At 65.3% G+C, this 54,144-nt stretch carries 56 protein-coding genes and 2 tRNA genes (2 of these 58 running past the window's edge); 32 read left to right on the forward strand and 26 right to left on the reverse strand.

Annotated features, from left to right (window positions below; translation table 11 throughout):
• The 4 genes from ACODRW_RS05695 to ACODRW_RS05710 all read left to right on the forward strand — a co-directional run.
• Positions 1-49 carry the final stretch of an EamA family transporter gene (locus ACODRW_RS05695; RefSeq protein WP_107800261.1) on the forward strand. The gene continues 860 nt to the left of window position 1, outside the view, so 49 of the gene's 909 nt are visible here — the last part of the coding sequence; the start codon falls outside the window, past its left edge; its stop codon occupies positions 47-49.
• On the forward strand, positions 39-956 hold the full coding sequence (locus tag ACODRW_RS05700; protein WP_488905337.1) for a GlxA family transcriptional regulator: 918 nt from the start codon (positions 39-41) through the stop codon (positions 954-956). The genes ACODRW_RS05695 and ACODRW_RS05700 overlap by 11 nt, the downstream gene beginning before the upstream one ends.
• A 109-nt stretch (positions 957-1,065) precedes the next feature.
• Positions 1,066-1,707, forward strand: a complete 642-nt coding sequence (locus ACODRW_RS05705; protein WP_488905338.1) for an LPP20 family lipoprotein — start codon at positions 1,066-1,068, stop codon at positions 1,705-1,707.
• On the forward strand, positions 1,707-2,978 hold the full coding sequence (locus tag ACODRW_RS05710) for a flagellar assembly protein T N-terminal domain-containing protein (RefSeq protein ID WP_107801919.1): 1,272 nt from the start codon (positions 1,707-1,709) through the stop codon (positions 2,976-2,978). Before ACODRW_RS05705 ends, ACODRW_RS05710 begins: the two co-directional genes overlap by 1 nt.
• A 69-nt stretch (positions 2,979-3,047) precedes the next feature.
• Here ACODRW_RS05710 and ACODRW_RS05715 read toward each other — a convergent pair whose 3' ends face one another.
• The 4 genes from ACODRW_RS05715 to sgrR all read right to left on the reverse strand — a co-directional run bounded on the left by ACODRW_RS05715 (position 3,048) and on the right by sgrR (position 7,046).
• On the reverse strand, positions 3,048-3,464 hold the full coding sequence (locus ACODRW_RS05715; RefSeq protein ID WP_488905339.1) for a RidA family protein: 417 nt from the start codon (positions 3,462-3,464) through the stop codon (positions 3,048-3,050).
• Between the two features lie 34 nt (positions 3,465-3,498).
• Positions 3,499-4,713 carry a cyanate transporter gene (locus ACODRW_RS05720; protein ID WP_253314119.1) on the reverse strand — a complete coding sequence of 405 codons (1,215 nt, stop codon included), beginning with the start codon at positions 4,711-4,713 and terminating at the stop codon, positions 3,499-3,501.
• Positions 4,710-5,255, reverse strand: coding sequence for a MarR family winged helix-turn-helix transcriptional regulator (locus ACODRW_RS05725; RefSeq protein ID WP_488905340.1), 546 nt, complete (start codon positions 5,253-5,255; stop codon positions 4,710-4,712). The genes ACODRW_RS05720 and ACODRW_RS05725 overlap by 4 nt, the downstream gene beginning before the upstream one ends.
• Before the next feature lie 108 nt (positions 5,256-5,363).
• A complete protein-coding gene (sgrR, locus tag ACODRW_RS05730) occupies positions 5,364-7,046 on the reverse strand; it encodes an HTH-type transcriptional regulator SgrR (protein ID WP_488905341.1) in 1,683 nt (560 codons plus the stop codon).
• Positions 7,047-7,135: 89 nt separating this feature from the next.
• On the opposite strand from sgrR, the gene ACODRW_RS05735 reads away from it, so the two are divergent.
• On the forward strand, positions 7,136-7,369 hold the full coding sequence (locus tag ACODRW_RS05735) for a hypothetical protein (RefSeq protein WP_488905342.1): 234 nt from the start codon (positions 7,136-7,138) through the stop codon (positions 7,367-7,369).
• Between the two features lie 8 nt (positions 7,370-7,377).
• On the opposite strand, the gene ACODRW_RS05740 is transcribed toward ACODRW_RS05735, so the two are convergent.
• The 8 genes from ACODRW_RS05740 to tgt all read right to left on the reverse strand — a co-directional run bounded on the left by ACODRW_RS05740 (position 7,378) and on the right by tgt (position 18,100).
• Positions 7,378-9,759: a chitinase C-terminal domain-containing protein gene (locus ACODRW_RS05740; protein WP_488905343.1), complete on the reverse strand. Its 2,382-nt coding sequence runs from the start codon at positions 9,757-9,759 to the stop codon at positions 7,378-7,380.
• A 365-nt stretch (positions 9,760-10,124) separates the two neighbouring features.
• On the reverse strand, positions 10,125-10,946 hold the full coding sequence (locus ACODRW_RS05745) for an MBL fold metallo-hydrolase (RefSeq protein ID WP_235089427.1): 822 nt from the start codon (positions 10,944-10,946) through the stop codon (positions 10,125-10,127).
• 3 nt (positions 10,947-10,949) lie between these two features.
• Entirely contained in the window at positions 10,950-12,845 is a 1,896-nt protein-coding gene (mutL, locus tag ACODRW_RS05750) for a DNA mismatch repair endonuclease MutL (RefSeq protein WP_488905344.1), read from the reverse strand.
• Between the two features lie 68 nt (positions 12,846-12,913).
• On the reverse strand, positions 12,914-13,558 hold the full coding sequence (locus tag ACODRW_RS05755) for a DedA family protein (protein ID WP_107800251.1): 645 nt from the start codon (positions 13,556-13,558) through the stop codon (positions 12,914-12,916).
• Between the two features lie 107 nt (positions 13,559-13,665).
• Positions 13,666-14,601: a protein translocase subunit SecF gene (gene secF, locus ACODRW_RS05760; protein ID WP_107800250.1), complete on the reverse strand. Its 936-nt coding sequence runs from the start codon at positions 14,599-14,601 to the stop codon at positions 13,666-13,668.
• Positions 14,602-14,610: 9 nt separating this feature from the next.
• Positions 14,611-16,458 (reverse strand): protein translocase subunit SecD, encoded by a 1,848-nt coding sequence (gene secD, locus ACODRW_RS05765; protein ID WP_107800249.1) that lies wholly within the window; start codon positions 16,456-16,458, stop codon positions 14,611-14,613.
• 68 nt (positions 16,459-16,526) lie between these two features.
• Positions 16,527-16,853, reverse strand: coding sequence for a preprotein translocase subunit YajC (gene yajC, locus ACODRW_RS05770; protein WP_043633815.1), 327 nt, complete (start codon positions 16,851-16,853; stop codon positions 16,527-16,529).
• A gap of 131 nt (positions 16,854-16,984) precedes the next feature.
• Entirely contained in the window at positions 16,985-18,100 is a 1,116-nt protein-coding gene (gene tgt / locus ACODRW_RS05775; protein WP_488905345.1) for a tRNA guanosine(34) transglycosylase Tgt, read from the reverse strand.
• Between the two features lie 160 nt (positions 18,101-18,260).
• Here tgt and ACODRW_RS05780 point away from each other — a divergent pair.
• The 11 genes from ACODRW_RS05780 to ACODRW_RS05830 all read left to right on the forward strand — a co-directional run bounded on the left by ACODRW_RS05780 (position 18,261) and on the right by ACODRW_RS05830 (position 26,589).
• Positions 18,261-18,337, forward strand: a tRNA-Val gene (locus ACODRW_RS05780).
• A 175-nt stretch (positions 18,338-18,512) separates the two neighbouring features.
• Entirely contained in the window at positions 18,513-20,414 is a 1,902-nt protein-coding gene (gene thrS / locus ACODRW_RS05785) for a threonine--tRNA ligase (protein ID WP_107800247.1), read from the forward strand.
• 41 nt (positions 20,415-20,455) lie between these two features.
• Positions 20,456-20,980 (forward strand): translation initiation factor IF-3, encoded by a 525-nt coding sequence (infC, locus tag ACODRW_RS05790; protein ID WP_081556240.1) that lies wholly within the window; start codon positions 20,456-20,458, stop codon positions 20,978-20,980.
• A gap of 167 nt (positions 20,981-21,147) precedes the next feature.
• Positions 21,148-21,345 carry a 50S ribosomal protein L35 gene (gene rpmI / locus ACODRW_RS05795; protein WP_019103239.1) on the forward strand — a complete coding sequence of 66 codons (198 nt, stop codon included), beginning with the start codon at positions 21,148-21,150 and terminating at the stop codon, positions 21,343-21,345.
• A 12-nt stretch (positions 21,346-21,357) separates the two neighbouring features.
• The gene (gene rplT / locus ACODRW_RS05800) at positions 21,358-21,717 is read left to right on the forward strand and encodes a 50S ribosomal protein L20 (RefSeq protein WP_019103240.1); all 360 of its coding nucleotides are present in this window, start codon (positions 21,358-21,360) and stop codon (positions 21,715-21,717) included.
• 155 nt (positions 21,718-21,872) lie between these two features.
• Positions 21,873-22,856 carry a phenylalanine--tRNA ligase subunit alpha gene (pheS, locus tag ACODRW_RS05805; RefSeq protein ID WP_107800246.1) on the forward strand — a complete coding sequence of 328 codons (984 nt, stop codon included), beginning with the start codon at positions 21,873-21,875 and terminating at the stop codon, positions 22,854-22,856.
• A 21-nt stretch (positions 22,857-22,877) separates the two neighbouring features.
• Positions 22,878-25,235 carry a phenylalanine--tRNA ligase subunit beta gene (gene pheT / locus ACODRW_RS05810; protein ID WP_488905346.1) on the forward strand — a complete coding sequence of 786 codons (2,358 nt, stop codon included), beginning with the start codon at positions 22,878-22,880 and terminating at the stop codon, positions 25,233-25,235.
• A gap of 75 nt (positions 25,236-25,310) precedes the next feature.
• Positions 25,311-25,613 (forward strand): integration host factor subunit alpha, encoded by a 303-nt coding sequence (locus ACODRW_RS05815; protein ID WP_019103243.1) that lies wholly within the window; start codon positions 25,311-25,313, stop codon positions 25,611-25,613.
• Positions 25,594-25,959: a MerR family transcriptional regulator gene (locus ACODRW_RS05820; RefSeq protein ID WP_107800244.1), complete on the forward strand. Its 366-nt coding sequence runs from the start codon at positions 25,594-25,596 to the stop codon at positions 25,957-25,959. The genes ACODRW_RS05815 and ACODRW_RS05820 overlap by 20 nt, the downstream gene beginning before the upstream one ends.
• A gap of 18 nt (positions 25,960-25,977) precedes the next feature.
• Positions 25,978-26,054 (forward strand) — tRNA-Pro (locus ACODRW_RS05825).
• Positions 26,055-26,289: 235 nt separating this feature from the next.
• Positions 26,290-26,589, forward strand: a complete 300-nt coding sequence (locus ACODRW_RS05830) for a putative quinol monooxygenase (RefSeq protein WP_227107613.1) — start codon at positions 26,290-26,292, stop codon at positions 26,587-26,589.
• 174 nt (positions 26,590-26,763) lie between these two features.
• Here the strand turns inward: ACODRW_RS05830 and ACODRW_RS05835 are convergent, their stop codons facing one another.
• Entirely contained in the window at positions 26,764-28,353 is a 1,590-nt protein-coding gene (locus tag ACODRW_RS05835; RefSeq protein WP_227107616.1) for a hypothetical protein, read from the reverse strand.
• A gap of 79 nt (positions 28,354-28,432) precedes the next feature.
• Positions 28,433-28,999 (reverse strand): GNAT family N-acetyltransferase, encoded by a 567-nt coding sequence (locus tag ACODRW_RS05840; protein ID WP_107800241.1) that lies wholly within the window; start codon positions 28,997-28,999, stop codon positions 28,433-28,435.
• Between the two features lie 79 nt (positions 29,000-29,078).
• Between ACODRW_RS05840 and ACODRW_RS05845 the strand changes: the two genes are divergently transcribed.
• From ACODRW_RS05845 to ACODRW_RS05855, 3 genes are all read left to right on the forward strand, one after another.
• Positions 29,079-29,855 (forward strand): helix-turn-helix domain-containing protein, encoded by a 777-nt coding sequence (locus ACODRW_RS05845; protein ID WP_107800240.1) that lies wholly within the window; start codon positions 29,079-29,081, stop codon positions 29,853-29,855.
• An 86-nt stretch (positions 29,856-29,941) separates the two neighbouring features.
• The gene (locus ACODRW_RS05850; RefSeq protein ID WP_488905347.1) at positions 29,942-31,345 is read left to right on the forward strand and encodes an NAD(P)/FAD-dependent oxidoreductase; all 1,404 of its coding nucleotides are present in this window, start codon (positions 29,942-29,944) and stop codon (positions 31,343-31,345) included.
• A 30-nt stretch (positions 31,346-31,375) separates the two neighbouring features.
• Positions 31,376-32,473 (forward strand): polyamine ABC transporter substrate-binding protein, encoded by a 1,098-nt coding sequence (locus ACODRW_RS05855; protein ID WP_227107621.1) that lies wholly within the window; start codon positions 31,376-31,378, stop codon positions 32,471-32,473.
• Here the strand turns inward: ACODRW_RS05855 and ACODRW_RS05860 are convergent.
• Positions 32,451-33,206, reverse strand: coding sequence for an AraC family transcriptional regulator (locus ACODRW_RS05860; protein ID WP_488905348.1), 756 nt, complete (start codon positions 33,204-33,206; stop codon positions 32,451-32,453). The two genes, ACODRW_RS05855 and ACODRW_RS05860, sit on opposite strands and share 23 nt — an antisense overlap.
• Positions 33,207-33,346: 140 nt before the next feature.
• On the opposite strand from ACODRW_RS05860, the gene ACODRW_RS05865 reads away from it, so the two are divergent.
• Positions 33,347-33,742, forward strand: coding sequence for a nuclear transport factor 2 family protein (locus ACODRW_RS05865; RefSeq protein ID WP_488905349.1), 396 nt, complete (start codon positions 33,347-33,349; stop codon positions 33,740-33,742).
• 208 nt (positions 33,743-33,950) lie between these two features.
• On the opposite strand, the gene fabI is transcribed toward ACODRW_RS05865, so the two are convergent.
• Positions 33,951-34,739, reverse strand: coding sequence for an enoyl-ACP reductase FabI (fabI, locus tag ACODRW_RS05870; RefSeq protein ID WP_488877311.1), 789 nt, complete (start codon positions 34,737-34,739; stop codon positions 33,951-33,953).
• Positions 34,740-34,964: 225 nt separating this feature from the next.
• On the opposite strand from fabI, the gene trxA reads away from it, so the two are divergent.
• The 3 genes from trxA to ACODRW_RS05885 all read left to right on the forward strand — a co-directional run bounded on the left by trxA (position 34,965) and on the right by ACODRW_RS05885 (position 37,523).
• Complete coding sequence (trxA, locus tag ACODRW_RS05875; RefSeq protein WP_039755088.1) at positions 34,965-35,291, forward strand: thioredoxin TrxA; 327 nt, start codon at positions 34,965-34,967, stop codon at positions 35,289-35,291.
• A gap of 123 nt (positions 35,292-35,414) precedes the next feature.
• Entirely contained in the window at positions 35,415-36,671 is a 1,257-nt protein-coding gene (gene rho, locus ACODRW_RS05880; protein ID WP_043591613.1) for a transcription termination factor Rho, read from the forward strand.
• Positions 36,672-36,875: 204 nt separating this feature from the next.
• Complete coding sequence (locus tag ACODRW_RS05885) at positions 36,876-37,523, forward strand: CoA pyrophosphatase (RefSeq protein ID WP_107800235.1); 648 nt, start codon at positions 36,876-36,878, stop codon at positions 37,521-37,523.
• Here the strand turns inward: ACODRW_RS05885 and ACODRW_RS05890 are convergent.
• Both ACODRW_RS05890 and nadC read right to left on the reverse strand, forming a co-directional pair.
• Entirely contained in the window at positions 37,501-39,381 is a 1,881-nt protein-coding gene (locus ACODRW_RS05890; RefSeq protein ID WP_107800234.1) for a sensor domain-containing diguanylate cyclase, read from the reverse strand. The genes ACODRW_RS05885 and ACODRW_RS05890 overlap by 23 nt on opposite strands.
• An 86-nt stretch (positions 39,382-39,467) precedes the next feature.
• The gene (gene nadC, locus ACODRW_RS05895; protein ID WP_488905350.1) at positions 39,468-40,313 is read right to left on the reverse strand and encodes a carboxylating nicotinate-nucleotide diphosphorylase; all 846 of its coding nucleotides are present in this window, start codon (positions 40,311-40,313) and stop codon (positions 39,468-39,470) included.
• Positions 40,314-40,413: 100 nt separating this feature from the next.
• Here nadC and ACODRW_RS05900 point away from each other — a divergent pair, with 100 nt between their 5' ends.
• The gene (locus ACODRW_RS05900; RefSeq protein ID WP_488905351.1) at positions 40,414-41,088 is read left to right on the forward strand and encodes an energy-coupling factor ABC transporter permease; all 675 of its coding nucleotides are present in this window, start codon (positions 40,414-40,416) and stop codon (positions 41,086-41,088) included.
• A 33-nt stretch (positions 41,089-41,121) separates the two neighbouring features.
• On the forward strand, positions 41,122-41,502 hold the full coding sequence (locus ACODRW_RS05905) for an MAPEG family protein (protein WP_107800231.1): 381 nt from the start codon (positions 41,122-41,124) through the stop codon (positions 41,500-41,502).
• Between the two features lie 11 nt (positions 41,503-41,513).
• Here the strand turns inward: ACODRW_RS05905 and ACODRW_RS05910 are convergent, their stop codons facing one another.
• The 5 genes from ACODRW_RS05910 to ACODRW_RS05930 form a co-directional block, all read right to left on the reverse strand.
• Positions 41,514-42,125: an HAD family hydrolase gene (locus ACODRW_RS05910; RefSeq protein ID WP_107800230.1), complete on the reverse strand. Its 612-nt coding sequence runs from the start codon at positions 42,123-42,125 to the stop codon at positions 41,514-41,516.
• A gap of 44 nt (positions 42,126-42,169) precedes the next feature.
• Positions 42,170-43,195, reverse strand: coding sequence for a UDP-N-acetylmuramate dehydrogenase (gene murB / locus ACODRW_RS05915; RefSeq protein ID WP_488905352.1), 1,026 nt, complete (start codon positions 43,193-43,195; stop codon positions 42,170-42,172).
• Positions 43,192-44,598, reverse strand: coding sequence for an MATE family efflux transporter (locus ACODRW_RS05920; protein ID WP_227107629.1), 1,407 nt, complete (start codon positions 44,596-44,598; stop codon positions 43,192-43,194). The genes murB and ACODRW_RS05920 overlap by 4 nt, the downstream gene beginning before the upstream one ends.
• A 138-nt stretch (positions 44,599-44,736) precedes the next feature.
• Entirely contained in the window at positions 44,737-45,036 is a 300-nt protein-coding gene (locus ACODRW_RS05925) for a hypothetical protein (RefSeq protein WP_107800227.1), read from the reverse strand.
• A 327-nt stretch (positions 45,037-45,363) separates the two neighbouring features.
• Positions 45,364-46,122, reverse strand: a complete 759-nt coding sequence (locus ACODRW_RS05930; protein ID WP_488905353.1) for a hypothetical protein — start codon at positions 46,120-46,122, stop codon at positions 45,364-45,366.
• 203 nt (positions 46,123-46,325) lie between these two features.
• Between ACODRW_RS05930 and pcnB the strand changes: the two genes are divergently transcribed.
• The 7 genes from pcnB (at position 46,326) to ACODRW_RS05965 (ending at position 51,722) form a co-directional block, all read left to right on the forward strand.
• A complete protein-coding gene (gene pcnB / locus ACODRW_RS05935; protein WP_474456096.1) occupies positions 46,326-47,684 on the forward strand; it encodes a polynucleotide adenylyltransferase PcnB in 1,359 nt (452 codons plus the stop codon).
• Positions 47,685-48,173 carry a 2-amino-4-hydroxy-6-hydroxymethyldihydropteridine diphosphokinase gene (gene folK, locus ACODRW_RS05940; RefSeq protein ID WP_107800224.1) on the forward strand — a complete coding sequence of 163 codons (489 nt, stop codon included), beginning with the start codon at positions 47,685-47,687 and terminating at the stop codon, positions 48,171-48,173. It abuts the gene before it with no gap.
• Positions 48,174-48,187: 14 nt separating this feature from the next.
• Positions 48,188-48,823 carry a deoxynucleoside kinase gene (locus ACODRW_RS05945; protein ID WP_081545536.1) on the forward strand — a complete coding sequence of 212 codons (636 nt, stop codon included), beginning with the start codon at positions 48,188-48,190 and terminating at the stop codon, positions 48,821-48,823.
• A 205-nt stretch (positions 48,824-49,028) separates the two neighbouring features.
• Positions 49,029-49,820, forward strand: a complete 792-nt coding sequence (gene panB, locus ACODRW_RS05950) for a 3-methyl-2-oxobutanoate hydroxymethyltransferase (RefSeq protein ID WP_107800223.1) — start codon at positions 49,029-49,031, stop codon at positions 49,818-49,820.
• A 25-nt stretch (positions 49,821-49,845) separates the two neighbouring features.
• Positions 49,846-50,679, forward strand: a complete 834-nt coding sequence (panC, locus tag ACODRW_RS05955) for a pantoate--beta-alanine ligase (RefSeq protein WP_107800222.1) — start codon at positions 49,846-49,848, stop codon at positions 50,677-50,679.
• A gap of 22 nt (positions 50,680-50,701) precedes the next feature.
• Complete coding sequence (gene panD, locus ACODRW_RS05960) at positions 50,702-51,082, forward strand: aspartate 1-decarboxylase (RefSeq protein ID WP_107800221.1); 381 nt, start codon at positions 50,702-50,704, stop codon at positions 51,080-51,082.
• Between the two features lie 226 nt (positions 51,083-51,308).
• On the forward strand, positions 51,309-51,722 hold the full coding sequence (locus ACODRW_RS05965) for a GFA family protein (RefSeq protein ID WP_107801915.1): 414 nt from the start codon (positions 51,309-51,311) through the stop codon (positions 51,720-51,722).
• Between the two features lie 7 nt (positions 51,723-51,729).
• Here the strand turns inward: ACODRW_RS05965 and rraA are convergent, their stop codons facing one another.
• From rraA to nth, 3 genes are all read right to left on the reverse strand, one after another.
• Positions 51,730-52,218, reverse strand: a complete 489-nt coding sequence (rraA, locus tag ACODRW_RS05970) for a ribonuclease E activity regulator RraA (RefSeq protein ID WP_227107638.1) — start codon at positions 52,216-52,218, stop codon at positions 51,730-51,732.
• A 114-nt stretch (positions 52,219-52,332) separates the two neighbouring features.
• Positions 52,333-53,814 carry a DegQ family serine endoprotease gene (locus ACODRW_RS05975; RefSeq protein WP_227107641.1) on the reverse strand — a complete coding sequence of 494 codons (1,482 nt, stop codon included), beginning with the start codon at positions 53,812-53,814 and terminating at the stop codon, positions 52,333-52,335.
• A 69-nt stretch (positions 53,815-53,883) separates the two neighbouring features.
• Positions 53,884-54,144 carry the 3' end of an endonuclease III gene (gene nth / locus ACODRW_RS05980; protein ID WP_048413849.1) on the reverse strand. The gene runs 387 nt beyond the window's last position, so 261 of the gene's 648 nt are visible here — the last part of the coding sequence; its start codon lies off the right edge, out of view — the gene reads right to left on this strand; the stop codon is at positions 53,884-53,886.

Consider the following 54,144-nt stretch of genomic DNA (forward strand, 5'->3'; position numbering starts at 1 on the left):
GCGCTGGCTGGCGCGCCGGCGCGCGGGAGCGGCGACGCGTGGCGCTTGATATCTTTTTCGTGTTGCCGCCCAATCTGCTGCTGGTAGACCTGGCCGGCCCGGCCGACGCTTTCCGCATCGCCGCGCAACTGGGCGCGCCGTTCCGGTCGCATTACATCGCGCCGGCGTCCGGCGTGCCTACCTCGCTGGGCTTGAGTCTGGAAGGCGCGGCGCCCTTGCCAGAGGTTTTACCGGACGAGGCGTTGGTGGTGATCAGCGGCGCCGCGCATTCGATCGAGGCTTACGCGCGCCCGGAGGCGCGCGAGATCGTGCGTTGGCTGCGTCGCAGGGTGGATCCCCGCCGCCAGCGGGTGGCCAGCATTTGTTCCGGCAGCCTGCTGACGGCGGAAGCCGGTTTGCTGGACGGCCGCCAGTGCACCACTCACCACACTTTGCTGCAGCGTTTGCAGCAGCTGGCGCCGCAGGCCAGGGTGCAGCAGAACCGCGTCTTCGTGCAGGACGGGCCCATCAGCAGCAGCGCCGGCATCACCGCCGGGGTGGACTTGGCGCTGCAATTGATCGCGCAGCTGGCCGGCCCGGCGCTGGCGCGGGACGTGGCGCGCCACATGGTGGTGTATTTCCGCCGTTCCGCCGGGGATCCGGAGTTGTCGCCGTGGCTGACGCACCGCAACCATTTGCACCCGGCGGTGCACAAGGCGCAGGACCTGATCGCCGCCGATCCGGCGCGCGGCTGGCGGGTGGAGGACTTGGCCGGCCAGGTGCACGTCAGCGCCAGGCATTTATCGCGCTTGTTCCGCGAGCACGCCGGCGTGTCGGTGCACGACTATCACACCGGGCTGCGCCTGGCGCTGGCCAGCCAGTGGCGCGGCGCCGGCCTGTCCAAGGAGAAGGCCGCGCTGGCGGCCGGATTTTCCTCGGCGCGGCAATTGAACCGGGCCGACGCCGGCGGCCATTGATGCGGGCGGGATTTTGTTTTTATTCAAGTTTTGCATAGGAATGCCGATGTTGCGGTTGACGTTCGCTTAGATCGCTTCATAATTCGAGCAATATCCAACGGTATTTGCCATGAAAACGATTCCCAGTGTTGCCTGCTTCCTGTCCGTCTTGCTGGGCTTGTCCGCCTGCGCCACCGCCGAGCGTCCGCCGCTGGCCGCCGAGGCGCCGCGCGCCGCCGCGGGGATGACGCCGAGCGGCGTCGGTTTCGTCGGTCCTGGCATTGAAACCGAAGCGCCCAAGGTGGTGGTCAAGGAAGTGAATCCCTATCAGCCCATCGTGGTGCGGGTGGTGGGCAGCGGCGCGGCGCCGTACACCTCCAGCCTGACGCCGTCGCAGCGCAAGCTGCTGGCCTTGCGCGCCGCCCGGCTGGACGCTTTCCGCGCCATCGCGGAACAGGTGCAGGGCATGAAGCTGGTGGGCAACAGCTCGGTGTCGAACATGATCGCCAACAGCGATAGCTTCCGCACCTATGTGGACGCCTATCTGCGCGGGGTCAACATCGTGTCCAACAACATGAAGCCGGACGGCACCAGCGAGGCGGTGGCCGAGATCACGCTGGATCAGGACTTCTACAAGCAGTTCCGCCAGGCGCTGGACAAGACCGGCAGCGTGATGAAGGCTTCGCAGGAAAACGCCACGTCCGGCCTGCAGTGCGCCGAGGGCAATTGCGGCGCGGCGCGTTACAACAGCAACTACTACATGGCTCAATGATGCGGTTTCGTTTCCGTACCCTGCTGGCCGCCGCGTTTGCGGCGGCTTTTGTTTGTCCGGCCGGCGCCGAGATCATGCGCGCCGAGGGCGTGGCCTCATTGGACAACGGCGTCGCCGCCGCGCGCGAGCAGGCGCTGCAGGACGCGCTCAAGATGGTGGCGCTGCGCCAGGGCGCGCGGGTGGAGGCTTCGCAGGGGCTGGATTACGGCAGGAGCAGCGAGTCCGGCACGCTGACGCCGCTGGCGCCGGCGCAGGGCGCGGTCAAGGTGGTGAAGGAGTTCCAGCAGGGCAAGCTCTACCATGTGCTGGTGGAGGTGGACACCGCCAAACCGTCCGGCGCCGCGCGCGGCAAGGAGGCCGCCTGCGCGATGCCGCCGGGCCGCAGCCTGCGCCGCAAGATCGTCACCACGTATTTCCAGGTGGACCGCCCGGCAGAGGCGTCCGACATGCCGGAGCTGGCCACCGGCCTGCCCACCGAGCTGTCGCGGCGGCTGGGCGCCAACCGCATGTACAGCCTGTTGGACGCCAACACGGTGTCGGTGCTGGCGGATGCGCGCGTGGCCGAGCCGGCCGCCGGCGCGGAGATCGCCCGCCGCATCGGCCAGTCCGAGGACGCCCAGTTCGTGGTGGCCGGGCGGGTGCTGGCCACCGGCGCCACCGCCAAGGGGCTGCGCAAATCGCTGTACGAGTCCAACAACACCAGTCAGCAGGGGACGTTCTACAACGGGCCGTTCGCCGGCCTGTTCGGCGGCGGGGTCAAATACGTGCCCACCGAGCGCCAGTTCGACGCCGAAGTCTGGGTGTACGACGCGCTGACCGGCGCCTTGCTGGCCCGCGAGCGGGTGTCGGAGCTGGCCAAGGGCGAAGTGACGCCGAATCCGCCGCGGCCCTTCGCCTCGGCGGCGTTCTGGCAGAGCGATTACGGCCAGGCGGTGAACCGGGCGCTGGATCAGGCGGTGAGCAGGATAGGCGAGGTGATTTCCTGCATTCCGTTCTCCGCACGCATCGTCAAACTGGCCGGCCCGCGCCAGGTCTACATCAACGCCGGCTCGCTGGACGGCGTCGCCGTCGGCGATAAATTCCTGGTCTATCAGCGCAAGAGCGCGCAGCCGGTGCGCGATCTGATCTCCGGGCGCGAGCTGGGCGTGCCGGAAACCCTGGCCGGCGACGTCGTCATCAGCCAGGTGCAGCCCAATTTCGCCGTCGGCGCGGTGCAGGCGCCGGGCAAGGTGGAAGAAGGCGATTACGTGCGCTTCATGCCGCGGCGCTGAGCGCGGCCGCCAATGAAAAAAAGCCCGCCTTCACGGCGGGCTTTTTTGCGTCGGATTTGCGTCGGAGAGTCAAGCGGGCAGGAAGGCGGTGGCCTCGATTTCGAACAGCATGCCGTCCAGCGCCAGCCGCGGCACCGGGATCAGCGTGCAGGCCGGCGCGGGCAGCGCGCCCCAGGCGGCGGCCAGTTCCGCGCCGAAGGCGCGCAGCCGCGTTTCGCTGTGATCGACGATCAGCACCGTCAGCTTGGCGACATGGGCGAGGTCGGCGCCGCCGGCGGCCAAGGCGGTGCGCAGATTGGCCAAGGCCTGGCGCACTTGCGCCTCGAAACCGTCGGCCAGTTCGCCGGCGGCGTTTTCACCGCCCTGACCGGCCACCAGCAGCATGCGGCTGCCGGCGTCGACGATGGCCAGATGGGAATAGCCGTTGGGCGCCGGGTCGTACAGGCCGGCGGGATTGCTCAGGCGGAAGGGAACGGTTGTGCTCATCGACTCTCTCCTGTGGTGTGCCGCCGTCCCGGGATCAACGGGGCTGCGCGGCGACGACGGCCGGGTTTTGCATCGCTTCGGCGTAGCCCTGGGGCGCGAAGCGGCGGGTCAGCACCAGCAGGCTGGCGATCAGCAGCGCCAGGCACAGCCAGGCCAGATTGAAGCTGGAGGTGGCGTCGCGGATCCAGCCGGCGGCGAAGGGCGCCACCGCGGCGATCAGATAGCCTATGCCCTGCACGAAGGCTGACAACTGGCCGGCGTTGCGCGCGTCCTCGTAGTGGTGCAGCGTCAGAATCATGGTCAGCGGGAACAGGCCGCCCACGCCCAGACCCAGCAGCGCCACCCACAGCAGCAGCAGGCCGCCGTGCGGCGCCAGCACCATGCCCAGCAAGCCGGCCAGCACCGCCAGCAGCACCAGGGTCAGCCAGCCGCGCATATCATGACTGCGCGCCGACAATAGCGGGATGGTCAGGCCGGACACCACTTCCATGCCGGTCATGAAGCTGAGCATCAGGCCGCCTTGCTGCTGGCTCCAGCCCAGTTGCACGAACAAGGCCGGCAGCCAGGCCAGCGAGCTGGCGTAGACCGCGGTGCCGATGCCGAAATAAAAGGCCAGCAGCCAGGCGCGCGGGATCCGGCTGAATTGCGGAGCGCGCGCGGCGGAGCCGCCGCCGGGAGCGCGGCGCGGCGCGCTCAGCAGCCAGCAGGGCAGCGCCAGCGCCGCCAGAGCGGCCCAGGCGGCCAGGCCGTTTTGCCAATGCGCGCTATGCGCGGCCAGCCACGGCGCGCCGGCGGCGGCCAGGGAGGCGCCGCCCATGATGGCGGTGATGTAGAAGCCCATCAGCGCCGAGACCTTGTGCGGGAAATACTGCTTGATGAAGCCGGGAATCAGGGCCTGGGCCAGCGCGATGCCGATGCCGGCCATCAGCGCGGTGGCCAGCAGCGCGCCGAAGCTCGCCGGCAGCCAGCGCAGCGCGCTGGACAAGAAAATCAGCAGCAGGGCGATGACCACGCCCAGCCGCGCGCCGGCGCGGCGTTCCAGCCAGCTGCCCAGAAAGGCGCCGGCGCCCATGGTGGCCACCGGCAGCGTGGTCAACAGCGAGGCGTCGCTGAAGCTCATGCCGGTGGCGTGGCGCAGCTGGTCCAGCAGCGGGCCGATGGCGGCGAGGGCGGGGCGCAGGTTCAGGCCCACCAGGATGATGGACAGCGCCAGCCACAGCGGGCGCTGAACGGAGGTGTCTTGCTTCATGAAGTTTTGCTTTCGGTGGGGAGGGGGCGAGCTTGGGGCGTCGCTTCGGCTTGCGCTTCTCCGGGGAAGCTTTGCAGCCACTGGCTCAGCAGCGCAGCCAGTTGTTCGCGTTGCGGCGTGGCCAGCGCGGCCAGCGCGGTGTCCTGGGTGGCGATGTGGGCGCTCATCGCGCGCTCAATCAGCTCCAGTCCGGCCGGGCTCAGACGGATCAGCATGCCGCGGCGGTCCTTGGGGTCGGGCAGGCGCTCCACCCAGCCGGCGCTCTCCAGCCGGTCCAGGCGCTTGCTGACCGCGCCCGAGGTCAGCAGCAGCGTGGTGTAGAGCATGGTGGGCGATAGCTGGTAGGGCGCGCCGGCGCGGCGCAGCGTGGCCAGCACGTCGAACTCGCCGTCCTTGAGTCCGAAGCGGGCGAAGTTGTCGGCCAGCGCGCGCTCCACGTGAGTGACCAGCCGCGCCAGCCGACCGATGACGCCGATGCTGGCGCTGTCCAGATCGGGCCGCTCGCGCCGCCACTGGGAGATGATGGTGTCTATCTTGTCCATGGGGGGCGATTATGTCATGGATATGTATTCCTGGGAAGATATTTTACTTAAAGTATCTTTATGTGAAATTATTCGCGCGGCATCAGGCGACCCCGCGTTTGAACCGCTTCAGCCGTCCGCTTGCAGCCAGGCGGACTTGAAATCAAACCAGCCCAGGCTGTTGAGGCGCACGCCCTGCATCTGGGCTGGCCCTTGCAGCCGCAGCCAGTTGTGAAACAGCGGCAGCATCCAGCGTTGCTGGACCACGGCGGCGGACAGATCCTGGGCGCGGAACAGGCCCTGGCGCCAGCTCTGATGCCACTGCGCCAGCGGCAGCGCCGGCTCCAGGCAACGGCGCAGCAGCGGGGTGCCCAGCACCCAGGCGGCCACCGAGTATTCCGGCCGGGTGGCGAAGTTGACCGAGCCCAGCCACACATCGGCGTCGGCCCGGCCCTGCTCCCAGTCGGCGTAGGGCAGAGCGAGGCATTCCAGCGTCACGCCGTGGGGCCGCAGGCAGCGCGCCATCGCGGCGGCGATCAATTGGTACTCCGGATGCTGCTCGTAATACGCCAGACGCAGCGCGCTCAGACCGTCCGGCGGCTTCAGGTTCAAGGCCGGCTGGGCGTGGTGCCAATTGGGCAGCAGGCCGGCGGCCGGCGCCCAGTACTGACGCACCGCCGGCGCGGTTTCATGGATCACGGCCAGCGGCGCCAGGGCCTGGGCCAGCCAGTCGCGCAGCGCGGCGTCGTGCAGACGCGAGGAGCGGCCGTCGGCGAGCAGGAAGTAGACGCCGGACTCCAGCGCCATTTCGGTCTGCACGCTGGGCTCGCGCGGATTGATGCGCACTTCCAGGCCGCAGACCTGGCCGTTGCCGTGTTCCAGTTGTTCGCCCAGTTCCGGCATCATCCAGATGTCCACCTGGTCCAGCAGCGCGCGGTAGCCGAAGTAATCGTCGAAGGCCTGCAAGCACAGCCGGTGGCGGGTGTTGGCGGCGACGCGGTAAGGGCCGGTGCCCACCGGGCGCGAGGCGAAGTCGGCGCGGGCGGCGTGGTCGGCCGGCAGGATCAGCGCGGCGCTGTCGGCCAGCAGCCAGGGCAGCCATTGGTCGGGCTCGCTCAATTCCAGCGCCAGGCTGCGCGGCGACAAGGGCCGCACGGCTTGCAGATGGGAGAACAGCGGCTGCGCGCGCAAGCGCAGCAGCGAGGCCTGGACATCGGCGACGCTCAGCTCGCGGCCGTCGTGCCAGCGCACCGCCGGTCGCAGGTGGAAGTGCCATTCCAGCGGGCCCTGCTGGCTCCAGTGATGGGCGAGATCGCCTTCTACTTCCCCTTTTTCCTCATTTATCCGGCTCAGTCCGTTGAAGATCTGGCCGACCAGATGCCGCTCGGAACGGCGCAAGGGCGTGCCGGGGTAGAGGTTGGGCAAGGGCCGGTAATAAGGCACGCCCAATACCTGGCGGTCCTGGCTCCAGCGTTTGCCCAGCCGCGCCAACAGCAAGGGCGCCAGCTCGCCGCGGTCGTCGCCCAGCAAGTCCACCGCCTGCTCCACCCGGCCCTGTTCCAGCAATTGCGCGGCGCGCTCCCGCTGCAACTGCTCCGGGGCTTGCAGAAAGCGCAGTTGCGAGCGCATGCCGCGCCCGGCTTGCGCCTGCCACGCTATCCAGCCTTGCGCCTGCATCTGTTGCAGCAGGCTGCGCATGTGGCGACGCGTGCAAAACAGCAGGTCGGCCAGCTGTTGCAGCGAGACGGCCTCGGTCTGGCCGGCGAAGTGATGATGGAGCTTCTGGTATTGCTGGGCGAGCCGCGCGGACATAAGAGGAAGTTTCCTGATTGAAAGTCAGCAATTTTTATTGCCTCATATTGCGCCGACAATACTCGCATCCACAGCGGGAGTCCACAGCGATGAAAACCGATCCGACCTTCTTGTTTTACCAGCGTTTTCTCGACGGCAAAAAGCCGGTGTTCGGCTTGACGCCGCAGGCGGCGCTGGAACGCTTGAACGAGTTGATGCAATGGCAGCCGCCGGCGGACGGTGGCGCAGAAAAAAAGCCGGGCGAACCCGGCTTGGAAGGTACTGAGGAGAACGAGGGAATTCAGAACCCGTTCAAAGCCTGGCGAGCCAGCGCCAGACTTTGAAGCGGATCTCAGCGTAGGTAAGGCAGGTAGGGCGCCTCCTCGCGGATGGCGTAAGTCTTGCCGCCCAAAGTCACGCTGAAGTTGCGCGGGCCGGAGATCGGCAGATAGTAGACCACGGCCAGGCTGACGCTCTGGCCCGGCGCCAGCGACTGCCACGACGGCAGCTTGACCGAGACGCGATGGGCGTCGCCCTTCAGGCCGCCGATATTGTTGCCGCTATGGCCGACGCTGATCACCTTGAGTCCGAAGCCGGACTGGTCGGCGAAGTTGGACGGCGCCGAGGTGGGCACGTCGAACTGGAACTCGGTGCCGCCGGGCAGGGTGCTGCCGGAACGGTTGGTGATGGTCAGCTTGGGGTTGATCGGATAATTGCTGTCGCCCAGCGCGTAGCCGTCCAGCGAGAAGCCGACGTCGATGGCGGCGGTGGCGGCCGGGGCGGTGGCGGCGGGCTTGACGCTGACGGCGGCCGGTTTGCTGAAAGCGTTGTACAGCAGGCTGGTCAGCGTGGTACCGATGAAGTACTCGCCCTTGCCGCCGTTGCGCTCCTGTTTCCAGTCGTAGTCGCCGGCCAGTTCCCAGAACATCACGCCGCCGACGTTGTTGGCGTCGACCCAGGCGGCTTTCTTGGCGATGGACTGCTCATCCTCGGTGGACAGGAACACTTTCTTGCCGGCGTTCCACAGCCACGGCGCGCTCAGGGTGTCGTTGTAGAAACGCTGATAGCTGCCGCTGAGCTGGTTTTCCGGCTTGCTCGGGTCCAGGTAGGCGGACAGATAGCTGCCGCCCTGGTTTTTCTCCAGGTTCTTGGCGTGCCACATTGGGTTGGAGCCGGCGCCCACTTCACGGCCTTGTTCGTCCAGGTCGTGCCACAGATTGTCTATGCCCACCGCGCCGTCGCCGCAGGTTTTCAGGCCGGTCGGGCAGTTGCCGCCCACCGAAGTGCCCCACAAGCCGTTGCTGCCGCCGTTGACGTTTTTCCAGCCGCGGGTGTAGTAGGGCACGCCGATATTGACGCGCGCCGCCGGCAGGCCGCCGCGGTAGTAGTGGTAGGACCAGTCGGTGTTCAGATAGCCGATGCCGCCGTATTGCGCGGTGGTGTACACGCTCCAGCGCGCCAGTTCGGCGTCCTTGCCGTCGTCGTAGAGCGCGGCGTTGGGGCCGACGAACTCGTTCCAGGCGCCGTGCAGGTCATAGGACATCACGTTGACGAAGTCGAAGTTGCGCAGGCTCTGGAAGGCTTCCATGCCGCGCAGCAGATAGCCGGAGGCCGGCACCGCGGCGGTGAGCTGGTAGTAGCGGCCGTCTTGGGAGGCGGCGCGGTCCAGCCGTTCGCGCAATGTCCGCGTCAGCGCGTTGAAGCCCTTGTTCAGCGAACCGCGGCGGGCGTTGGCGATGCTCCAGTCCAGCGGATTGCCGGCGTCGTTCATCGAGGTCGGGTATTCGAAGTCGATGTCCACGCCGTCGAAGCCGTATTTGCGCAGGAAGGCGACGGCGGAGTCGGCGAAGGCGTCGATGCCGGCCTGGTTGACGCTGCCGTCGGCGTTGATGGTCATGCTGTAGAAGCCGCCGCTGTTGACGCGCTTGCCGTCCGCGCCGAAATAGCCGCCGGTCTCGGCCCAGCCGCCCACCGAGACCAGGGTTTTGACGCCCGGGTATTTGCGCTTGTACTGGGTCAGCAGGTTGAAGTGGCCCTTATAGGGCAGGCTGGCGTCCATTTCCGCGCCGGGCACGCCCGGCCAGCTCATGTCGGTGGCCGGGTTGCCGGGATTGTTTTCGCCCACCGACAGCCGGTTGTTGCCGTCCACGTGGGCGAAGGCGTAGTTGATGTGGGTGAGCTTGCCCCAGGGGATGTCGCTGGCGAGGTAGGCCGGCTGGCCGTTCTTGCCGGTGCGCCAGCTGGTGAAGTAGCCGATCAGCCGCTTGCGGCTGCCGTTGGCCAACTGCTCGGCGCCGCCTTTCTGGTAGGCCGCGCAATACGGCACGTCCACGCCGTCGGTGCGCGCCAGCCCTTCCGGCCGGCACAGCGCGTTGCCGGTGGGCGGCGGCACTTGCACCAGCGGCGGTTCGGTCGGGTTGCCGCCGCCGCCGTCGCACTGGCCGATCAATTTCCATGGACTGGCGTCGCTGGCGGAGGGCGTATTGCCCTGGGTCCACCATTTGGCCTCCCAGGTCTGGCCCTGGTAGCTGACGCGCTGGCCGCCGGTGTAGATCGAGCCGGCGCTCCAGGCCGGGTCGGCGCAGCTGGCGGCCGCGGTTTTGATCAGGCCGTCGCGGGCGGCGGATGCCGGCGCCTTGGCGGCGGTGGGGGCGTGCTGGGTGGCCAGCAGCGCGGCGCCGGCCACGGCGGTGCCGGCCAGGCCGGTTTTCAGCAGCAGTAAGGCTTTGCTCACAGTCCATCTCCTTCTTGGAAAAAGGCGGGGCGAAAGGCCGGCGCGGCGCGCCGACTTGTATTTAAGTTGTATTAAAGTTGTATGTAAGTGGTATTGGACCTAAGCATGTGCAGGGAAGGACTAAGCACACACCTGTTCTTTTTTTCAGGTGTATTCGCGCCGTTTTTTGCTAGCGCCCGGACGAAGACGGACGCGCTGAGCGCGGCGGGACGGCTAAAGCCCGCAGCGGCGGCGTTTATGCGGTTTGGAGGCGGGAGAAGGAGACGGAGCGGCGGTTGGAATGCTGCAATGCGGCACGCCGACCGTGAATAATGGCGGAAAGAGCGAACTGTCGTTTTTCCGCGGCAGGAACTGTCGAAACCGGTTTAGTCGAAGCTCAGTTGACTGCCGGCGGCGATGGCGTGCTGGCGCGCCAGCGCGTGACGGGCGTAGCCGGTGCAGTGACAGGCGTACAGGCCCTCCGGCGCCAGTTGCTGGAAGTAGCGGCGGGTCCGCCAGACGCGCCACGGCGCCGCGCTGCGCAGGTGGAAACCGCCTATCACCGCGTGGACGCGCGGCTCGGCGCAGACTTCGCGCGCGTAGTCGACGATGTGGCGGATGCCGGAATGGGCGCAGCCGCTGAAGACGATCAGACCTTGCTCGCCGCGGTAGACCAGGGCCGAATCGTCGGCCACCGGGTCCGGCCGGTGGCCGCTCGCGTCGACGAGGCGGCCCAGGGTGCCGCGGCCTTCGGCGTGGCGCCGCCGTGGTATCTGGCCGAGGAAGACGTAGCGGTCGGCGAAGGCGTGGGGCCGGGCGTGCAATTGCAGCTCGAAGCTGGCTTGCAGATCGGCTTCGGCGAGCGGCGAGCCCAGCTTGCGCAGCGTGATCGGCCCCAGCCGCGCTTCGCGCGCACGGAAGGCCTCGGGATGGGCCAGCAGCGGCAGCGGCGCCGCCGCGCGCTGACGCAAGAGCCGGCTGAGCGCCGGCAGGCCGCCGCTGTGGTCGTAATGGCCGTGCGACAACACCACCTGGCTGAGCGCGGCGAGGTCGACGCCCAGCTGGCTGGCGTTGCGCAGCAGCGCGTCGCTGCGGCCGGTGTCGAACAGGATGCGGTGCGGGCCGTCCTCGATCAGCAGCGCGAGACCGGGCTCGGCGATCAAGTCCGGCCGCAGGCTGTGGTTTTCCGCCAGTACGGTGACGCGCATCGCTTATTGACCGCGCATGAACAGCTTGTCCAGCTCGCGCATCGACAGCCGGGTCCAGGTGGGGCGGCCGTGGTTGCATTGGCCGGAGCGTTCGGTGGCTTCCATATCGCGCAGCAAGGCGTTCATTTCCGGCAGCGTCAGCTGGCGGTTGGCGCGCACCGCGCCGTGGCAGGCCATGGTGGCCAGGAGCTCGTTGCGGCGCTCGGTCAGCACCTGGCTGAGGCCGAACTCGCGCACATCCTTCAGCACCGCGCGCGCCAGGTCCACCGGATTGCCGTCCTTCAGCCACACCGGCACGCCGCGCACGGCGATCTGGGTGGGGGACAGCGGCGCCAGTTCCATGCCCAGCCGCTTCATCTCCTCGCCGTGTTCGTGGGCGGTGGCCACCTCCATGCGATCGGCGGCGAAGGACACCGGCAGCAGCAAGGGCTGCATCGGGATGGTGTCGGCCTCCAGCGCGGTTTTCAGCTGTTCGTAGACGATGCGTTCGTGGGCGGCGTGCATGTCCACCAGGATCAGCCCGTCTTCGCACTGGCTGAGGATGTAGACGCCGTGCAGCTGCGCCAGCGCGAAGCCCAGCGGCGGAATGCCGTCCGCGCTTTGCGGCAGCGCGGCCACGCGCTGCGGCGGCAGGCTGTACTCCACCGGCGCCGGCGCGGCGGGCTGGGCGCGTTCTTCCTCGCGCAGGCCGCCGAACAGCTTGTCGTAGATGCCGGCGGCTTCCCGGGCCACGTGCAGCGGCATCGCCTGCTGCTGGTAGCGGAAGGCGGGCTGTCCCCCGGCCGGACCGGAGGAGGGCGCGGCGGGCCGGTTGAACGGTTTGTCGAACAAGGGCGCGGATTCGCCCTGGGCCAGCGCGGGCTCGGCCGCCTCATCGGCGCCGGCGATCTGAACGGTAGGCGCGGCGCCGGCGGTGGTGCTGGCCAAAGCCTTGTGCACGCTGTGGAACAGGAATTGGTGGATGGCCTGCGATTCGCGGAAGCGCACTTCGATCTTGGTCGGGTGCACGTTGACGTCGACGCCGGACGGCTCCATGGTCAGGAACAGCGCGTAGGCCGGATGGCGATCGTGGTGCAGCACGTCGCGGTAGGCCTGGCGCAGCGCGTGCAGCGCGGTCTTGTCGCGGACGAAGCGGCCGTTGACGTAGAAATACTGGGCGTCGCGGCTGGCCTTGGAGTAAGTGGGGGAGGCGACGAAGCCGCTGAGCGTCAGCGGGCCGGCGGCGGTGTCGATCTCGATGGCGGCGGCGACGAAATCCTTGCCCAGCATCGCGGCCACGCGTTCGGCCAGGCTTTGCGCCGGCAGGCGCCAGATCACCTTGCCATTGTGGCGCAGCATGAACTCCACATGGGGGTGGGCCAGCGCGATGCGCTCGAAAACGGCCTCGCAGTGCGCGTATTCGGTGTTCTCGCTTTTCAGGAATTTGCGCCGCGCCGGGGTGTTGAAATAGATGTCCACCACCTCTACGCTGGTGCCGGGCGCGTGGGCGGCCGGCTCCACCGGGTGCAGCGCGCCGTCGATGGCGATGAGCTGGTGGGCGTGTTCGGCGTCCGGCGGCCGGCTGACCAGGGTCAGCCGCGACACCGAGGCGATGCTGGCGAGACCCTCGCCGCGGAAACCCAGGGTGGCGACGTTTTCCAGGTCGTCCAGCGAGGCGATTTTGCTGGTGGCGTGGCGATCCAGCGCCAGCGCCAGGTCTTCCGCCGCGATGCCGCCGCCGTTGTCGGTGACGCGCAGCAGCTTGATGCCGCCCTGGGCCAGGTCCACCGTGATCTTGGACGCGCCGGCGTCCAGGCTGTTTTCCAGTATTTCCTTGAGCGCGGAGGCGGGGCGTTCCACCACTTCGCCGGCGGCGATCTGGTTGACGAGGTGGTCGGGCAGGCGTTGGATGCGTTTCATGGGCGGCATTGGGCGTGATGTCAAAGCAAAAGGCCGCGCTACGGCGGCCTTGTCGATTCTACTACGGATCAGCCGCGGGCGGCCGCGCGCTTGTGGCGCCAGATTTCAATCAGTCCCGGCAAGAAGGAGACCAGAATGATGCCGAAGATCAGCAATTCCAGGTTCTTGCGCACGAAGGGCAGGTTGCCGAAGAAGTAGCCGGCGTAAGTGAAGCCGACCACCCAGGCGATGGCGCCCACCACGTTGTAGCGCAGGAACTGCGGGTAGTGCATCTTGCCGATGCCGGCGACGAAGGGCGCGAAGGTGCGCACGATGGGCACGAAGCGGGCGAAAATGATGGTTTTGCCGCCATGGCGTTCGTAGAAGGCGTGGGTCCGGTCCAGGTATTGCGGCTTCAGGATGCGCGGAAACTTGTCGAACAGCTTCATGCCGACGTTGCGGCCGATGGCGTAGTTGGTCGCATCGCCGAGGATGGCGGCGACGATCAGGAGCAGCACCAGTAAGTGCGGGTTCATCTGGCCCATGGCCGCCAGCGCGCCGGCGACGAAGAGCAGCGAGTCGCCGGGCAGGAAGGGGGTGACCACCAGTCCGGTTTCGCAGAATACGATCAGAAACAGAATGGCGTAGATCCAGGGGCCGTAGGCGGCCACCAGCTGGGACAGATGAGTGTCGATGTGCAGGATGAAGTCGATCAGAAAAGTGATGGCTTCCATGATGTCGTTGCGCTCGGTAAGGGTGCTGCTCGGGTTGAAAGTAAAACTGGCCGGACAAGCCGGCCAGCAATCAGAACCTTTTTAAATGAGGCTCATGAGGGAAGTGGTCAGACGACCGCTTCTTCTTTTGGTTTCACCGGCTTGATCATATGTTCGCGCTTCACGCCCAGCCACAGGGCGATCGGGCTGGCGACCAGCACCGAGGAGTAAATGCCGAACACGATGCCGATGGTCAGCGCCATCGCGAAGCCGTGCAGCGCCGGGCCGCCGAACAGCAGCATGGACACCACCATCATCTCGGTGGAGAAGTGGGTGATGATGGTGCGGCTCATCGTGGCGGTGATGGCATTGTCGATGACTTCGGCCACGCTGTGGCCCTTCATGCCCGGCTTGCGGAAGTTCTCGCGAATCCGGTCGAACACCACCACCGATTCGTTCACCGAGTAGCCCAGCACCGCCAGGATGCCGGCCAGCACGGTCAGCGAAAACTCCCAGCGGAAGAAGGCGAAGCAGCCCAGGATGATCACCACGTCGTGCATGTTGGCGATGATGGCCGCGATGGCGAAACGCCATTCAAAGCGGATGGCCAGGTAGATCATGATGCCCACGCACACCAGGATGGTGGCGGTCAGACCGTGGGTCACCAGTTCCTCGCCCACGCTGGGGCCGACGAAGTCCACTTTGCGCAGTTGCACTTGAGGATCGCCGGCCTTGAGCATGGCCATCACTTTTTCCGACAGCTGGGCGGAGGTGACGCCCGGCTTGTTGGGCAGGCGTATCATCACGTCGCGGCTGCTGCCCAGGCTCTGTACCGTGGATTCGCCCAGCTTGAGCTCGTCCACCTTGTCGCGGATGGCGCCCAGGTCGGCGGACTGCTGGTACTGCACTTCCAGCACGGTGCCGCCGGTGAATTCCACGCTGTAGTTCAGGCCGCGGGTGGCCAGGAAGAAGATGGCCAGGATGAAGGTCACCAGCGAGATGGTCGTGGTGAGCCGGCCGTAGCTCATGAACGGGATGTCCCGTTTGATGCGGAAAAGCTCCATATCCGGTCCTTATCCTTTGTTTTCCGGTTTCCACACTTGGCCGATGGCCAGCGTGGTCAGTTTGCGGCGGCGGCCGTACCACAGGTTGACCAGGCCGCGGGAAATCACCACCGCGGAGAACATCGAGGTCAGGATGCCCAGGCTGTGCACCACGGCGAAGCCGCGCACCGCGCCGGAGCCGAAGATCAGCAGCGCGAGGCCGGCGATCAGCGTGGTGACGTTGGAGTCCAGAATGGTGTGCCAGGCGTGGGTGTAACCGGCCTGGATCGCCGAATGCGGCGGCACGCCGTTGCGCAGCTCCTCGCGGATGCGCTCGTTGATCAGCACGTTGGCGTCGATGGCCATGCCCAGCGCCAGCGCGATGGCGGCGATGCCGGGCAGGGTCAGCGTGGCCTGGATCATGGACAAGAGCGCCAGCAGCAGGAAGACGTTGATCGCCAGCGACAGCGCGGAGAACACGCCGAACATGCCGTAGTACAGGACCATGAAGGTGGCGATGGCGGCAAAGCCCCACAGCGTGGCGTGGAAGCCTTTCTCGATGTTTTCCTGACCCAGGCTCGGGCCTACGGTGCGTTCTTCGACGATGTTCATCGGCGCGGCCAGCGAACCGGCGCGCAAGAGCAGGGCGGTGTCGTTGGCTTCGGCCGGGTTCATGCTGCCGGAGATCTGCACGCGGCCGCCGCCGATTTCGGAGCGGATCACCGGAGCGGTCACCACTTCGGCGCGGCCTTTTTCCACCAGCACCATCGCCATGCGGCGGCCGATGTTCTCGGCGGTTACCTGACGGAAGATGGAGGCGCCGGCGGAGTCCAGATTGATGTGGACGGCGGGCGCGCCGTTTTCGTCGAAGCCGGCCTGGGCGTCGTTGATATTGTCGCCGGTCAGTTCAACGTCCTTGCGCACCAGAATCTTCTGCACGCCGCGGGAAGAGGCTTCGTCCAGCAGCTCGTAGCCGGCCGGCACGTTGCCGGCCATCGCGTCGGCCATCTTGCTCGGGTCGTCTTCCACCATGCGCACTTCCAGCGTGGCGGTGCGGCCGATGATGTCCTTGGCGCGGGCGGTGTCCTGGATGCCGGGCAGCTGCACCACGATGCGGTTGGGGCCGTTCTGCTGAATGATGGGCTCGGAGGTGCCCAGCTCATTGACGCGGTTATGCAGCGTGGTGATGTTCTGTTTGACCGCGTCGCCCTGGATCTTGGTGATCTCTTCCGGCTTCAGGGTCAGCGTCAGCCGGTAGTTGCCGTCGTCGCTCTTGACGGTGAGCGAGGGCAGGCTGCGGTAGACCACGTCCTGAGTGGCCTTGAGCGTGTCGGCGTCGCGCAGCTGCACTTCCAGCGTATTGCCGTTGCGCTTGATCGCGCCGTAGCGGACTTTCTTGTTCTTCAGCTCGCGGCGCAAGTCGCCGGCGTAGCGTTCCATCGTCTTGTCGATGGCGGCCTTCATGTCCACTTCCAGCAGGAAGTGCACGCCGCCGCGCAGGTCGAGGCCGAGGAACATCGGGTGCGCCTTCAGGCTGGTCAGCCAGGCGGGGGAGGCGGACAGCAGATTAAGCGCGATGATGTAGTTGTCGCCCAGCGCGTGCTGGATGGCGTCGCGCGCCTTGAGCTGGGTGTCGGCGTCCTTGAAGCGGACTCGCAGGCTGGTTCCGTCGAGGAACAGGCCGTCGGGAGAGATGTTCTGCGCTTTCAGCGCCTCTTCCACGCGCGTCATCACGGCGGTGTCCACCGGAATGGATTGGCGCGAGCTGGAGACCTGGACCGCGGGAGTCTCGCCGTAGAAATTGGGCAGCGTGTAGATCGCGGAAAGGATCAGGGCCACCGCAATGACGAGGTATTTCCAAAGAGGGTAGCGGTTCATGTTTTAGTTCGGGAAAAGAAAATGAACCGGCCACCGGCAGCGCGCTGCGGTGGCCGTCGGCTGAATCCTTACAGCGACTTCAGCGTGCCTTTTTCCAGCTTGGCGGAAACCGAGCCGCGCTGAACGGTGATTTCCACGCCGTTGGCGATTTCCAGAGTCAGGAACTGTTCGCCGATCTTGGCCACGCGGCCGACGATGCCGCCCTGGGTGGCGACTTCATCGCCCTTCTGGATTTCCGACAGCATCTTCTGATGCTCTTTCATGCGCTTCTGCTGCGGGCGCACCATCAGGAACCAGAACAGCACGAAGATGGCGATCATGGGCAGGAAGCCCATCAGGTCGAAACCTCCTACTGCGGCGCCGGTGTTGGCGAAGGCGGGGCTGATAAAGGACATCAAACTACTCCCTTAGATTATGTATTGTTATGGCTGGTCGAAATAAACGGACCATTGTAGCCATGCTGGTCCGCTTTTTCCAATGCTTGCGACGGTCAGGCCTGTGACAGGCCGACCGCGCAGGTGGTTCCTCAGTTGACGCCGCGGGCGCGCTTGGCGGCGAACTCCAGGCGGAAGTCCTCGAAACGGTCTTCCTCGATGGCGTGGCGCATCTGACGCATCAACTCCTGGTAATAATGCAGATTGTGTATGGTGTTGAGGCGGGCGCCCAGAATCTCGCCGACGCGGTGCAGATGATGCAGGTAAGCGCGGCTGAAGTTGCGGCAGGCGTAGCACTCGCATTCCTCGTCCAGCGGCTTCTTGTCGTCCTTATAGCGCGCGTTCTTGATCTTGACGTCGCCCCACTGGGTGAAGATCCAGCCGTTGCGCGCGTTGCGCGTCGGCATCACGCAATCGAACATGTCCACGCCGTTGGCCACGCCGTGCACCAAATCCTCCGGCGTGCCCACGCCCATCAGATAATGCGGCTTCTCAGCCGGCAGCATGTCCTTCAACTCGGTCAGCATCCGGTACATCTCAGGCTTGGGCTCGCCCACCGACAGGCCGCCGATGGCGATGCCGTCGAAGCCGACCTGCATCAGGCCTTCCAGCGATTCCTGGCGCAAATCGGTATAAAGGTTGCCCTGGACGATGCCGAACAGCGCATTGGGGTTTTTCAGATCGTCGAAGGCGCGGCGCGAACGCTCTGCCCAGCGCAAGCTCATCTGCAGCGACTTCTGCGCGGTGGCGTGATCCACCTGGCCCGGCGTGCACTCGTCCAGCTGCATCACGATGTCGGAGTTGAGCACGGTCTGGATCTTCATCGAGATTTCCGGGCTCAGGAACAGCTTGTCGCCGTTGATCGGGCTTTGGAAGGTGCAGCCTTCCTCGGTCAGCTTGCGCATATCGGACAGGCTGAACACCTGGAAGCCGCCGGAATCGGTGAGGATGGGTTTGTCCCAGCCGATGAACTCGTGCAGGCCGCCGAACTGTTCGACGATCTCCAGGCCCGGGCGCAGCCACAGGTGGAAAGTGTTGCCCAGAATGATCTGGGCGCCGATGTCGTTCAGCTCGACCGGGCTCATCGCCTTGACCGAGCCGTAAGTGCCCACCGGCTGGAACACCGGCGTCTCCACGGTGCCGTGGTTCAGCTCCAGCGTGCCGCGCCGCGCGCCGCCGGAGGTTTTATGTACGGTAAACTTCAGCATGATTCGGGGATTGCTCTGGTATGTTTGTTTAGCAAAATCAGCCGGCTAGTATACCGTAAGCCGCGCCCGCTGGGGCTTTGTCGCGGTTTCTTCCTCGCGGCGGATGAAAAAAACGCTTGCCAAGCGTGGCGGGCTTGTTTAGTATTCGCAGCTCGACGACAGGCACGTAGCTCAGCTGGTTAGAGCACCACCTTGACATGGTGGGGGTCGTTGGTTCGAGTCCAATCGTGCCTACCAAAATTCAAACGCATGGAGCGTTACAAGTGTCCAACTTGCGAACTACCACAACCCGACATACTCACGCTAGCTGAGCCTTGCGGGTTGTTCCATGCAAAAAAAGTGCGGCTCAGGCCGCACTTTTTTTTTATCCTAAGCTTTCTAAAAATTTCTCTCTCGCCTTGTTGGAGTTGACATGCCAGACATTCGCTTGCCGGACGGCTCGATCCGTTCGTTCGATAAACCGGTAACGGTTCATGAAGTGGCCGCATCCATCGGCGCAGGCTTGGCTCGCGCGGCGCTCGCCGGCCGCGTGGACGGCGCGCTGGTGGACACCTCTTACGCCATCGACCGCAATGCCGACCTGGCCATCATCACCGACAAGGACGCGGACGGCCTGTCCATCATCCGCCACTCCACCGCCCACTTGCTGGCCTATGCGGTGAAGGAGCTGTTCCCGGAAGCCCAGGTCACCATCGGGCCGGAGATCGAAAACGGCTTCTACTACGATTTCGCCTACAAGCGCCCGTTCACGCCGGAAGACCTGGCCGCCATTGAAAAGAAAATGGCCGAGCTGGCGAAGAAAGACATCCCGGTGGAGCGTTACGAGCTGCCGCGCGACGAAGCCATCGCCTACTTCAAGAGCATAGGCGAGGCCTATAAGGCCGAGATCATCGAATCCATCCCGCAGGGCGAAGTGCTGAGTCTGTACCGCGAGGGCGAATTCACCGACCTGTGCCGTGGCCCTCACGTGCCGTCCACCGGCAAGCTCAAGGTGTTCAAGCTGATGAAGGTGGCCGGCGCTTACTGGCGCGGCGACAGCAAGAATGAAATGCTGCAGCGCGTTTACGGCACCGCCTGGGCCAAGAAAGAAGACCTGGACGCCTATCTCTATATGTTGGAAGAGGCGGAAAAGCGCGACCATCGCAAGCTGGGCGTGCAACTGGACCTGTTCCACCTGCAGGACGAGGCGCCGGGCATGGTGTTCTGGCATCCCAAGGGCTGGCAGCTGTGGCAGAGCGTCGAGCAATACATGCGCGAGAAGCTGAACCGCGAAGGCTATAAGGAAATCCGCACCCCGATGATGATGGACGCCCATCTGTGGGAGCGTTCCGGCCACGCCGCCAACTACCGCGAGAACATGTTCATCACCGAATCGGAAAAGCGCGACTACGCGGTCAAGCCGATGAACTGCCCGGGCCACGTGCAGGTGTTCAATAGCGGCCTGCGCTCTTATCGCGATCTGCCGCTGCGCTACGCCGAGTTCGGTTCCTGCCACCGCAACGAGCCGTCCGGCGCGCTGCACGGCATCATGCGCGTGCGCGGCTTCGTGCAGGACGACGGCCACATCTTCTGTACCGAAGATCAGATCAACCAGGAGGCCAAGGATTTCCATCGCCTGGTGATGGAAGTGTACGAGCGCTTCGGCTTCGACAAGGTGGCGATCAAGCTGGCGCTGCGTCCGGAAAAACGCATCGGCGAAGAATCCACCTGGGACAAGGCGGAAGAAGGCATGCGCGAAGCGCTGCGCGCTTGCGGCGTGGAGTGGGAAGAGCTGCCGGGCGAGGGCGCGTTCTACGGCCCCAAGATCGAATACCACATCAAGGACGCGCTGGGCCGTTCCTGGCAGTGCGGCACCCTGCAGCTGGACTTCATGCTGCCGGAGCGCCTGGACGCCGAATACGTGGCCGACGACAACAGCCGCAAGCGCCCGGTGATGCTGCACCGCGCGGCGCTGGGTTCGCTGGAGCGCTTCCTCGGCATCCTGATCGAAAACCACGCCGGCGCCTTCCCCTTGTGGCTGGCTCCGGTGCAGATGGTGGTGATGAATATCACCGAAGCGCAGGCCGAATACGCGGCCAATGTGGCCGCCAAACTGCGCGAACAAGGCTTCCGCGTTGATCTTGACTTGAGAAACGAGAAGATCGGCTATAAAATTCGCGAGCACAGTCTGCAAAAGTTGCCGTATCAGATCATCGTCGGCGACAAGGAGAAGGCTGGCGAGTTGGTTGCCGTACGCTCCCGCGGGGAAGACCTGGGGCAGCTTACGCTGGATGCGCTGATTGCGCGCCTCAAGGCTGAGATGCCTGGGGCCTGATTCCGGCGACGGCAGGCATTGAGTTTAGATTAATAGGAGATTTGGCTATAGCTCAGGAACGCGAAGCACGGATCAACGGCGAGATTACCGCCCGTGAAATTCGTCTGGTAGGTAAAGAAGGTGAGCAGATTGGTGTTGTCAGTCTGCGTGAGGCAATGGCGCTGGCGGAGGAAGGCGATGTGGATCTGGTGGAGATTTCCCCGACCGCGCAGCCTCCGGTATGCAAGCTGATGGACTACGGCAAGTACAAGTACGAGCAGTCCAAGAAGCGTCACGAAGCCAAGCAGAAGCAGAAACAGGTTCAGATCAAGGAAATCAAGTTCCGTCCGGGCACCGACGACGGCGACTACAACGTCAAGTTGCGCAACTTGACCCGATTCCTGGCTGACGGCGACAAAGCCAAGGTCACCCTGCGCTTCCGCGGTCGTGAGATGGCCCACCAGAACATCGGTTTGGAGTTGCTTAAGCGTGTCGAAGCCGATTTGTCCGAAATTGCGGTGGTTGAGCAGTTTCCCAAGCTGGAAGGCCGCCAGATGGTCATGATGATTGCGCCGAAGAAGAAATAATCGGTATAATCATCAAACTGACACGGCAGGGTTCGCTCTGCCGTGTTGATTTTGTAGGTCGGCAACGATCTGCCCAAAAGCGTGACACGATGGTTTTTCAAGCGTTTCCGGATTCGTCCGGCAGCCACCTCGCGTCTAATCTAATCAAAATTCAGCAGGAGCAGTCCATGCCGAAAATGAAAACCAAGTCGAGCGCGAAAAAGCGTCTCAAAGTACTGGGCAATGGTGGTGTAAAGCGCTCTTACGCGTTCAAGCGTCACATCCTGACCAAGAAAACCACCAAGAACAAGCGCCAACTGCGTGGTACTACCATGGTAGATAGCACCAATATGGCCTCTGTTCGCGCAATGATGCCCTACGCTTAAGGAGACTAAGATATGCCACGCGTAAAACGCGGTGTAACCGCTCGTGCTCGTCACAAGAAAATCCTCGCACTGGCGAAAGGCTATCGCGGCCGCCGGAAGAACGTCTATCGCATCGCCAAACAGGCGGTGATGAAAGCCGGTCAGTACGCCTACCGTGACCGTCGTCAGAAAAAGCGTCAGTTCCGTCAACTGTGGATTGCTCGTATCAACGCAGCTGCTCGTGAAAACGGCCTGCCGTACAGCAAATTCATGAACGGCCTGAAAAAAGCCTCTATCGAAATCGACCGCAAGGTCCTGGCCGACCTGGCCGTGTTCGACAAGCCGGCTTTTGCACAGATCGTCGAAAAGGCGAAAGCAAGCCTCGCTGCTTAATCGCCCGGACGGATCAAAAGGGAGGCAATCTTGCCTCCCTTTTTTTTGATGCGGCCCGGCCGCAGGCATGACTCAAGATCAAGACGGTTGGCCAGACTCGCCCGAGTGCTGGGGCGCGTGTGGCCAGCTTTCTTTCGCATACGGTGTGGAACACGATGAACAACGTTGACGCGATTCTCCAATCCGGTCTGGCCGCGGTAGCCGCGGCGGCCGATCTTCTTGAACTGGAGCAGGTCAAGGCCCGCTATCTGGGCAAGAGCGGCGAGTTGACCGAACTCCTGAAACAGCTGGGCAAGCTGCCCGCCGAAGAGCGCAAGGCCGCCGGCGCCACCATCAATGTGGCCAAGCAGGCTTTTGAGGCCGCGCACAAGCAGCGCCTCGACCAATTGAACGCCGCCAAGCTGGAGGCGCAACTGGCCGCCGAGGCGCTGGACGTGACCCTGCCGGGGCGCGGCAGCAACGGCGGCGGCCTGCACCCGGTGGCGCTGACGCTGGAGCGCATCGCCGGCCTGTTCCGCACCATGGGTTTTGAAGTGGCGGACGGCCCGGAGATCGAAACAGATTTCTACAATTTCCAGGCGCTGAACATCCCGGAAAACCATCCCGCGCGCGCGATGGCCGACACCTTCTACGTGGAAGGCGGCGACGTGCTGCGCACGCATACCAGCCCGATCCAGGCGCGCTTCATGATGAACAATCAGCCGCCTATCAAGATCGTGGCCCCGGGCCGCGTATACCGCGTGGACTCCGACGCCACCCATTCGCCGATGTTCCACCAGATGGAAGGCCTGTGGGTGGAAGAGGGCGTGTCCTTCGCCGACCTCAAGGCGGTGGTGACCGACTTCCTGCGCCGTTTCTTCGAGCGCGACGATCTGCAAGTGCGCTTCCGTCCGTCCTTCTTCCCCTTCACCGAGCCCTCGGCGGAAATCGACGTGCTGGGCGAGCGCGGCTGGCTGGAAGTGGGCGGCTGCGGCATGGTGCACCCCAATGTGTTGCGCAATGTCAACATCGACCCGGAGCGTTACACCGGCTTCGCCTTCGGCATCGGTCTCGATCGTTTCGCCATGCTGCGCTATGGCGTCAACGACCTGCGGCTGTTCTTCGAGAACGACCTCAACTTCCTGAGACAGTTCAACTGATCGCGTACGGAGCCGAATACTATGCAATTTTCCGAACAATGGCTGAGAAGCTGGGTTAATCCGTCGCTGAGCACCGACGAGCTGTCCTACCTGCTGACCATGGCGGGTCTGGAGGTGGAGGAAGTCAACGCCGCCGCGCCGGCCTTCAGCGGCGTGGTGGTGGCCGAAGTCAAGGAAGTGGCCAAGCACGAAAACGCCGACCGCCTGCGCGTGACCAAGGTGGACGTGGGCACGGGCGAACTGGTGCAGATCGTCTGCGGCGCGCCCAATGTCGCCGTCGGCCTGAAAGTGCCGTGCGCTTTGCCCGGCGCCGCGCTGCCCGGCGATTTCAAGATCAAGCCGACCAAGATGCGCGGCGTCGAATCCAACGGCATGCTGTGCTCCGGCAAGGAGCTGGGCGTGCCGGACGAGGTCGACGGCCTGCTGGTGCTGCCGGCCGACGCGCCGGCGGGGCAGAGCATACGCGACTACCTGGGCCTGGACGACCAGCTGTTCACGCTGAAAATCACTCCCAACCGCGCCGACTGCCTGTCCATCCGCGGCATCGCGCGCGAAGTGGCGGCGCTGACCGGCGCAGAACTGGCGCCGGTGGCCATTCCCGCGGTGGCCCCGGTCATCGACGACGCGCTGTCGGTGAGCATAGACGCCGCCGCTGGCTGCGGCCGCTACCTGGGCCGCGCGCTCAAGGGCGTCAACGCCGCCGCCGCCACGCCGGAATGGATGCGCCGCCGCCTGGAGCGCGCCGGCCTGCGTTCGATTTCCGCCGTGGTCGACATCACCAACTACGTATTGTTGGAACAAGGCCAGCCGATGCACGCCTTCGACCTGGCCAAGCTGGACGGTGGCATCGTCGTGCGCATGGCCAAGGACGGCGAAGAACTGCTGTGCCTGAACGAGAAAACCGTCAAGCTCAAGTCCGATTACATGGTGGTCGCGGACCAGACCAAGGCGCTGGCCATCGCCGGCATCATGGGCGGCGAGCACAGCGGCGTCACCGCCGCCAGCACGGATATTTTCCTGGAAAGCGCCTTCTTCGCGCCGGAAGCGATCGCCGGCAAGGCGCGCGAGCTCGGCTTCGGTTCCGATTCCTCCTTCCGTTACGAGCGCGGCGTGGACTTCCAGCTGCAGCGCGAAGCGATGGAACGCGCCACCCGCCTGGTGCTGGACATCTGCGGCGGTCAGCCGGGTCCGGTGGTGGAGGCCGTGGCCGAACTGCCGCGGCGCGGCGAGGTCAAGCTGCGCGTGCCGCGTTGCGCCAAGCTGTTGGGCGTGAGCTTGAGCAGCGCGCAGATCGGTGAAATTCTGGGCCGGCTGGGCCTGGCGCACCGTCTGGACGGCGAAGTCTTCACCGTGGAGGCGCCGTCCTTCCGCTTCGACATCGCGATCGAGGAAGACCTGATCGAGGAAGTGGCGCGGGTATACGGCTACGACGCGATCCCCGCCGACGCGCCGCGTTCCGGCATGCGCATGCTGGCGCAGCGGGAAGAGCTGCGGCCGCGCGATCAGATCCGCCATCTGCTGGCGGCGCGCGACTATCAGGAAATCGTCAGCTACGCCTTCGTCGACGAAGCCTGGGAGCGCGATTTCGCCGCCAACGAGCAGCCGGTGCGCCTGATCAACCCGATCGCTTCGCAGATGAGCGTGATGCGCTCCACGCTGATCGGCGGGCTGGTGGACGTGCTGGTGGGCAACCTCAACCGCAAGCAGCCGCGCGTGCGCGTGTTCGAAGTGGCGCGCGTGTTCAAGAAATCCGCCGACTGGTTCGATCAGCCGGAAAAAGTGGCCGGCCTCGCCTGGGGTCCGCGCTTGCCGGAGCAATGGGGCATCAAGGCCGAACGCGTCGATTTCTTCGACGTCAAAGCCGATGTCGAAGCCCTGCTGCACCCGCGGCGCGCGGATTTCTGCAAGGCCGCGCATCCGGCCTTCCATCCGGGCCGTTGCGCCGAAGTGCTGGTGGACGGCGTGGTTGTCGGCGTGATCGGCGAACTGCACCCCAAGTGGGCGCAGCAATACGATCTGCCCAGCGCGCCGGTGCTGTTCGAACTTGACCTGGCGGCGGCGGAAGCGCGGCAGCCCATCAAGGCGCAGCCGGTGAGCAAGTTCCAGGCGGTGCGCCGCGATCTGGCGCTGGTGGTGGACGAGGCGGTGGAAACGGCCCAATTGCTGGCCTGCTTCGCCAAACACGGCGCCGCCATCGTCAGCGAAGTGGCTTTGTTCGACGTTTATCGCGGCAAAGGCGTGGAAGAGGGCAAGAAGAGTCTGGCCTTCCGCGTGATGTTGCAGGACAATAGCCGCACGCTGACCGACGAAGACGTGGAGCCGGCGCTCAAGGCCCTGCTGGACGGCGTTGCCGCCGAGCTGGGCGCTCAGTTGCGCTGAGCCCAAGGCGTGGAGCCCGCAGCGGAGTCGGCGGGCTTTTGAATGATTAGAAATATTGATGTGTGAGAGGGTGACATGACTTTGACCAAGGCTGAGCTGGCCGACATGCTGTTCGATCAAGTGGGTTTGAACAAGCGTGAAGCCAAGGACATGGTTGAATCGTTCTTTGAGGAAATTCGCCAGGCCCTGGAGTCCGGCGATTCCGTCAAATTGTCCGGTTTCGGCAATTTCCAATTGCGCGACAAGCCGCAGCGTCCGGGTCGCAACCCCAAGACCGGGGAAGAGATTCCCATCACCGCGCGACGTGTGGTAACGTTCCACGCTAGTCAGAAACTCAAGGGAATGGTCGAGCAATTCCATGCCAACAAGCAAGGCTGATCTGCCGCCGATACCGTCCAAGCGCTACTTCACCATTAGCGAGGTGAGCGAGCTCACCGGCGTCAAGCCGCATGTGCTGCGCTATTGGGAGCAGGAATTTTCCCAATTGCGCCAGGTGAAGCGCCGCGGCAACCGCCGTTATTACCAACATCACGAAGTGTTATTGGTCAGGCGCATTCGCGGTCTGTTATATGACGACGGGTTTACCATCCACGGCGCCCGCCAGCGTCTGGGCGCGGACGGCCAAGAAGTGCGCCCGGCAACGGCCCAGGAGGTCAGGACCGAGTTGGAGGCGATTTTGGAATGGCTTGATTCAGGGCTTGGCAAAAATCAAAAAGCAGTTTAGAATACGTTTCTCTCGAGTCGGGGCGTAGCGCAGCCTGGTAGCGCACCTGCATGGGGTGCAGGGGGTCGGAAGTTCGAATCTTCTCGCCCCGACCAAAGAATTCCAAAAGTATCAAATATTTAAAAGCTCTGCGTTTGCAGAGCTTTTTTTATTTTCCCCTCCAAATATTAGAAATCCTTCTAATTCCATCCCCTTCAATGAGTCGAATTCGGCGGGCGATTTTTATTGCCCGATAGACGGCGGCGAACCATTTGTTTCTGCGCCTGCCGTATTCCTGTGGCCGCCGCGGAGATGCGCGGCGGCGTATCGCCGACTTTTGTGAGGATTGCCATGTTGCATGTAGTAGCCGTGATTACCGCCAAGCCGGGCCAGCGCGCCGTGATTTTGCGCGAGTTGAATGCGATCGTGCCCCTGGTGCGCGAGGAAGAGGGCTGCATCGAGTACGGTCCGGCGCTGGACCACGCGGATTCGCCGCAGCCGTATGGCGCGGACAGCCTGGTGGTGATAGAGAAGTGGACCAGCAAGGCGGCCTTGGACCGCCACCTGGACGCGCCGCCGCTGCGCGCCTTCGTCGCCGCGACCGAGGGCGCGGTGGCCGGCCTGGCCGTGCATGTGCTGAACCCGGCCTAAGAACCTGTTTACGACCTGCTACGCGTCGGCGATGCGGCGTTGAAAACCGCCTAGAAATGCTCATGCACCACGAGTGCATTCCGCTTTCTCAGCGGTTTTCGCCTTGTCCGCCCTCGCTCGCGAGACGCTGAACAGACCCAAACGCTGCTTACCGTTCCCCGCCGGCCTTGCCGGCTATTTTTCTGGGCGGATGTCGGTCAGAGGCGCTTCGATGGGCAGCCGTTGCAGCTCGCTGTTGAAAAAGCTGCGCTCGCCGCGCCGCAGCGACGGCAGCAAGGCCTGGAGGCGGGACAGCGCGTCCGCGGCCTCCCGGCCGGCGCCCTGCTCATGCAGCAGGAACCAGGCGGCTTCCAGCAATAGATTGGCTTGTTGCAGAGGAGGGAAGGCGGCGTTGCCGGCGAGTTGCTCGTCCAGCGCCAGGACCGCCGCCGAGGACCAGCGGCTGAAGCCCTTGGCCGGAGACAAGGAGGCGTGCAAGGGCTGCAAGGCCGCGATGGCGTCTTCCAGCGCCAGCGGTTGCTGGGCGCGGAAGGCCGAGAGGCTGCGCGAACGCGGCGGCGGGCAGTTGCCGCGGGCGATGCGCAGGATGAAGATCAGATTCCAGGCGGAGCCGCTGCCGTAGCCGAAGCGGTCGCAAATCCATTCGGACAGCCCAAGCCAGCGCATCGCCTGCAACTGCACCGCGCCCACGCGTTGCTCGCGTTCCGGGTCGACCAGCCCCTGCTGCCAGAACAGCCACAAGCACCAGCCGATATTGGCGGCCACATGTTGGGCGGCGTCGATGGAGTCCGCCTCGTAAGCCGCTTCCAGCGCGCCGCTCAGCGCTTGCAGCGCCGCGCCGGCCTCGTCCCGCTGGCGCGCGGCGCCGGCGCCGCTGGTGGCGGCGTGCTTGTGGAGCAGGGCCAGCAGGTTCAGGCATTCGAAGCGCACGCGCGGGTTGTAGCGGAAAACCGGCTGCAGCTCCGGCGAGGTTTGCAGGTGTTCCAGCGCGGTCCGCGCCGCGTCGGCGTCGCCTTGGGAGTAACGCTCCCAGGCTTTGACGATGCAGGCCATCGCGGCGAAGGTGGGATGGGCGTGATGGACGCTGCCGGCGTCCAGCACTCGGTCCAGCCGCTTCAACGCGCTGCGGCTGCCGTCCAGTTGAGCGCTGCGGCGCAGGGCCAGGCTTTCTTTCATCAAGGCCAGCGCTTGCTGAAAATCGTCTCCGGCGAATTGACGCGCGACGTGGAAGGATTCCGCCACCTGGCGGCTGGGGCGGCGTCCGAAGCCGTCGTATTCGTCGCGGATGGCCTGCGCCATCTGTTGCCAAAAGCGCATGTCGCGCATCAGATAGGACAGATCGCCGGCCGGGCTTTCCGGTTTTTCCCGGCGAAGACCGAGGAAGTGCTCCAGCCAATCCCGCTCCACCTCGACGCCGCCTGCGCGGAAACGCAGCCGCGAGGCCATGTCGGCCGTCAGCCAGAACGGACCGCGGCTGCGTCCGTTCAGCGGCAGGGTGGCGATGGGCCGGCCGCGCGCGGCGCCCCAGCCGGCCTGCACGCCCCAGCGGGCGAAGTCGGCGAACGCGCGCGAGATCAGCATGCGGATATTGTTCTGGCCGGGAAAGCCTAGCCGCAGGGCGGCGGCGGACACCGCGCCGTCGCCGAACTGCTGAGCGTGCCAGAGCCGGGCCAGCAGCCAGACGGATTGGCCGCGGGCGGCCTCGCCCTTGACGCGGTAGGGAGCGGACAACTCGATTTCGATGAGGTCGGGAGCTTCTGTCATGGTTGGAATGGGGGCTGAACAGGAGGCCGGCAAGGCGGGGAGCGCTTGCCGGCGAGGAGGCGATGTCGCCGCGGGACGCTTACCACAGCCGGTCGATGTCCCCGGGATGGAGCGCGATCTCGCAATCTTCGAAACGCGACGCCAGCCGCCTGGCCTTGTCGCTGAAAAAGCAGGCCATGGTCGCCTTGTCGAACTGGCTGCTGGGGAAAGGCGCGGCCGGCGTGCCGCCGATCAAGACGGCGCCCGGCAGTTCGCTCCAGCCGCAGCTTTGGTAAAAGCGCCGCAGGGGACGGTCGCAAGTGAAGATGCCGAGATCGGCGCCGTTGGCCTGCATGGTTTCGCGCGCGGAGGCGGCCAGCAGCCGGCCCAGGCCGCGGCTGCGGTCCTCGGGCTGGGTGACCATGCAGCTGATGCCGCTGGCCTGGAAGTCCTCGCCGGCGTGGCGCAGCGTTTTGCTGAGGATGTCCAGCGCCGACAGCACCCGGCGGTTTTCCACCAGCAGCAGCGACAAGGGCGCGAGCGCCGGGTCGTGGATGGGCTCGGGACCGGCCGGCGGCTCTCCGGGCCAGGCCAGATTTTGCAGCGCCAGCACTTGCATGCGCAGTTCCGCGGGCACTTCCGCTTCGGGGAAGATCAGTATCTCCATCGGCTGGCTCTCCTCGCAATGGACGGGTATGGTCGAGCTATATGATAACAGCCGCCAAGGGCGCGGGAGAGAGACAGTCATGGCGGAAACGACGGCCGGCCCGCGGGCGGCTTGGGATGCCGAGAGCCGGGCCACCTGGGAGGTGGCGCGGCGCTACCACGAATGCTGGCGCGCGCGTGACGCGCGGGCGGCGCTGGCCTTGTTTCATCCGGAAGTCGAATACTGCGATTTCTACCGCAATCTGACGCTGACTTACGCCGATTTGCCGGCCTATCTGGCCGAGAGCATGCCGGACGGCGGCAAGGAGAGTTTGCAGCACACCGACCGCATCCGCGTCGACGGCGACACCGCCTTCATCCAATACCGCTATGTGATCCGGCTGGCCTCCAGCGGCAAACTGGCCAGTTTTCAAGGCGGCGAGGCGATCCGGGTGCGGGACGGCCTGATCGTCTCCGTGCATGAGTACTGTACGCCGGTGCGTTTGAGCGGGGAGCGGACCGGCGATCGCATCGGTTTGAACCCGCAGCGGCTGGCGCGGCTGCTGGCGGACCTGCAAGCCTATTTCGCCGAACAGCGGCCCTATCTGGACTGCGAGCTGAGCCTGGGCCAGGTGGCGCAGGCCACCGGCTACACCCGCAATCAGATCTCCCACGTCTTGAACCAGGCGCTGGGCCTGAGCTTCTACGCCTGGCTCAATCAGCAACGCGTCCGCCATCTGCTGGCGCTGCCGCGGCCGCCGGCCGCTCCGCTGGACATGGCTTTCGCCGTGGGCTTCAAGTCCGCCTCCACGTTCTACAAGGCTTTCCGTCTGGAAACCGGCACCACGCCGCAGCGCTACTTTTCCGCCGATTCCTAGCGGTCCCGCGCGCACGACGCGGCGCGGGCGCCGGCTTAGTCTGTTCGGGTCCGCCCCGGCTTCGGGGCTATCGCCAAGGAGCATTCATGGGGATCGAGTCCCAAGCCTGTCTGTGGCTGGATCAAAGCCCCGCGGCGCGGTCTTGGCCGCCGTTGACGCAGTCGGCTCGCTGCGACGTGGCGGTGATCGGCGGCGGCTACACCGGCCTTTGGACGGCTTACTACCTCAAGCGCATGGCGCCGGAGCTGGATGTGGCGGTGTTGGAGGCGGAAACCTGCGGCTACGGCGCGTCCGGACGCAACGGCGGCTGGCTGATAGGCGGGCTGGCCAATCAGGACGTCCATTTGCTCAGTCTGGACGGCGAGCGGCGCGAACACGCGCGGCGGCGGCTGTTCGGCATCGTCGACGAAGTGGCCGCGGTGTTGGCGCGCGAAGGCGTCGAATGCGATTTTGCCCATGGCGGAGTGCTGTACGCGGCGGCGCGCTATCCGGAGCAGGAAGCGATGGGGCGGAACTGGCTGCGCGAACTGCGGCGGGCGGGCCACGGCGAGGCCGACTTCCGTTGGCTGGACCGCGAGGAAGCCCGGGCGCAGCTGGGCGCGAGAGACGTGCGCGGCGGGGTGTTCTCCCCGCATTGCGCGGTGGTTCAGCCGGCCCGGCTGGCGCAAGGCCTGGCGCGGGCCGCGGCGCGGCTGGGCGTGCGCATTCACGAGCATAGCCCGGTGCGCCGGCTGGCTCCCGGAGTGGCGGGGCTGGACGGCTGCGACTTGAGCGCGGACGTCATCGTGCCGGCGCTGGAGGGCGCGGCCGGGCAGTTTTCGCGCTTGGGCCGTTGCCTGCTGCCGGTGCAGAGTCTGTTGCTGGCCACCGAGCCGCTGTCGGCGGCGCAGTGGGACGAGATCGGACTGGGGCGCCGCCAGGCTTTCGGCGATTTGAGCCGGATGGTGACTTACGGCCAACGCAGCGCGGACGGTCGTCTGGTGTTCGGCGCGCGCGGCGGTTACCGGCTGGGCGGCCGCGCGCAGTGGGACTTCGACCCTAACGGCGCCGAGTTCGCCTGGCGCGAGCGCTTGCTGCGTCGGCTGTTCCCGGCCTTGGGCGCGACGGCGGCGCCCTACCGCTGGGGCGGCACGCTGGGCGTGGCGCGCGCTTTCACGCCCTACGCCTTGTTCGACCGGCGCGCCGGCATCGCCATGGCCGGCGGCTACGGCGGCGAGGGCGTGGGAGCCGCCAATCTGATGGGGCGCACGCTGGCGGAATTGATTCTGGAGCGCGACGGCGATCTGGCTTCCATGCCCTGGGTCATGCCGGAAGGGCGTTTGGAGCGGGTGCGCCGCTGGGCGCCGGAGCCGGTGCCGTGGCTGGGTTACCACCTGGTGCGCAGCGCTTACGGGCTGGAGGAGAAACTGTGCGCCGACGGGAGCGCGCCGGCCTGGGCCCGGCGCGGCGCGGGCAAGCTGGCGGCGGCCCTGGAGGCTTTGCTGGCCTGAGGGCCGGCGCGCGATATCGGGAGAACATTCATGTGGCGACGCATTGGGGTGGGGATCTGGGTCTGCTGTCTGGCCGTTCCGGCACAGGCGGCCGAAGAGAAGGTGCTGAACGTCTACAACTGGAGTCATTACATCGGCAAACAGACCTTGCGGCGTTTCGAGAGCGAGACCGGCATCAAGGTGCGTTACGACGTATACGACAGCAATGAAATCCTGCAAGGCAAATTGCTGACCGGCCGCAGCGGCTACGATGTGGTGGGACCGTCGATGAGCTTCCTGGCCAATCAGCTGGCGGCGGGCGCCTTCCGGCCGCTGGACAAGGGCAAGCTGCCCAATTACCGCCAACTGGACCCGGCGCTGCTGCGGCAGCTGGCCGCGGCCGATCCCGGCAACCGTTACGCGCTGCCCTATCTGTGGGGCACCACCTCAGTGGCCATCGACGAAGACCGGGTGAGGCGGGCGCTGGGCGGCGCGCCGCCGCCGGCCGACGCGCTGGCCCTGTTGTTCGACCCGGCTTACGCGTCCAAGCTGCGCGGCTGCGGCGTTTCCATGATGATGTCCCCCAGCCAGGTGGCGGTGCAGGCCTTGATCTACCTGGGCAAGGACCCTGGCCGGAACCGGCCGGAGGATCTGCCCGCCGTCGCCGGCCTGCTGCGCGCGGTCCGGCCCTATGTGCGGGTGTTCACCTCCACGCCCATCAATGATCTGGTCAACGGCGAGCTCTGCGCGGCGATGATCTATTCCGGCGACGCCTACATCGCCGCGCGTCGCGCGGGCGAGGCCAAGAGTCCGCGCAAGATCCGCTACCTGCTGTCGCCCAAGGGCGCGGAGTTGTGGGTGGACACTTTCGCCATCCCCAAGGACGCGCCGCATCCGGACAACGCGCATCGCTTCCTCGATTTCATGATGCGGCCGGAGGTGATGGCGGAAATCAGCAATGAATTGTTCTATCCCAACGCCTTGCCGGCGTCGCGGCCTTTGCTGGATGGCGCGCTGACGGCGGACCGCAACCTCTATCCGGACGCGGCCGGCATGAGCAAGCTGCGCGGCCAGGGACGGGTGCCGCCGGCGCTGCAAAGGGAGCGGGTGAGGCTGTTCAATCAGTTCAAGAACAATAGCTATCGCTGAAGAGGTCCGAGGGTCGGCCCAGCAACTGGGCCGGCGTGCGGCCGAAAGTATGTCGGAAGGCGGCGATGAAGGCGCTGGGGCTGTCGTAGCCGCAGCACCAGGCGGCGGCGCCGACCGGCTGGCCGGCCGATAGATATTCCAGCGATTTCAACAGCCGCAGCCGACGGCGCCAGGCCTGGAAGCTGAGACCGGTCTGCTCTGGAAACAGACGGCTCAGGCTGCGCCCGCTGAGGCCGGCCCATTGCGCCCAGTCGTCGCGCGAGCGCGGGTCTTCGGGGGCCTCCGTCAGCGCGTCGGCGACCCGGCGCGCGCGCCGGTCTTGCGGCAAGGGCAGGCTCAGGCGCAAGGGCGGGCAGTGTTCCAATTCATCCAGCAAGACCTCCAGCAGCCGCAGCTCTCTGGGAAGGGGCGGGGCGGAAAAATCCAGCGCGCGCCGCATGATGGCGGGCGGCAGCGCGTCGCAGGAGATGGCTTGCGCGTCGGCCGGCAGCCGCGCGCAGGCCGCGGCGGCGAAGTGCAGGCTGATGCCGTCTATCAGGCCGTGGCGGTGCGAGGCGTGGCGCACGCCGGGAGGAATCCAGGCCAGGTGGCCGGGCGGCAGCCAGAGCCGGCCGCCGTCGGTGGCGATGTTCAGCACGCCGCGGCGCAGCAAGCTGAGCTGGCCGCTGTCATGGCTGTGCCAGGCTTCGGGGTCGGCGTCGTCGTGACGAATGCGGGCGGCGGCGAGCAGCATGGTTTGGCCTGTTTGAGATATTGAATGACATTGTAGCGATAACGCGCCATCAGCGCCCGGACGGATACTGGCCATTGTGGCGGGACGGGTTTCGGCCGCGCCGCCATCGTCGATATCACCCCTCTATAAGGAGTCAAACCATGCAAGACAGCGCTATCGCCGTGGTGCGCGAATTATTCGAATGCGCATTGCTGCGCCCGGAACTGGACGAAAACCGTTTGGCGAAGCTGGTGCATCCCGATTACCGCCAGCAGGCGGACGGCCGCAGCTTGGATTACGCCGATTTCATCAAGCATTTGCGCCATCTGAAGCAGATGTGCAGCCGGGTCGATCTTGAAATCCTGAGCTGGGCGGAGCAGGGCGAGCGCGTGTTCACTCGCCATCGCGTCGCCGCGGACAAGCGGGACGGCGGCCGGGTGAGCATGCTGGTCATCGCCGAATTCCGCGTGCGCGACGGCATGGTGCGCGCCTGCGACGAACTGACGCATATGCTGAGCGGAACGACCGAGGACCGGGATCTGGGGTCCCGCCACTGATGCGGGCTTGACCGGGTTCGCAAGCGCCCGGCCGCCTGCCCGGGTGGATAGCCGTTCTGGAGGCCGTTGAAGTCCACGGCGCTTCGTGAGACGCGGCGCGGTGAGTGCCGCTTATTGGGGCTTCATCATCCCGGAGCGGGTGGCGGCGCAGCGGCGAGGGCAAAAAAAATGGACCCGGCGGGTCCATTTTCATTTGGAGGCGATCGAATCAGGCGTCCGGCACATTCAGCGAGTTGATGCTGAAGCCGGCGTCGACATAAGTGATTTCGCCGGTGATGCCCGAGGACAGATTGGACAGCAGGAAGGCGGCGGTATTGCCCACTTCCTCGGTGGTGACGTTGCGGCGCAGACAGGACTGTCCGGCGGCCATGGCCAGCAGCTTGGAGAAGCCGGAAATGCCGGCGGCGGCCAGGGTCTTGATCGGGCCGGCGGAAATGCCGTTGACGCGGATGCCGTCCTTGCCCAGGCTGGCGGCCATGAAGCGCACCGAGGCTTCCAGGCTGGCCTTGGCCAGGCCCATCACATTGTAGTTGGGGATTGCGCGCACCGCGCCCAGGTAGGACAGGGTCAGCAAGGCGGCGTTGCGGCCCTGCATCATCGGGCGCGCGGCCTTGGCCAGCGCCGGGAAGCTGTAGGCGGACACATCGTGGGCGGTCTGGAAGGCTTCGCGGCTCAACGCGTCCAGGAAGTCGCCTTCCAGCGATTCGCGCGGGGCGAAGGCGATGGCGTGGACCAGGCCGTCCAGGCCGTCCCATTCCTTGCCGAGATCGGCGAACAATTTATTGATTTCTTCGTCGTTCTGCACGTCGCAGCGGAAAACCAGCTTGGAGCCGAAATCCGCGGCCATTTCACGCACGCGGTCTTCCAGTTTGTCCACCACATAGGTGAACGCCAGTTCCGCGCCTTCGCGATGACAGGCCTGGGCAATGCCGTAAGCGATGGAGCGGTTGGAGATCATGCCGGTAATCAGAATCTTTTTGCCTTGCAGAAAGCCCATTTGGAGTCCTTCTCGGAATAAACAGCTGCGCATTATACCGAAGCCGGGCCGTTTCAGCAGCGGCATTGTCGGCCAGGTAGGACGCTTTCCGGTGGTATATAAGGAAAGAGCGAAGCGCGGAGCGCGCCGCGCGCGCCGGATTTCCGGTTGCCCCGGCACTCCGCGCTTGCTACCATCACACATCAATTGCAGTAGTTGCGCCACCATATAAATAGCGAGGAAACCATGAGCGATCTGATCCACCACGTAAGCGATGACAGTTTCGATACCGATGTTCTGAAAGCCGACCTGCCGGTGCTGGTCGATTACTGGGCCGAGTGGTGTGGTCCGTGCAAGATGATCGCTCCCATCCTGGACGAAGTGGCCAAGGAATACGAAGGCCGCCTGAAAGTGGTCAAGCTGAACATCGACCAGAACGAGCTGACGCCGCCGAAATTCGGCATCCGCGGCATCCCGACGCTGATGATTTTCAAGGACGGCCAGGTTGCCGCCACCAAGGTGGGCGCGCTGGCCAAGAGCCAGTTGACCGCCTTCATTGACAGCCAACTGTAAAGCGTCTATTCTCCAGCAAAATCTCAAAACGGGTAGCGATTGACGCGTTGCCCGTTCCATTTTTACGCCACCCTCCGAATTCAGCGTTCCGCTAAATCGTTACCGAGTCGACCTACGGCTGCTATGCACTTATCTGATCTAAAACATCTTCATGTTTCCGAACTCGTTGAAATGGCCATTTCCAACGAGATCGACGGGGCCAACCGACTGCGCAAGCAGGACTTGATCTTCGCCTTGCTGAAAAACCAGGCCAAAAAAGGCGAGAGCATTTTCGGTGAAGGTACCCTGGAAGTGCTGCCGGACGGTTTCGGTTTCCTGCGCAGCCCGGACACCTCCTACCTGGCCGGCCCGGACGACATCTATGTCAGCCCGTCGCAGATTCGTCGCTTCAACCTGCATACCGGCGATTCGATCGAAGGCGAGATCCGCACCCCGAAAGACGGCGAGCGTTACTTCGCGCTGGTCAAGGTGGACAAGGTCAACGGCGAAGCGCCGGAGAACTCCAAGCACAAGATTCTGTTCGAGAACCTGACGCCGCTGTTCCCCACCGAGCAGTTCAAGCTGGAACGCGACATCCGCGCCGAAGAGAATATCACCGGCCGCATCATCGACCTGATCTCGCCGATAGGCAAAGGCCAGCGCGGCCTGCTGGTGGCGCCGCCGAAGTCCGGCAAGACCGTGATGCTGCAGCACATCGCCCACGCCATCACCGCCAACCATCCGGAAGCGGTGCTGATCGTGTTGCTGATCGACGAGCGTCCGGAGGAAGTGACCGAGATGCAGCGTTCGGTCAAGGGCGAAGTGGTGTCTTCCACCTTCGACGAGCCGGCCACCCGCCACGTGCAAGTGGCCGAGATGGTGATCGAGAAGGCCAAGCGCCTGGTGGAACACAAAAAGGACGTGGTGATCCTGCTGGACTCCATCACCCGTCTGGCGCGCGCCTACAACACCGTGGTGCCGGCCTCCGGCAAGGTGCTGACCGGCGGCGTGGACGCCAACGCGCTGCAGCGCCCGAAGCGCTTTTTCGGCGCCGCGCGCAATGTGGAAGAGGGCGGTAGCCTGACCATCATCGCCACCGCGCTGATCGATACCGGCAGCCGCATGGACGATGTGATCTATGAAGAATTCAAGGGCACCGGCAACAGCGAAATCCATCTGGAACGCCGCATGGCCGAGAAGCGCATCTTCCCGGCGCTGAACATCAACCGTTCCGGCACCCGTCGCGAAGAGCTGCTGATTCCGCAGGACCAATTGCAGCGCATCTGGGTACTGCGCAAGCTGCTCTACCCGATGGACGATCTGGAGGCGATGGAATTCCTGCAGGACAAGATCAAGGCCACCAAGTCGAACCAGCAGTTCTTCGACTCGATGCGCCGCTGAGCGGAAATGCTCGCAAGAATGCCAGGCTGTCAGCCTGGCATTTTTTTTGCCCGCGTCGGCCGGCGTCGTTCAGGCGCCGGCGCGCGGGTTTTTTGTTAATACCGATGGCGGCGCCGACAGCGGGGCCGCGATTTGGCCTAAGATGGAGCAAGAACATCGCCGGCGCGTTGGCCCGGCGAGCGGATGACGGCAGGGGACAATAAAATGTGGTCGATGGAGGCGGGAGAAGCGGCCGACTGGATTGCCGGTCGGCTGTCGGCTTATGACTTTACCGGCAGGGTGGGCGATTTCAGCTTCCGGCCGGCCGACGGCGGGCTGCGGCCGGCGGCGGTGCTGGTGCCGCTGGTGTGGCGGCACGAGGGGCCGACGGTGATGTTGACCCGTCGCGCGGAGAACCTGCCGGCGCACGCCGGCCAGGTCAGCTTTCCGGGCGGCAAGCTGGAGCGGGACGACGGTTCGGCCGAGCGCGCCGCGCTGCGCGAAACGCGGGAGGAGACCGGGCTGGCGGAAAGCCATGTCCGGCTGCTGGGCCGCTTGCCGGATTATGTGACGATTACCGGCTTCGTGGTGACGCCGGTGGTGGGTCTGGTGTTGCCGCCGTTCGAACTCAGCCCGGAGCCGGGCGAGGTGGCCGAGGTGTTCGAGGCGCCGCTGCCGCTGCTGATGGATACCGGCGCTTACCAGCGCCACAGCCATCAGGGCGACGACGGCCAGCTGCGGGCCTATCTGTCGCTGGATTGGCAGCGCCACCGCATCTGGGGCGCCACCGCGGCGATGTTGTGGCTGCTGTCCGACGCCTTGGGCGTGGCCGGGCAGGAGCCGCCGCCGTTCAGATCATGTCCAGATCGTTGAAGAGGATGTTGCGGCCGGCGACCTTGGCTTCGTAGAGCAGGCGGTCGGCGCGCGCCAGCATCAGTTCCGGCGTGTCGTGCGGCCGCCAGTCGGTCAGCCCGCCGCTGAAGGTCACGCTCTGGTCCACCAGCGGGAAGCGGGTCTGGCTCAGCACCACCTGGACCCGTTCCATCACCTTTTGCGCGTCGCGCAGACGCGTGCAGGGGAAAATCACCAGGAATTCCTCGCCGCCCACCCGCGCGCTGATATCGGTGTTGCGCGTGGTGTCGGTCAGCGCGTTGGCCACCGCCACCAGCACATTGTCGCCGGCCTGGTGGCCGTGGCGGTCGTTGAATTGCTTGAAGTGGTCGATGTCGAACACCGCGATGGTCATCGACTGGCCGTAACGCTCGCAGCGGCTGATTTCGTCTTTCAGCATCATGTCGGCGTAGCGCCGGTTGTACAAATGGGTCAGTGGGTCGGTGGCCGCCATTTCGCTCAGTTGCTGATTGCTTTCCTGCAATTGCTGCTCCAACTGCTTGCGGCTGGAAATATCGTAGAGCGCCACCAGCGTGGACGGCGGGGTGCGTTCGCCCAGGGGCCGCAGCGAGACGATGACCCAGAGCCGGCTGTGGTCCTCCAGCTCCAGTTCCATTTCCTGATTCTCTATCTCCTGGCCGGCTTCCAGCCACTGCTCCAGCGGCTGTAGTCGAAAAGGCAGGTTGAGGATGTCCGAATCCTCCTTGGTGCCCGGCGCGCGCGGCGGCAGTTGCAACATGGCGCGCGCGAGCGCGTTGGCCCGCTGGATGCGGCGGGTTTTGGGGTTGACCAGCAACAGCGCCAGCGGCGCGGTGTCCAGAATCAGCTTCGCCTCTCCCTCGCTTTGCCGGATCAGATCGGTGCTGCGGCTCAGCAGGGTGTGCTGGCGCAGATTGGACAGATAGTTGCGCAGGGCCAGCAGCGTCATGCCGGCGATGAACAGCCAGCCCAGCAGGGCCAGCATCGCCTTCTCCTGCACCGAGCGGGTGAAATCCTTGCGGGCGAGGCCCACGGCCACTTGGAAGGGATAGCGGCCGGTCTGGCTCTGGCTGTACAGGCGGGTGACGCCGTCGATATTGGACGGCGCGCTGAATTGCGCCTGATTGCCGTCGCGGCTGAGTAGCTTGGCCGGCTGCAGCGGCCGGAATTGCCGCTCCAGTCCCTTGGGGGGCTTGGGCCAGCGCGCCACCATCAGCTGGCGTTGGTCCAGCACCAGGATTTCCCCGTGCTCGCCCACGGTGACGCGCGAGACTTCATCCTGGAAAAAATTGTTGGCGATGACGCCGGCGGCCATGCCGATGACGTTGCCGCCTTCGTCGCGCAGCTTGCTGGCCAGGACGATGCCGTGTTGTTCGGGATTGTGCTGGGCGGCGGTGTAATTGTTTTCCGGGTCTTCGTTGCGATGCAGCCAGCGGCAGAATTCATTGTGAGGCTGACGCACGATGGCGGCCTGGCGGCTGGTGAAGATGGCCTGGCAGGCGCTGTCTATGATTTCGATCCGGCTCAGATAGGGCGCCAGCTGCAGTTGCTGCTGAAGCTGCTGATACAGCTTCTGCTGTCCCTCCTCGCCGCTTGTGCCGGTGTGAAGCAGGGTCTGGACCTGCGGCAGCTGGCTGCTGCTTTGCAGGATCAGGCCGGCTTCGCTGATGCCGGCGGCTAGCCGTTCCGCCAGCAATTGGCTGAGGCCGTTGGCCTGGCGCAGCGCGTTTTCCTCTTCCTGGTGATAGGTGTTGAGCAGTTCCAGGGCCACCAGCGCCAGCGTGCCGAGCAGGAAGAGGATGGAACCCCAGATCGCATAGCGTGCCGGGCGTTTGTTCCGTTTGCGGAGGTTGAAGTCCATGACGCTCGTTATTGGGGGTTATGAACCAGTTATAGCGCTAGGCGGCGGAGTATGACAGGGGCCCGCCGCCGGGCCCGGACGGCGCCTCAGGCCGCGGTGAAGCGCATGGAAAGATCGACGGCGCGGACGTCCTTGGTCAATTTGCCCACCGAAATGCGGTCGACCCCGGTTTCCGCAATCGCGCGCACGGTGTCGAAGTCCACGCCGCCGGAGGCTTCCAGCTGGGCGCGGCCGGCGGTCAGCCGCACCGCTTCGCGCATTTGCTCCAGCGACATATTGTCCAGCAGGGCCAGCTTGGCGCCGTGGAGCAGCGCTTCTTCCAGTTGCTCCAGCGTTTCCACTTCGATTTGCAGGCTGACCTCGGCCGGGGCCAGCTGTTGCGCGGCCCGCAGCGCGGCGGCGATGCCGCCGGCGGCCATGATGTGGTTTTCCTTGATCAGGATGCCGTCGAACAAGCCGACGCGCTGATTGTCGCCGCCGCCCGCGGTCACCGCGTATTTCTGCGCCAGCCGCAGGCCGGGCATGGTTTTGCGGGTGTCCAGTATCCGGGCGCGGGTGCCGGCCACGGCGTCTACGTAGCGGCGGGTTTCGCTGGCGACCGCGGACAGGGTTTGCAGGAAGTTCAGCGCGGAGCGCTCCGCGGTCAACAGCGCGCGCGCCGGGCCGTCGATTTGGCACAGCACGTCGCCGGCGGCGACCTGCTCGCCTTCGGCGGCCAGCCATTCCACCCGGCAGCGGGGATCGACCTGGCGGAAGCATTCGTCGAACCAGGCCTGGCCGCACAGCGTGGCCGCTTCGCGCGCCGTCACCCGCGCCGCGCCGGCGCTGTGTTCGGGAATCAACAGGGCGGTCCAGTCGCAACGGCCGATGTCTTCGGCCAGGGCGGCGGCGACCTGCTGGGCGATCAGGTGAGGGGCGGGCAAGGCGGGCATGCGGGACTCTCCAAGAAAACGTCATTGTACCCAATGGCGGCGGATTGGTGCGCGCGCTCTGGTATCATTCGAAATGGATATATAAGCCGATAGGTAGGCCATGGATTTACCCGCATCGTTTTTCCCCGACGCCGCGCTTTGGCTGAGTAACGGCGCGGCTTTGTCCTTGTTGGCGCTGGCGGCGCGGCGGGTGGCCTGGCGCGGCCTGCCCTTGCCGGCCTGCAACGCCTGGATGGGCGCCTGCGTGCTGGCGCTGGCCTTGTGGCTGCTGCGCGGCGGCGTGGCCCCCGGCCTGTCCTTCCATTTGCTGGGCGCGGGCTTGTTCACCTTGATGATGGGGCCGTGGCTGGCCTTGCTGGCGCTGGCGCTTCCCTTGCTGGCATTGGCTGTGAGCGGACAGGCCGATCCGCAGGCGCTGGGCCTGAACTATCTGAGCATGATCGTGCCGCCGGTGGCGCTGTCGGCCGCGGCGCTGCGTTTGAGCCAGCGCGCCTTGCCCAGCAATCTGTTCGTTTACGTTTTCGTCAACGGCTTCCTCGCCGGCGGGGCCGGCATGTTCGCCGCCGGCTTGTCGGGTTTGCTGGTCTTGGGCCTGGCCGGCGCCTATCCCTGGGACCAGTTGTTGGAGGAGACGCTGCCGTTCTATTTTTTACTGTCGTGGTCGGAGGCCTTCACCACCGGCTTGTTGGCGGCGGTGCTGGTGGTCTACCGGCCGGAATGGGTGGCGACCTTCGACGACGGGCGCTATCTGGGACACAGGCGCCGCTCGCCGTGAGCGGGCGGCCTTTTACACGCTAAAGGAGAAACCATGCCCTTCGCTTTATGGAGCATTTTGCTGGCGGCCTTGCTGCCCTTGATCTGGGCCGGGGTGGCCAAGGCCGGTTCGCGAGTGGACAACCACAAGCCTCGGGAGGCGATGGCCCAAGCCAGCGGTTACCGGCTGCGCGCCAATTGGGCGCAGCAGAACGCCTGGGAGGCGTTCCCGACCTTCGCCGCGGCGGTGTTGGTGGCTTGGGGGATGCATGTGCCGCCGGCGTTTCTGGACGCCGCCGCCGCGGTTTTCATCGCGGCGCGGATCGCGCACGGCTTGCTGTATCTGGCCGACCGGGCGGCGCTGCGTTCCCTGTCCTGGTTGATCGGCCTGCTGACGGTGGTGGCGATTTTCTGCAAGGCCGGCGGGGTGTTCTAGCGCGGTTAGGCCTAATCCAGCCAGCCGTTGGCGCGCAGCGCGGCCTGCACCTGGTCCAGGCCCTTGGTGTGGAAGGCCTGCCAGCCGGCGCGGCGGGCGGCGTCCACGCATTCTATATTGTCGTCGAAAAAGGCGATGCGCTGCGGGGCCGCGCCCAGCTCGTCCTGCACATGGCGGTACACCGCGTCGTCCGGCTTGCGCAGGCCGATCAGGTGGGAGGCGAACAGCCGGTCGAAGCGGTGCAGCAGATCGAATTCGCGTTCGATCTTGCCCCAGTGCAGCGCATTATTGTTGCTGAGCACGGCCAGGCGGTGGCGTTCGCCTAGCCGGGCCAGCATTTCTGCCGCGCCGGGGTAGGCGCCGCGCAGCCAGCTGTCCAGTTGCGCGGTCATGTCCGCCGCGCCGATGTCCAGTCCCAAGTGCTCGGCCATCGCCGCGCTGAAGGCCTCCGGCGTGCAGGCGCCGGTGTCCAGTTCGGCGATCCACGGCGTTTCCATCCAGAAGCGCCGGGCCTGTTCCGGGTCCAGCTTGCCCTGGGAGAGCCGCACCAGCGGATCGATGCCGTTCCAGTCCACCAATACTCCGCCCAGATCGAATACCAGCACATCTACGCTTGAATGCATTGCTTAGCCTTTTGTCTAGGGCGCGAACGGCTCGCGCCTGCAGTTTAGAGAACGATGGGTTCCGGCTCCAGTTCCACGCCGAAGCGTTGACGGACTTCCGCGCGCACCTTGTCGGCCAGCGCGCGCATCTGCTCGCCGCTGGCTGCGCCGTAGTTGACCAGCACCAGGGCCTGGCGCGCGTGCACGCCGGCGTCGCCGTCGCGATGGCCTTTCAGCCCGCATTGGTCGATCAGCCAGCCGGCGGCCAGCTTGACCTTGCCGTCGGCGGCCGGATAGTGCGGCAGCGTCGGATGGCGCGCCAGCAGCGCCTGCGCCTGTTCCGCCGGCAGTACCGGATTTTTGAAGAAGCTGCCGGCGTTGCCCAGCTCGGCCGGGTTGGGCAGTTTGCTCGAGCGGATGCGGATCACCGCGTCGCTGACGTCTTGCGGCGTGGGCGCGGCAATGCCGGCGGCGTCCAGTTCTTGCTGGATGTCGCCGTAGCCGGTGCGCAGCCGCGGCGCGCGCGACAGGCGGAAACGCACAGCGGTGACCAGCAGTCGGCCGGCGGCCTCGTGTTTGAACACGCTGTCGCGATAGCCGAAGCGGCAGTCGGCCTTGCTTAGCGTCAGTTCGGCGCCGCCGCGCTCTAGATCGGCGCAGACGACTTGGTGGATGTGGTCCTTGGCCTCGACGCCGTAGGCGCCGATGTTCTGGATCGGGCTGGCGCCGACGGTGCCGGGGATCAGGCTGAGGTTTTCCAGGCCGTACCAGCCTTGCTCCAGGGTGTGGAGCACGAAATCGTGCCAGTTTTCGCCGGCGGCGGCCTCGACGATCACGTCCTCGCCGCTCTCCTCCAGCAGACGGGCGCCGCGCAATTCCAATTTGACCACCAGGCCGGGGTAGTCGCGGGTGAACAGCAGATTGCTGCCGCCGCCCAGCCAGAGCACCGGCCCGGCCCGGTAGGCCGGGCTGTCCAGCAGCGCCGGCAGCTCCGAGAGCGCGTCCAGCCGGCAGAAGTCGCGCGCGCGCGCGTCCATGCCGAAGGTGTTCAGCGATTTGAGCGGATGATGGTGGCTGAAGCTCAGGCTCATGGCGCCGGTTCCGTTTGAAGTTGTCGATGCAGGCGTCGGCGGCTTTCGCCGGCCAGGTAGCGGGTCAGGAATAGCGCGGCCACGCTCAGGCTGATCACCAGCGCAGTCCAGAAGCCGAACACGCCCATGGGCTTCTTGCTCAGCCAGTCGGTCAGGCCCAGGGTGATGCCCAGGCCCAGGCCGACGCACCAGAACGACAGGATGTGAATGATCATCGGCACCGTGGTCAGCTTGTAGCCGCGCAGGGCGCCGGAGGCGATGGTCTGGGCGGCGTCGGTCAGCTGGTAGACGGCGGCGAACAGCAGCAGGGTGGAGCCCATCGCGATCACGCGCGGGTCCGGCGTGTACATGCGCATGATGGGCTCGCGGAACAGCAGCACCATCAGCATCGCGCAGAAGGCCATGCTCAGGCCCAGCAGCAGGCCGACGCCGGAGCTGAAGCGCGCGGCGCGGTAGTCGCCGGCGCCGACATGATGGCCGACGCGAACCGACATCGCGGTGGCCACGCTCTGCGGCAGCATGTAGATGATGCTGGAAAAATTGAGCACGGACTGATGAGTGGCCACCACCACGGTGCCCAGTTCGGCGATCAGCAGCGCGATGAAGGAGAACAGGCTGACTTCCACGAAAAAGGACAGGCCGATGGGCACGCCCAGCTTGAGGAAGCCGCGGTACATGCGCCAGTCCGGGCCGCGCAGCCGCTCCAGCAGCCGGAACTGGCGGAAGTTGCGATGCCAGCTGACATAGGCGAGCAGGGCCAGGCAATTGAACCAGAACACGATGCCGGTGGCCCAGCCGCAGCCGGCGCCGCCCAGCTTGGGCAGGCCGAACAGGCCGTGGATCAGGATGTAGTTGAGCGGAACGTTCAGCGCCAGCGCCAGCAGGCTGACCACCATGATGGCCTTGGGGCGGCCCAGGCTGGACGCGTAAGCGTGCAGCGCGCGGTGGGTCATCGCCGCCGGCATGCCCACGGCGGCGCCGGTGATGAAGAGCATCACCTTGTCGGTCACTTCCGGCGGCAGGTGCAGCCACAGCCGCAGCGCCGGCTCCAGCGCCATCATCATCGCCGCGCCCAAGAGGCCGATCAGCAGGCCGAACCACAGGCCCTGGCGCGCGGTGTCCTTGAATTTGTCGTGCTCGCCGGCGCCCAACTGGTGGGCCAGGATGGGATTGAGCGCGGTGACGATGCCCATCAGCGTGACGTAGAAGGTGATGAAGACGCTGGCGCCCAGAGAGACGGCGGCCAGGTCGTCGGTGCTGACGCGGCCGGCCATCACCGTATCGACGAAGGCGGTGGCCACCTGGGCGATCTGGGCGATCATCATCGGCAAGGCCAGCCGGCTGATTTGACGGGCTTCCAGCAGCACGGCCCCGCGCGGGGCGCGATTGATTTCAAACAGCATGGGAGTAGGGCGGGATGGCACGGAGAACTGGCCATTATACCGGCTGCGGGGTGGGCTTGTCTTTGTCGCGCCATGACAATGGGGCGACATGGCGCGTGCCGGGAACGCAAGGCGCTCCCGGCGGCGCGGGAGACGGGATCAGAAGCGCGCGGGCGGGTCGCGGCGCAGATCGCAGCTGATCAGCAGCTCGCCGCCGAAGCGGGCGTTGATGCTGAGCGCGTCCAGCAGGGAAATGTCCCGCACGGTCAGTTGTTCGCCGTTGCGGTCCAGGTCATAGCCCAGTTCATGGGCGAAATCCGCCAGCTGCTGCAGGGCGGGGGCGTCGGCCGGCGTGAGCGGAGAGGCGCTCAGGCTGCCGCAAAGGGGGCGAGGTCTTCCCACGGCGTCGAAATTGGCAAAAGAAAAATCGGTATAGCTGTCTTGCAGGCAGTCGTACATGGCGGTTCTCCAGTCGGTTCGGTCGCGGTTCGCGCGCCGGTCCTGGGTATCGCCGGCGACGCTTTAGCAGGATTTTTGGGCGCCCTGCAAGTTGTCATTAACTCGGCGCCAGCCGCGCATGCCCGAAATGGAAACGGGGCGCGGCTCATGCATCGATCCGAAGCGACGGGTCCGCTTAACTGCCTGTACGGGTAAAACAAAACCCGCCTACGACTAAGAGCGCAAGCGGGTTGACCGTTTTAACGCTTTAGCTGGCATTTGTTAAGCGCCCGCAAGCTGTGTCAAATCGGCGCATGAACGTCAGCCTATGCCTTTGGCTTTTGGCTGTCAATCCCCTTGCGGGGCGTCCGCGGGCCAGTCGGCCAGCCAGCCGCGCCAGTGCGGCTCCGGCTGCGCGGCGACGACGGCGCGCAGGCCTTGCCTACAGGCCTGGTGGGCGCCTGAATCCAGCGCGCCCTCCACCCATTGCTGGCGCAGCCACAGCAGATGGCAGCTGGCGGCCTGGCGCGCATTGTGTTCCGCGAGCGCGCCGACGTCGCCGGCGCGGTACAGTTCCCAGCGCCGCGGGCCGTTGAGCTCGGCCTCGCCGGGCAGGCCGCACAGTCGGGCCAGTTCGCCCTGCGGGGTGGCCAGCTCCGCGTGGCCGCCGCTCAGAATCTCGCTCAGCGAGATCTGGGACGAGCAGTCCGCTCCGGCGCGCAGCTGTTCCGCCAGCGGCAGGCCCAGCGCCAGCGCGCGGTGGCGCAGCACCGGCAGTTCCAGCCGTGCGCCGTCCCAGCTGACCAGCCGCGCCCGGCTGTCGCGCAGCAGGCTCAGCCAGTCCGTCAGCATCGCGGCCTCGTCGCCTGCGTCGGCGGCGAGCCCTTGGACGAGACGGGTTTGCCCATCCTGTTGCAGCACGCCGGCGATGGCGACGACGCGGTGCAAGTGGAAGGGGATGAAGTCGGTGCCGCTCTGGGCGCGACAGCGCTGCAGCACGAAATCGGCGACGTCGGCCTCCCCGATTTCGCCGTCCAGCTGGTAGAGCTGGCGGATGGCGGGCACGTTGGGAATGGTCTGGAGATGAAAGCTGAGAGTAGGGCGCACGGGAGGGGTCTTGTCGGAGTCGGCGAATCGGCAGCGATTGTATGCCTATCGCCGATGGGGGGCAATTGGCGGCCATGGGCGCTGCGATGCGGCGGGATATGGCGGCGAATTGTATTTTCTGCAAAGAATAGGGATATAATCGCCGGCTTGACTACCTACTAGTCTTGCGAATCCTGGCATTCCAAGTCGACTATCTTCTCATAATGATCCGCAAGTTTATCCGTAAAGTACTGGACCTGCCCGCCGGCATGGGCAAGCGCCGCACCAAGGCGCGCGTGATTCCTCTGCCGCAACACGGCATCCGCCGAGACCAGCTCAGCTCCGCTGCGCTGAAAGTCACCACCCGACTGCAGGAGGCCGGTTTCGCCGCCTATGTGGTGGGCGGAGCCGTGCGCGACTTGATGTTGGGCGTGTCGCCGAAGGATTTCGACGTCGCCACCAACGCGACGCCTGAGGAAGTGCACCGGGTGTTCCGCCGCTCCCGCATCATCGGCCGGCGTTTCCGCATCGTCCACGTGATGATGGGACCGGAAACCATCGAGGTGACCACTTTCCGCGGCGGTTCGGTGGACGACACCAATGAAACCGGCCGCATCATGGCCGACAACAGCTTCGGCAGCCAGGAAGAGGACGCGCACCGCCGCGACTTCACCGTCAACGCGTTGTTCTACGATCCGTCCGACGAAACCGTCATCGACTATCACCACGGCGTCAAGGACTTGCGCGCCCGCAAGCTGGTGATGATAGGCCAGCCGGCGCGCCGTTATCAGGAAGACCCGGTGCGCATGCTGCGCGCGGTGCGCCTGGCGGCCAAGCTGGGCTTCGATATCGACGAGGCCACCCGCAAGCCGATCCGCACCCACGCCCATCTGCTGAAGAAAGAGCCGCCGGCGCGCCTGTTCGACGAAATGCTCAAGCTGCTGATGTCTGGCCAAGCCTACGGCTGCCTGAAAAAGCTGCGCGAGGAAGGCATGGCGCGCGGCGTGTTCCCGCTGCTGGACGCGGTGCTGGACGATAAGGGCGACGACCTGTTCTTGAAGCTGGGCCTGGAAAGCACCGATCAGCGCATCCGCGCCGACAAGCCGGTGTCGGTGGGCTTCCTGCTGGCCACTCTGTTGTGGAAGCAGGTGCATCAGCGCTGGCAGAAACGCCTGAACGCCGGCGACCGCGCGGTGTACGCGCTGGCGCAGGCGATTGCCGACGTGGAGTCCGAGCAGGACAACGATTTCGCCATTCCGCGCCGTTTCAGCGTGACCATGCGCGAAATCTGGATGCTGCAGTCGCGTTTCGACAGCCGCAGCGGCCAGCGCGCCTACCGTTTCCTGGAGCAGCCGCGCTTCCGCGCCGCTTACGATTTCTTCGCCCTGCGCGGAGAAGCCGGCGAGGTGGACATGAAGCTGGTGTCCTGGTGGAATGACTTCCAGCGCGCCGACGAGGAAGAACGCGAGCAGCTGTTGGACATCGCCAAAGCCAGCGGCGAGCCGGACCCGGCCAAGAAACGCCGCCGCCGCCGCCCCGCCAATCGTCGCAAAGCCGCGGACGAGCCGGGCGGAGAGGCCTAAGTGGCGCAGGCCTTCATCGCGCTGGGTAGCAATCTCGAGCAGCCGGCGGCGCAGATCCGCGCCGCGCTGGCCGCGATCGCCGCCTTGCCCGACACCGCGCTGACCCGGCAGTCCGCCCTGTACCGCACCGCGCCGGTGGGCTATGCCGATCAGCCGGACTTCATCAATGCCGTGGCGGAAGTGGACACCGCGCTGGCGCCGCGCGAATTATTGCGCCGGCTGCTGGCGATAGAGGCCGAGTTCGGCCGGGTGCGCACCTTCCGCAACGCGCCGCGGGTGCTGGATCTGGATCTGCTGTATTACAGCGGCGTCGCCCTGAGCGACCAAGACCTGACCCTGCCGCATCCGCGCATGCATCTGCGCGGCTTCGTCATGATCCCGCTGGCGGAGATCGCTCCCGATCTGGCGCTGCCGGCGCTGGGCACGGCCGGCGAACTGGCCGCAGGGCTGGCCGATCAGGGCGTGGAGCGCCTCAAAACAACTAGCTAATAAGGAAGCGAGCGATGAGTCAATTGCGTTATGTCGTGGTCGAAGGGCCGATCGGCGCGGGCAAATCCTCTCTGGCGCGCCGACTGTCGGAATACTGGGGCGTGCGCCTGCTGGCGGAAGATCCCGCCGCCAACCCCTTCCTGCCGCGCTTCTACCGCAACTTGCCGGCCCACGGCCTGTCCACCCAGCTGTCCTTCATGCTGCAACGCGCCGAGATGGCCAAGAGCATGCTGGACGGCGAACTGCTGGCCAGCCCGTTGGTGTCGGACTTCCTGTTCGAAAAAGACGCGCTGTTCGCCAAGATCAATCTGGACGAGGCCGAGCTGGCGCTGTACAAGCGCCTGGCGGGGCTGGCGATGCCCGAGCACCCGGTGCCGGATCTGGTGATTTATCTGCAGGCTTCCGAAGAGAACCTGCTGAGCCGGGTGGCCGCGCGGGCGGCGGAGTACGAAGTCAATTTCCCGGAAGGCTATCTGAAGCGCGTGCATCAGGCCTATAGCGAGTTTTTCCATCAGTACGAGGCCGCGCCGTTGCTGATCGTCAATACCGATCATCTGAATCTAGTCGACGGCGACGAGGACTTCGAACTGCTGATCCGCTGCATCAGCGAGGCGCGAGGCCAGCGCAACTATTTCAACAAGAGCGTCTGAGCCGCCGAGCGCTCAGAGCCGGTTTGCGATGATGCGAGCCAGGACGGGTGACGGCCTTGCGGCCGAGACGGCGGAAGGGCCCAGCCCCGTCCGCGCGTTTCGACGCCGCGCTCGCCGCGCGACCTTCCTGAGGCGCAGCAGATCGTAAGCGGGTTCTAGGCGTCCCGCCGGTCGATACGGACGACTGAAACGAGGAAGAACGGGCATGAAAATTACCGTCAACACCCTGCAGAAAATGGCGCAGGAAGGGCAGAAGATCGCCATGCTGACCTGTTACGACGCCAGCTTCGCCGCCTTGCTGGAACAGGCCGGCGTGGAAATTCTGCTGGTGGGGGATTCGTTGGGCATGGTGGTGCAGGGCATAGACTCCACGCTGCCGGTGGCCGAGGAGGAAATGCTCTATCACGTGCGTTGCGTGGCGCGGGGCGCCAAGCAGGCGATGGTGCTGGGCGACATGACGTTCGGCGCCTATCAGGAAAGTCCGCAGCAGGCGTTCGCCCACGCCGCCCGCATCATCCAGGCCGGCGCGCACATGGTGAAGCTGGAGGGCGGCGCCTATATGGCCGACACCACCCGCTTCCTGGTGGAGCGCGGCGTGCCGGTGTGCGCCCACATCGGCCTGACGCCGCAGTTCGTCAACACCTTCGGCGGCTATCGGGTGCAGGGCAAGAGCGAGGAAGACGCGCGCCGCATCGTCAACGACGCCAAGGCGCACGCCGAGGCCGGCGCCAGCCTGGTGCTGATGGAGTGCGTGCCGGCCGAGCTGGCGCGCGAGATCACCGAGTCGATTTCCGTGCCCACCATAGGCATAGGCGCCGGCGTCGACGTGTCCGGCCAGGTGCTGGTGCTGCACGACATGCTGGGCGTGTATCCGGGCAAGAAGGCGCGCTTCGTCAAGGACTTCATGAACCAGGCGGGCAGCATCCAGGGCGCGGTGCAGGCCTATGTGCAGGCGGTGAAGGACAAGTCCTTCCCGGCGGCGGAACATACTTTCTGATCGGCCCGGTCCAGGACATCAAGCAATGGAAATCATTCGTACCGTGGCGCAGATGCGCGCCTGGCGTCGCCAGGCGGGCAAGCTCGCCTTCGTGCCCACCATGGGCAATCTGCATGCCGGCCATCTGGCCCTGGTCAAGGCGGCGCGCGAGCGCGCCGACAAAGTGGTGGTCAGCATCTTCGTCAATCGGCTGCAGTTCGGCCAGGGCGAAGACTTCGGCGCCTATCCGCGCACCTTCGACGCCGATTGCGACAAGCTGCGCGCCGCCGGCGTGGACGCCTTGTTCTTCCCCGAGGAACAGGAGCTGTATCCGCGCGTGCGCCAGGACTTCAACGTGGAGCCGCCGAATATCCAGAACGAGCTGTGCGGCGCCTTCCGTCCCGGCCACTTCCGCGGCGTCGCCACCGTGGTGACCAAGTTGTTCAACATCGTGCAGCCGGACCTGGCCTGTTTCGGCAAGAAGGATTTCCAGCAGCTGCACGTGATCCGCGCGATGGTGGAGGATTTGAACTCGCCGATCGAGATTGTGCCGGTGGACACCGGCCGCGCCGACGACGGCCTGGCGCTGTCCTCGCGCAACGGCTATCTGAGCGCGGAAGAGCGCGCCGAGGCGCCGCGCCTGTATCGCAATCTGACGCAGGTGCGGCAGCGGCTGCAGGACGGCGACAATGACTACGCGGCGCTGGAGCAGGGCGCGCGCGACGATCTGGCCCAAGCCGGCTGGACCGTGGATTACGTGGAAATTCGCCAGGCCGACACCCTGGCGGTAGCGCACGCCGGCGAAAAACGCCTGGTGGTGCTGGCGGCCGCCCGACTGGGGCGCACCCGCCTGATCGACAACATCGAAGTGTTCCGCTGATCAGCGGACGAAGGATGCAATCATGCAGCGCAATATGCTCAAATCCAAGCTCCACCGGGTCACCACCACGCACAGCGAGTTGCACTATATCGGCTCCTGCGCCATCGACGAGAACCTGCTGGAAGCGGCCGATATTCTGGAATACGAAGAAGTGCAGATCTGGAATGTCACCAACGGCGAGCGCTTCGCCACTTACGCGATCAAGGCCGAGCGCGGCTCCGGCACCATCTCGGTCAACGGCTCCGCCGCGCGCCGCGCCGCGCCGGGGGATTTGCTGATCATCGCGTCTTTCGCTCAGTACGAGGCCGCCGAGCTGAAGGATCACCAGCCCAAGCTGGTGTTCGTGGACGCCGGCAACCAGATGACCGAGGTCAAGGGCGCGACCCCGACGCAGGCGGCCTGATCCGCTTCCGGTTTCGCCAGCCAGCGGCCGCCTTAGGGCGGCCGTTGTTTTTTTGTTGCAGCACAGCATCCATTCCGGGGCCGGAGCCGGTTTATTTCGGCTTGGCGCTTGGCGCTGGCGCAGGCGGTGAATCATATTTAAAAAGCGGCGTTGTCTGGCTGCCGGCTTGAGCCGGCCCGGCAACCGCTTCCTGATCCATCGTCAATCCAGCAGCGAGGGAGGCATCATGAGCGCAGGCCAGAATCTGACCGGGGGCTGCTTATGCGGCGCAGTGCGTTACCGTTTGCGCGCCGAGCCTTACGATGTGGTGCATTGCCATTGCAAAAGCTGTCGTCGCGCCAGCGGCGCGGCCTTCGTCACCTGGTTCACCGTACGCGTGGCCGATCTGGACTGGCGCGGGGAAAAGCCGGTGCTGTATCACTCCTCGGCCGCGGTCAGCCGCGGTTTCTGCCCGCATTGCGGCTCCACCCTGACGTATCGCCATGAGTCGGACCCGGAGGAGCTCGACATCACCGTGTCCTCGCTGGACCACCCGGAGCGGGTGGCGCCGGCTGGCCATATCTGGTGGGAGCAGCACCTGCCCTGGGGCAGCCCCGCCGCGCAACAGGAACTGCCCGTCTATCAACGCAGCGAGGCCTGAGGCGCGATCACTTGGTTTGATGCAGCGCGCCGGGGGAGACCACCACGCCGTCTTCGTCGGCGTACAGCCAGTGGCCGGGGCTGAAACGCGTCTGGCCGAACTCCACGCTCAGATTGCGCTGGCCTTCGCCGCGCTTCACCGATTTGCGCGGGTGGGTGCCCAGCGCGCGTATGCCCAGCGCCAGCTTGTTCAGGGCGGCGGAGTCGCGGATGCAGCCGTTGATCACCACGCCGGCCCAGCCGTTGGCCACCGCCAGCACGCCCAATTGGTCGCCCAGCAGCGCGCAGCGCAGCGAGCCGCCGCCGTCCACCACCAAGACCTTGCCGGCGCCGTGCTGACTCAGCGCCTCCCGCACCAGGCTATTGTCCTCGAACAGCTTCAGGGTTTCGATGCGGCCGAAAAATCGGGCCTGGCCGCCGTAGCGTTGCAGCGAGGGCGTCAATACCTGCAATTGTTCGTCGAACTGATCGCATAGATCGGCGGTGTGAAAGTCCATGGCGGCTCTCCTGTGGCGGACGCGAAAGCTCAATCCTAACAGCGCGGGCGGTATGCCATCAAAATGAAAAAGCCGCCTGACGGCGGCTTTGGGCAATGCGGGTCGAGACGACGCTTATTCCAGCCGCAAGGGCACGAACAACACGGCCTCGTTGCGGCGCACCAACAAGGCGATATGGCCCTTGGCGCTGGCCAGCGCTTTTTCGAAGTTGGCGATGGTGGAGACTTCCACCTGGTTCAAGCCCAGGATCACGTCGCCGGCCTGCAGGCCGGAACGAGCGGCCGGACCTTGCGCCTTCTGGATCAGCAGGCCGCCGCGCACGCCCAGCTCCGAGCGCTGGTTCGGCGTCAGCTCGCTGAGCGTCAGACCCAGTTTGCCGAACTGGAAGCCTTGCGGCGAGCTTTCTTCCTGAGACTGCTGCGCGCTCGGCGCTTCCTGCGCCAGTTCCGCCAGCGTGGCTTCCAGATCCTTTTCCACGCCCTTGCGCCACACCGTCAGCTTGATCTTGGTGCCCGGCTGCAGCGAGCCGACCAGCACCGGCAGATCTTTGGAGCTTTCTATGGACTTGCCGTCCAGTTTCAGGATGATGTCGCCGGCCTGCAGGCCGGCGCGAGCGGCCGGTCCCTTGGGATCGACGCGCACCACCAGCGCGCCGCTGGGGCGCTGCAGACCGAAGGACTGCGCCAGCTCCTGAGTCACTTCCTGGATATTGATGCCCAGCTGGCCGCGGCTGACCTTGCCCTTGGCCTTGAGCTGGTCGACCACGCTCATCGCCAAATCGATGGGGATGGCGAAGGAGATGCCCATGAAGCCGCCGGAACGGCTGTAGATCTGCGAGTTGATGCCCACCACTTCGCCGCGCAGATTGAACAGCGGACCGCCGGAGTTGCCGGGGTTGATCGCCACGTCGGTCTGGATGAAGGGGACGAAGTTTTCGTCCGGCAGGCTGCGGCCCTTGGCCGAGACGATGCCGGCGGTGACGGTGTTGTCGAAGCCGAAGGGCGCGCCGATGGCGGCCACCCATTCGCCGACTTTCAAGTCCGCGGGGCTGCCGATCTTGACCACCGGCAGATCCGCTGCCGCCACTTTCAGCAGCGCCACGTCGGTGCGCTTGTCCACGCCGACCAGCTTGGCGCGCAGTTCGCGTTTGTCGGTCAGCATCACCTTGACCTGCTGGCTGTCCGCCACCACATGGGCGTTGGTCAGGATGTAGCCGTCGGCGCTGATGATGAAGCCGGAGCCGAAGGAGACGCTTTCTTCCTGCGGCTGTTCGCGCTGAGGCGGATGATTGGGGATGAAGCGGCGGAAGAAGTCGTACAGCGGATCGTCTTCCGGCACCGGAATCGGCAGGTTGCTGGGTTGGGAGGCCCCGCTGTCTTCGCGGCTGGCCTGGATATTCACCACCGCCGGTCCGTCGCGGCTGACCAATTGAGTGAAGTCCGGCAGCAACATGGCGACGCGGCCATCCTGTTGCGCGGGAATGGCGACCGGCGCGGGCTGGGAGTTGCCTTTGAAGAAGCGCTCGACCTTGTCGCAGCCGGACAGCAACGAGGCTGCGAGCAAGGCGCCAACCAGGGTGCGCAGATACGTTGTCACAGGCTATCCTTTTAGGTTGATGTCTATGCGGAAAATAAGGGCGGAACCGGAGTTTTTCCAGTATTTGATTCAGTTGTCTTTAATCATAACGGTTTTTGCCGGATATTCGCAGAGGTCGGCAATGACGCAGCGCTCGCATTCCGGTTTTCTGGCTTTGCAGACATAGCGTCCGAGCAGGATCAGCCAGTGATGCGCATCGACTTTGAATTCGTCGGGGATGTATTTTACCAGTTTATCCTCGACTTCTCGCACGTCTTTGCCGGGCGCGATCCGGGTACGGTTGGACACCCGGAAAATATGGGTGTCCACCGCGATGGTGGGCTGGCCGAA

It is taken from the genome of Chromobacterium sp. FG89 (assembly GCF_057808735.1).

Bases quoted from the DNA above. Each gene is read 5' to 3' on its own strand.
- thrS (WP_107800247.1), top strand. From the start codon at position 18,513: ATGCCAGACATTCGCTTGCCGGACGGCTCGATCCGTTCGTTCGATAAA.
- tgt (WP_488905345.1), bottom strand. From the start codon at position 18,100: ATGCTGAAGTTTACCGTACATAAAACCTCCGGCGGCGCGCGGCGCGGC.
- ACODRW_RS05890 (WP_107800234.1), bottom strand. From the start codon at position 39,381: ATGGACTTCAACCTCCGCAAACGGAACAAACGCCCGGCACGCTATGCG.
- ACODRW_RS05735 (WP_488905342.1), top strand. From the start codon at position 7,136: ATGAAAACCGATCCGACCTTCTTGTTTTACCAGCGTTTTCTCGACGGC.
- ACODRW_RS05910 (WP_107800230.1), bottom strand. From the start codon at position 42,125: ATGCATTCAAGCGTAGATGTGCTGGTATTCGATCTGGGCGGAGTATTG.
- nadC (WP_488905350.1), bottom strand. From the start codon at position 40,313: ATGCCCGCCTTGCCCGCCCCTCACCTGATCGCCCAGCAGGTCGCCGCC.
- ACODRW_RS05720 (WP_253314119.1), bottom strand. From the start codon at position 4,713: ATGAAGCAAGACACCTCCGTTCAGCGCCCGCTGTGGCTGGCGCTGTCC.
- ACODRW_RS05850 (WP_488905347.1), top strand. From the start codon at position 29,942: ATGGGGATCGAGTCCCAAGCCTGTCTGTGGCTGGATCAAAGCCCCGCG.
- ACODRW_RS05835 (WP_227107616.1), bottom strand. From the start codon at position 28,353: ATGACAGAAGCTCCCGACCTCATCGAAATCGAGTTGTCCGCTCCCTAC.
- secF (WP_107800250.1), bottom strand. From the start codon at position 14,601: ATGGAGCTTTTCCGCATCAAACGGGACATCCCGTTCATGAGCTACGGC.
- fabI (WP_488877311.1), bottom strand. From the start codon at position 34,739: ATGGGCTTTCTGCAAGGCAAAAAGATTCTGATTACCGGCATGATCTCC.
- ACODRW_RS05755 (WP_107800251.1), bottom strand. From the start codon at position 13,558: ATGGAAGCCATCACTTTTCTGATCGACTTCATCCTGCACATCGACACT.
- rho (WP_043591613.1), top strand. From the start codon at position 35,415: ATGCACTTATCTGATCTAAAACATCTTCATGTTTCCGAACTCGTTGAA.
- ACODRW_RS05925 (WP_107800227.1), bottom strand. From the start codon at position 45,036: ATGTACGACTGCCTGCAAGACAGCTATACCGATTTTTCTTTTGCCAAT.
- ACODRW_RS05710 (WP_107801919.1), top strand. From the start codon at position 1,707: ATGCGGTTTCGTTTCCGTACCCTGCTGGCCGCCGCGTTTGCGGCGGCT.
- ACODRW_RS05920 (WP_227107629.1), bottom strand. From the start codon at position 44,598: ATGCTGTTTGAAATCAATCGCGCCCCGCGCGGGGCCGTGCTGCTGGAA.
- ACODRW_RS05900 (WP_488905351.1), top strand. From the start codon at position 40,414: ATGGATTTACCCGCATCGTTTTTCCCCGACGCCGCGCTTTGGCTGAGT.
- panC (WP_107800222.1), top strand. From the start codon at position 49,846: ATGGAAATCATTCGTACCGTGGCGCAGATGCGCGCCTGGCGTCGCCAG.
- pcnB (WP_474456096.1), top strand. From the start codon at position 46,326: ATGATCCGCAAGTTTATCCGTAAAGTACTGGACCTGCCCGCCGGCATG.
- secD (WP_107800249.1), bottom strand. From the start codon at position 16,458: ATGAACCGCTACCCTCTTTGGAAATACCTCGTCATTGCGGTGGCCCTG.
- rpmI (WP_019103239.1), top strand. From the start codon at position 21,148: ATGCCGAAAATGAAAACCAAGTCGAGCGCGAAAAAGCGTCTCAAAGTA.
- ACODRW_RS05885 (WP_107800235.1), top strand. From the start codon at position 36,876: ATGTGGTCGATGGAGGCGGGAGAAGCGGCCGACTGGATTGCCGGTCGG.
- ACODRW_RS05705 (WP_488905338.1), top strand. From the start codon at position 1,066: ATGAAAACGATTCCCAGTGTTGCCTGCTTCCTGTCCGTCTTGCTGGGC.
- ACODRW_RS05725 (WP_488905340.1), bottom strand. From the start codon at position 5,255: ATGGACAAGATAGACACCATCATCTCCCAGTGGCGGCGCGAGCGGCCC.
- ACODRW_RS05820 (WP_107800244.1), top strand. From the start codon at position 25,594: ATGCCAACAAGCAAGGCTGATCTGCCGCCGATACCGTCCAAGCGCTAC.
- ACODRW_RS05830 (WP_227107613.1), top strand. From the start codon at position 26,290: ATGTTGCATGTAGTAGCCGTGATTACCGCCAAGCCGGGCCAGCGCGCC.
- ACODRW_RS05965 (WP_107801915.1), top strand. From the start codon at position 51,309: ATGAGCGCAGGCCAGAATCTGACCGGGGGCTGCTTATGCGGCGCAGTG.
- ACODRW_RS05865 (WP_488905349.1), top strand. From the start codon at position 33,347: ATGCAAGACAGCGCTATCGCCGTGGTGCGCGAATTATTCGAATGCGCA.
- sgrR (WP_488905341.1), bottom strand. From the start codon at position 7,046: ATGTCCGCGCGGCTCGCCCAGCAATACCAGAAGCTCCATCATCACTTC.
- yajC (WP_043633815.1), bottom strand. From the start codon at position 16,853: ATGTCCTTTATCAGCCCCGCCTTCGCCAACACCGGCGCCGCAGTAGGA.
- rraA (WP_227107638.1), bottom strand. From the start codon at position 52,218: ATGGACTTTCACACCGCCGATCTATGCGATCAGTTCGACGAACAATTG.
- pheS (WP_107800246.1), top strand. From the start codon at position 21,873: ATGAACAACGTTGACGCGATTCTCCAATCCGGTCTGGCCGCGGTAGCC.
- ACODRW_RS05945 (WP_081545536.1), top strand. From the start codon at position 48,188: ATGAGTCAATTGCGTTATGTCGTGGTCGAAGGGCCGATCGGCGCGGGC.
- ACODRW_RS05845 (WP_107800240.1), top strand. From the start codon at position 29,079: ATGGCGGAAACGACGGCCGGCCCGCGGGCGGCTTGGGATGCCGAGAGC.
- ACODRW_RS05860 (WP_488905348.1), bottom strand. From the start codon at position 33,206: ATGCTGCTCGCCGCCGCCCGCATTCGTCACGACGACGCCGACCCCGAA.
- ACODRW_RS05905 (WP_107800231.1), top strand. From the start codon at position 41,122: ATGCCCTTCGCTTTATGGAGCATTTTGCTGGCGGCCTTGCTGCCCTTG.
- mutL (WP_488905344.1), bottom strand. From the start codon at position 12,845: ATGAAACGCATCCAACGCCTGCCCGACCACCTCGTCAACCAGATCGCC.
- ACODRW_RS05840 (WP_107800241.1), bottom strand. From the start codon at position 28,999: ATGGAGATACTGATCTTCCCCGAAGCGGAAGTGCCCGCGGAACTGCGC.
- panB (WP_107800223.1), top strand. From the start codon at position 49,029: ATGAAAATTACCGTCAACACCCTGCAGAAAATGGCGCAGGAAGGGCAG.
- ACODRW_RS05815 (WP_019103243.1), top strand. From the start codon at position 25,311: ATGACTTTGACCAAGGCTGAGCTGGCCGACATGCTGTTCGATCAAGTG.
- ACODRW_RS05855 (WP_227107621.1), top strand. From the start codon at position 31,376: ATGTGGCGACGCATTGGGGTGGGGATCTGGGTCTGCTGTCTGGCCGTT.
- panD (WP_107800221.1), top strand. From the start codon at position 50,702: ATGCAGCGCAATATGCTCAAATCCAAGCTCCACCGGGTCACCACCACG.
- murB (WP_488905352.1), bottom strand. From the start codon at position 43,195: ATGAGCCTGAGCTTCAGCCACCATCATCCGCTCAAATCGCTGAACACC.
- trxA (WP_039755088.1), top strand. From the start codon at position 34,965: ATGAGCGATCTGATCCACCACGTAAGCGATGACAGTTTCGATACCGAT.
- ACODRW_RS05745 (WP_235089427.1), bottom strand. From the start codon at position 10,946: ATGCGCGTCACCGTACTGGCGGAAAACCACAGCCTGCGGCCGGACTTG.
- ACODRW_RS05715 (WP_488905339.1), bottom strand. From the start codon at position 3,464: ATGAGCACAACCGTTCCCTTCCGCCTGAGCAATCCCGCCGGCCTGTAC.
- rplT (WP_019103240.1), top strand. From the start codon at position 21,358: ATGCCACGCGTAAAACGCGGTGTAACCGCTCGTGCTCGTCACAAGAAA.
- pheT (WP_488905346.1), top strand. From the start codon at position 22,878: ATGCAATTTTCCGAACAATGGCTGAGAAGCTGGGTTAATCCGTCGCTG.